Below are 54,816 nucleotides of genomic sequence, written 5' to 3' on the forward strand. Positions count from 1 at the left end.
TAATATTACCAGGGTGCCTATATATTCCTTTAGAACGAAAGCCCGAAGGCTCTCAAGGCTAATCAACAGGACTTGCAACCGAAGTCACAAGCCCACCGATCACCAAAGGTGTCGGTGGGTAGTTGACCCACTTCAAAGGCATCTTTAAGTTCAAGAAAATTTTTAATTTCCATATACCCGCTCCTTGATTAAATATAAGATGACGCTTATTATTTTCCCTTAAAAAGGTAAAGGCAAGCTAAAAGCCTTCACCTTTCTATAGTTTTCTTCCGCCTTCACACAAGATCAAACCGGTCAAGATTCATGACCTTATCCCAGGCCGCAATAAAATCAGTGACAAATTTTTCCCTGGCATCCTCGCCGGCATACACTTCACTAATCGCCCGCAGCTGTGAATTTGAACCAAATACCAGATCCACACGGGTAGCGGTCCATTTCAACTCTCCGGTTGTCCGGTCACGGCCTTCAAACACCGTATCATCATCTGAACCGGGTTTCCAGACCGTTCCCATGTCCAATAGATTGACAAAAAAATCATTAGTCAAAACGCCTGGACGCTGGGTCAAAACGCCGTGCGGCACTTGTTTGAAATTGGCATCCAGGGCGCGTAAGCCGCCGATGAGTACGGTCATCTCCGGAGCGGTCAATGTCAGCAATTGGGCTTTATCCACCAGCAGTTCCTCGGCCGGAACCGAATATGTTTTTTTAAGATAGTTGCGGAACCCGTCGGCTATGGGTTCGAGTACGGCAAAGGAGTCAATATCGGTCTGCGCTGCTGTTGCATCCGTGCGCCCCGGAGAGAACGGCACGACCACGTCAAATCCGGCATCCGCCGCAGCCTTTTCAACACCGGCACATCCGGCCAGCACAATCAGATCCGCCAGAGAGAGCTTTTTTCCGTCGGTCCGACTCGTGTTAAACGCCTGCTGAACCCCTTCAAGGGTATTAAGAATATCAGTAAGCTGATCCGGTGCATTCACAGCCCAGGCATTCTGAGGGGCTAAACGGATGCGTGCTCCGTTTGCTCCCCCGCGTTTGTCTGAGCCGCGAAATGTTGACGCAGACGCCCAGGCTGTAGAGACCAGCTGGGAGACGGTCAGTCCCGTGCCCAGGATTTTTTGTTTGAGTTCGTTGATATCATCGGCGTCAACAAGTTCGTAGTCTGCCTGGGGCACCGGATCCTGCCAGATTAAATCTTCCCGGGGAACATCAGGGCCAAGATACCGGGCCTTGGGTCCCATATCACGATGGGTAAGCTTGAACCAGGCCCGGGCAAAGGCATCGGCAAACGCCTCCGGGTTTGCCATAAAATGTCGGGAAATGGGTTCGTAAATCGAATCAAACCGCAGGGACAGGTCAGCGGTAGTCATCATGGGACGATGTTTTTTGGATGGATCATGGGCATCAACCACCATATCTTCATCCTCAACATCCTTTGCCAGCCACTGATAGGCACCGGCCGGGCTTTTGACCAGTTCCCATTCGTATTTGAACAGCACTTTGAAGTATCCCATGTCCCATTGGGTCGGATTGGGCTTCCAGGCCCCTTCGATACCGCTGCCGATGGTGTCCCCGCCCTTGCCGCTGCCGTAACTGCTTTTCCATCCCAGCCCCATCTCTTCAAGCGGGGCCGCCTCAGGTTCCGGGCCTACCAGCGCCGCATCGCCGGCGCCGTGGCATTTACCGAATGTGTGCCCCCCGGCTACCAGAGCGACGGTCTCTTCATCATTCATGGCCATTCGGGCAAAGGTTTCCCGCACATCAATACCGGATGCCACCGGATCCGGATTGCCGTCCGGCCCCTCGGGGTTTACATAAATTAAGCCCATCTGTACGGCGGCCAAAGGATTTTCAAGATCACGTTCCCCGGAATACCTGCTTTTGGGTTTATCACTGGTCGCCAGCCACTCCTCTTCCGCCCCCCAGTAGATATCTTCCTCGGGCTCCCACACGTCTTCACGGCCGCCGGCAAATCCAAAGGGTTTAAGCCCCATGGATTCGATGGCACAGTTCCCGGCCAGCACCATGAGATCAGCCCAGGAAATTTTATTACCGTATTTTTTTTTAACGGGCCACAAAAGTCTTCGGGCCTTATCAAGGTTTACGTTATCCGGCCAGGAGTTCAACGGGGCAAGCCGCTGGCTGCCGGAGCCGGCCCCGCCCCGGCCGTCCATGGTACGATATGTACCGGCGCTGTGCCAGGCCATCCGGATGAACAACGGGCCGTAATGGCCGTAATCTGCAGGCCACCATTCCTGGGAATCATGCATTAAATCAAACAGATCATTTTTCACGGCTGAAAGATCAAGGCTTTTAAATGCGGCCTTATAGTCAAACGAATCGCCCATCGGATTGCTTTTCCGGTCATGCTGGTGAAGTATTTTCAAATTTAATTGATTGGGCCACCAGTCGCGATTTGACTTTCCCCGGCTTTTAAAATCGCCTACACTTTTACCGGTAACCGGGCATTTTCCTTCTTCATTCATAACAGATCTCCTTTAAATAATGTACGTTATTTTGGAATACGACTTTTAAAAACAGCGCTGTTATCGTGAACCATCTTTAATAAAAATATTCTGTAAATCAAATCGAATCATCCCCGAGCATTTTAGCCAACAACTTCAACTGAAACAATCCTAATCTTCTTCCATTCATCTGGAAATCCTATTGATTCAATCATAAATTCTTGATCGATTGATGTCAATGAATCGGCGAATCCCTATTCTTTAGTGATAAATTCGTCCAGCTTGCTAAACAGACTGTCAGGCCATTCTTCGGCAGTTAAAAACATTTCCTTTTCTTCAGGTGTTAAACTGTCTTTAATACTCGGGGGCAGACTCTCATGCGCCTCTTGTCTGACTTTTTCTATTTTTTTATCCATTTTTTATCTCCATCATACAACTGTTCAAGTTTTCAGGAAAAAAGCCGGGAAACCAATGCGGTGACGGCCGTTTCCACCCGTAAAATCCGGGTCCCCATGGTCATGGGTTTAAACCCTTGATCCACAAGCGTCTGGACTTCAAGGTCAATAAACCCGCCTTCCGGGCCGATCACAAGCACGGCATCCGAATTCAAACTCACCGGACAGAAAGATTGCGCTTGGGGATGGGCAAGAATTTTTTTTTTGTTTCTGCTCAGTTCAGGTAGCTCCTCTTTAACAAAAGGAGAAAAAAAGCGTTTCAGGTGTACCCGGGGCACAAGAGTGTCTCGGGCCTGGCAAAGGCCGAGTTCAAGATGGCGCTGGATATCGGAATCAGATAATACACCTGACCCCCAGAAACTTCTTTCCACCCGCCGGGAATTGATCAAAAAAATCTCTTTCACCCCCAGACTTGCAAGACTTTGAAGTATTCGTTTAAGCATCTTGGGGCGGGGTAAGGCCAGCACCAGGGTCACGGGCAATGGCGCCGGCGGGTCATGCTCAAGGTGGACTGTCATTTCAATGGACTGCCGGTCTATTGATACGATAAGACCTGTACCCATTTTTGCATTTTTTTTTCCGCACACAAGGCTATCACCCGGCTTTGCCCCAAGCACCCGGAGAATATGCCTGCACCGGTCATCCTGAAGCCGCACCCGGTCAGCGCTTATGAAGTCCCGGTCGTCCAGCAGTATAAGGTTCATGTCAGAATGTAACGATTTCCATGTTTCTGATCAGTGCCCGGAATTGTTTCATCCAGTCGTCACCGCCTGTAAGCTGTGCCAGTTCCACGGCCATATGCACGGCACTTACCTGATTCTGACGGCCTAAGCCCTGGACACAGGACGGACAGTTGGTTATTATCCTTGGCTTTGCCGTATCCAGGCCCAGACATGCCTGTTCAACAGCATCCTGCTTCCTTAAAAACATGCTGTAGCTGATATCCGGTCGGGACAGCGCCATGGTTCCGGCTTCTGAACAGCAGTACGGCACGGTCCGGGCGTCAATACCTGCCCTGGCCAGCCCTGTTACTGCGGTGCCTTTTAAACTGTCATGGCAGGGGGCATGGTAAAGGTAGGCTTGGGGTGCCGCGATAGTTAGACCATATTCAAACAAATAGCCTGAAATATCAAACAGATTTGCATCAAACAGGTCTGTTATGCCCAGATCGGACAAAGATTCCATACAGGTGCCGCAGGAGACAATGCAACCGGAAAAATCAAGATCATTGAACATATCCCGAATCTGGGTCATGATAATGGTGTTTTCAAGCGACATTTTTTGGGCTTCCTTGGTCCGGGCATTCACCTTCAACGGGTACCCGCAGCACATATATGGCGGCGGCAACACCACCTGGTGGCCCTGGGAAAGCAATAAAAAAACGGTGGCCCTTGAAATATTGGAGAACATACGCTCACTGCCGCATCCTGGGAAATAAAACACCGTGGAAACGATTTTGCCGGGAGGATTTAATAAAATAGCCTGGTTTCTGTCTGCAGGGGGCAGGTGGGCCCGAAGCGTGGTCAGGTCCGGTTGGGAAACCGGGGCGTGCAGCAACTGCAGCGGTCTTGCCTCCTTTAATGCCGGTATCAAACAGATGGGTTTTGCAAATTTTACCGCCGCACGCTGTGCAGAACTGCCGGCGGTCAGCAGCCCTGTACGAATAATCGGGTTTAGTGTCTGGTTGCGGGTACCCAGATAATCAAGGGTTAACCGGGTGGATATGGGCGTATGTTTGAAATTCATTTTTTTAAGAATTTCACGTTCCTTAATCGAAATGACCCCGGAATCTATATCTACCGGGCACTTGTCAAGGCACTTATGACAGATGGTGCAGTGATCGGCAATCTGTTCAAGATTTTTCAGGACCTTAAATTTTGTGGACTGGGTCCGCTGGGTAATGTAAAGCAACGCCTCGATCAAAGCACCTAAGGCCAGATTTTTATTCCTGGGATGGAAAAACATGTTCCTTGCCGGATAAAACACCGGGCACTGGGGCTTACACTTGCCGCAGCGGACACAATTGGAAATGTTTGCAGCAAGGTCGGACAGGGAACCGTGTTGGAGAATCTGGGCCTCAAGTTTCAGAAGATTAAACGAGGGGGTGAATACCTTGTTCAAAATATCGGGCTCGGAGAGCTTACCCGGATTCATCAACCCGTTCGGGTCCACCTGCTTACGGTACGCGTCAAACCGGCTTACCTGGTTCTTATCCAGGTATTTAAATTTGGTGACGCCGATACCGTGTTCGCCGGATACGACACCGTCAAGCGCCACAGCCTTCGCCATAACCTTATCCGCGGTCATGTGGGCCCGTGCGAGCATCTCGGTGTCATTGGAAAACACCGGGATATTTACATGTACGTTGCCGTCCCCTGCATGCATGTGTGTGGCAATGACAATAAGACGGCTCAAGGTGTCATTGTAAATGCGCGCCACATTGGAAAGAATAAGGCTGTATCCATGGAGATGATCCTGGATCTGTCCGTGAAAATTTTTGGTATGAATAAAGGCTTCCAGGGCATCCCGGGATGCAATGTCGAGCTTCTTACGAATGCCGTAGGCAATATCTTTGATCCGGCCCACCTTTTTTCCCAGCCACTCGGGATCGGAAAGGGGAATGGCCGTTTCCAGATATGTCAGGATATTTTGAATAATCCGGGCCTGGGTATATTTTTTCTCTTCAAGATTGGTTTTATCAACAAATTTGACAAAATCGGCCAGACTGTCAATGGGCAGAACAATATCTTCATTGAGCTTAAAGGCATTGGTATGGGCGGCAATGGCCCCCAGCCGTTTGCGGTCTTCCCAGTAACGGGCAGCTTCGGCCCGGTCCCGGGCAATAGAGAGTCCGGTTTTGTCATAGGATTCCAGAATTGTTTCTATATCACGCATGCCCTGGCCAAGAATCGCTTGATCATTGGAAACCATATCAATGAGCAATACGGCTTTAAGCCGGTCGCCCACAGATCGCTTGGTCTTATATTTAATAGCTTTGATGTATTCTTCGTCAAAATGTTCCAGGGCCATAAGTGCGGGATCGCTGTTGTCAAACCGGGTACAGATTTGAGAAATGACCTTGCCTGCCTCGGTCATGTCATTGCCGAAAAATTCAATGCAGCAAGTGGCTTTGTACGCAAACTCAGGATAAAGGATAAATTCGGCCCAGGTGATGATGCCGTCACACCCTTCTTTCTGCAACCCGGGGACCCCCCCTAAAACCTTATTGGTGACATCCTTGCCCAGGCCTTTTTTGCGGACATCCGCACCGGTCAGTGTAATGGTGTTCAACATCTGCCCGTTTTCATCTTTGACCGCAAAACAAAGCGTATCCTCATACATAATTTTGCGCAGGGGATGGTCCTGGCGTGCCACTGTAAGCAGCCGGCAGTCGGGCATGGCGATTCTGAAAGACAAAACATTGTCAATGGCCGTGCCATAGAGCACGGCGGTTTTTCCGCCGGCGTTTTCCGCCAGATTACCGCCAATGGTGCAGGCCCAGGCCGAGGTGGGATCTGTGGCAAAGATATAACCCTGGGCAGCGGCCGCATCCTTGGCATCCTGGGTGATAACACCGGCACCCAGCGGCATCACGGCATACTCCCTGCCGTCTTTTGTTTTGCGCGGTTCAATGGGAAAAATTGTGTTTAATTTCTCCGTATTGATCATAACGCAGTTCGGGGCCAGGGGGGTCGCCCCGCCAGTCAGACCCGTACCCCCGCCCCGGGGAATGATATGAAAATTTAAATTTTTTAATTTTGTGACTAGTTGGGGAATCTGCGCTTCCCGGTCCGGCCGCAGTACGGCTGCAGGCGTGTATCTTCGCCAGTCTGTGGCATCCGTGGCATGGGATGTAATATTAAAGGGATCAAAGCATATATTGGCCTTACCGAGCACCGGGGAAAGCTGCCGTATTACCCTGGCCTGCGCCTTTATCACGGCACTGATCCGGGCTTTAAGCTGCCGAAGCGAGGATCTGCAGGCGTCAAGCACGATGCGGACCTCGTCATGTTCGGCATGCCCGGCAATATTGAAAAGGTCATTTTCAAATTCGGTAAACAGGCGTCGTCTCAGCATGGGGTGTTCCACCAGTTCCTGGAACAGAAAGGCATTCCGGCGGATGATGAAAAGGTCCCCCATAAAACGATGGAGAAGTCGTGAGGAGCGACCTGTGCCCTTAAGTGTTTCCAGGACATGAATGGTACTTAGAATGTCATTGCCGAACAAATGGACAATGATCTGGTCGTCCCCGGCCGAGGTATAATTAAACGGTATTTTTCTAAAAGGATCTCGCATTATAACTCAAAGATGATCATGTTTCCCCTGAAGTCAAAATTTTAATCTCTGACCTACTCGTTGTGTTCCCTTGTTTTATGGAACTTAATGTCCGGCCAGTCCTCCCGGGTAAATCCAAGCTGGTATTCACTCGTCGTTAAAAAGGTTAAACGCCCTTCTGCATCCCGGGTCAGACTGGATTCGTTTTTTCGGATAAAGTCCTTAAGATATGCCTCGTCTTCACATTCCACCCACCGGGCCACGGACAGGTCGATGGACTCATATCCTGCACTGACATTGTACTCAGCCTTAAGCCGTGCCATGGTCACATCAAACTGAAGTACGCCCACGGCACCGATGATATGCATGTTGCCCTGCAAAGGACGGAATACCTGGATGGTGCCTTCTTCCGCCAGCTGGGTCAGCCCTTTTGTCAGGGCCTTGGCTTTCAAAGGATCTTTAAGCAGCACCCGCCTGAAATGTTCCGGGGCAAAATTGGGAATGCCCAGAAATTTCAAGGGTTCTTTAGTGGTAAAGGTATCCCCGATCTTGATGGTGCCGTGATTATGGATACCGATGATATCTCCCGGATATGCCTCTTCCACATTGGACCGCTCCTGGGCCATGAAGATGGTGGCATTGGCAATCTTGATATCTTTTCCAATGCGGTGGTGCCGCACCTTCATGCCCTTGGTGAATTTTCCCGAACAAATCCTGAAAAAAGCGATTCTGTCTCTATGCTCGGGGTCCATATTGGCCTGGATTTTAAAGGTGAATCCTGAAAACGCCGCCTCACAAGGATCCACATCCCGGGATGCTGTAGGCCGGACTCCGGGGCATGGTGCAATCCGAACAAATGCGTCCAGCATCTCCCGGACCCCGAAGTTATTAATGGCGGAACCAAAAAATACCGGGGTTTGGGTGCCGTTGAGATAAAGATCGAGGTCAAAGGGTTCTGCCGCCCCGGAAAGCAGTTCCACATCCTCGCGCAATTGATCTGCCGGACCTTGGCCGATCATTTCATCCAGCACGGGATCATCAAGGTCCTTGATCAATACCCCGTCATCATTTTTAGGGGTATATCCCGACGTAAAAATCCCCAACTGCTGTTCTTCCAGGTTATACACCCCTTTAAACCGCTTTCCCATGCCGATGGGCCAGGTCAAAGGTACGCATTCAATCTGCAGCTTATCCTCAATGTCCTGGAAAATATCAAGGGGTTCAAGTCCTTCCCGGTCCAGCTTGTTAATAAAAGTAATGATAGGCGTATTGCGCATCCGGCACACCTCCATCAGCTTCTGGGTCTGGGGTTCCACGCCCTTGGCAGAGTCAATAATCATCACGGCGCAGTCAACCGCGGTGAGTACCCGGTAGGTATCCTCACTGAAATCCTTATGTCCCGGGGTGTCCAGAAGATTTATTTCATAGTCTTTATAATTGAACTTCATCACCGAAGACGATACGGAAATACCTCTTTCCTGCTCAATGGATAAAAAATCAGAGGTGGCGGCCCGGGCCGCTTTTCTGGATTTTACGGCACCGGCCTGCTGGATGGCACCACCGAACAACAGCAGTTTTTCGGTCAATGTTGTTTTGCCGGCATCCGGGTGGCTGATAATGCCGAATGTTCTGCGTTTTTTTATTTCCGGTAATAGTGTTTTGTCTAATTTCTTGCTTGTGAGATTTGTCATGCAAAAGGCCTTGAAAATAGTAAAATTAAGGGTGGAAAGTTAACAGCATTTCAACATGGAATCAAGCCTTCTGCCAAGCAGCCTTCAATAACGAGGACTCAGGATAGACAACTCGGGCTTTTACAAGCCCCTTCTGAGGCCCATAATCAAAATAAACCCTCCCATATGGTTTTCCTTTTCATCCGTCTTTTTCGTTGTGACAATGGGTACATATTTCAATATGCGTCCATTGCCACGCCTTGAATACGAATGAAAACTCTAAACCATATTTTGGAAGATTTTATTCCGATCATGGGCCTGAAGCTCTGATTCAGGAGGGGGCGTTGACACATGCACGTTAAAGATTAGAGATCTCCTCTTTGTCTATCACCTTAATACCCTGTTCCGCCAAAACAACTTTTGCCTTTTCAAGGTCATCAAAACGGAAAATCATGATGGCGTTTTTGCACTGGGGGTTGGCAAAGGCATACATATACTCCACATTGACATCTTGTTCACTTAACGGATCAAGCACCTGATTCAGGCCACCGGGTTCATCATTCACTTCCACGGCCAGAACACGGGTTTTGCCCACGGTAAATCCCTGATCCCGCAGGGCTGTAGTGGCTTTGTCATTATCATTGACAATGAGGCGCAGTACACCGAAATCCGTGGTGTCTGCCAGGGAAAGTGCCCGTATATTTACGCCGGCATCTCTTAAAATTGCCGTGACTTCAGCAAGACGCCCTTCTTTGTTTTCTATGAATATGGATATCTGTTCAGCCATAATAGTCTCCTTGGTTAAAATTGGCGGTTATCTATAACCCTGACAGCCTTGCCCTGGCTTCTTTCTATGGTTTTGGGCTCCACAAGGGCCACCTTGGCGGATACGCCCAGGTGCTCCTTGATATTATGTGAAATTTCACCTTCCATGGCCTGCAGTCCCTTGATGTCATCGCTGAAGGAGGCTTCGTCTATCTCCACCTTGACCGTCAGGGTATCCAGGTTGTCTACCCTGTCAACGACCAACTGGTAATGGGGGGCGACTTCCCGGCTTTCCATGAGAACGCTTTCAATCTGGGAGGGGAATACATTAACGCCTCTGATGATAAGCATATCGTCCGTACGGCCCGAGGGTTTATTCATCCGCATGTGGGTCCTGCCGCAGGTGCAGGGCACAGGATTCAAGGAGGTGATATCCTTGGTACGGTAACGGATGACCGGAAAGGCTTCCTTGGTAATCGTTGTGAACACGAGTTCACCGGGATCTCCGGGGGAAACGGGTTCCAACGTATCCGGGTCTACGATCTCCACAATAAAATGATCCTCGGCAACATGAAGGCCTTTTTGCTCCTCAACGCATTCCACGGATACGCCGGGCCCCATGACTTCGGACAGACCGTAAATATCCACGGCCTTGAGATTGAGCTTGGCTTCCAGTTCCCGGCGCATTCTTTCCGTCCAGGGCTCTGCCCCGAAGATCCCCGATCTAAAAGACAAATCCTTAAAATCAACACCCATTTCCAGGGCCACTTCCGCCAGGTGGAGGATATATGATGGCGTCCCACAAAGAATCGTCGGTTTGAAATCCTGCATAATGGTGATCTGGCGTTTGGTATTACCGCCGGAGACCGGAATGACTGATGCGCCTAAACGTTCCGCCCCATAGTGGGCCCCAAGGCCCCCGGTAAAAAGACCATACCCCCAGGCATTGTGAATGATATCTCCCGCAGTGGCGCCGGCGGCAGCAAAGCTTCTGGCCATCAGATCGGCCCAGGTGTTGATATCCCGTTTGGTGTAGCCGACCACCGTGGGTTTGCCCGTGGTGCCCGAGGATGCGTGGATGCGGACCACCTGATCCATGGGAACCGCAAACATACGGTAGGGGTAGTTGTCCCGAAGGTCCTGTTTGGTGGTAAAGGGCAGGCGCCTTAAATCATCCAGGCTTTTTATATCAGATGGTTTGATCCCGGCTTTGTCATACGTTTCCTTGTAGAATGGAACCGTGGCATAAATCCGTTCAATGGTTGTTTGAAGACGGCGAAGCTGGATCGCCTCCAGGCCCTCTCTGGGCATGGTCTCATAGTCGATGTCGTATATGGGCATGTTTATCTCCCTAATTATTTAAGTACGCCTTTAAATTCCGGCTTTCTTTTTTCTAAAAATGCTGATGTGCCTTCTTTTCCATCCGGGCTTGCCACGGTTATGGCAAACGCATCATTTTCAATCAGGCAGCCGGTTTCAAGGTCACAGTCCAACCCGCCCTGGATGACCTCTTTGGCTGCTCTTAAGGCAACACATCCTTTAGCTGCAATGCGTCTGGCGGTTTCTTTGACTTCATCCATAAGAGATTCATGGGGGCACACCTGGTTGACCATACCATATTCCAGGGCTTTGCCGGCAGTAATATTGCTTCCGGTGAAAATCATCTCCTTGGCCCTGTTTTTTCCCACAACCCTGGAGAGACGCTGGGTCCCGCCAAAACCGGGGATAAGGCCCAGGTTCATTTCAGGTAGTCCAAAGATTGCCTTTTCCGAAGCATAAATAAAATCACAGGCCAATGCAACTTCACTGCCGCCGCCCAAAGCAAAACCGTTTACTGCAGCAATGGCCGGAAAGGGCAGGGCTTCAATTTTTGAAAAAATGTTCTGGCCTTTGCGGGAGAAGTATTTTGCCGCCAACATATCCATCCGGGTCAGTTCTGAGATATCCGCACCTGCGACAAAGGCCTTGTCCCCGGTGCCCGTTAAAATGAGTACCCGGATTTCATCATTGGCCAGAACCTGGTCCAAAGCGAGATCCAGCTCATCAAGCAGTGCGTTGTTCAGCGCATTCAGGGCTTTGGGGCGATTAAAAGAGATCATGGCTATTGCGCTGTCCATCTCAAGAATAATGTTTTCAAATGACATAAATTCCACCTTTTATTTGATTTTCATATGTTGTCATGGGTTCGGGCCGATTATATATGCTTGGGATTTGTGGCATTGATATATTTTTCTATCCCATCGGCAATGGTGTTACAGATGTCGTTGCGGTAGGAACCGGTCATCAGACGTCTGCATTCGGTTTTGTTGGAAAGAAAGGAGGCCTCAATGAGAATTGCAGGCATCCGTGCCCCAAGCAGTACATAAAATGGGGCCTGTTTGACACCGAGATCACGGATTTTGCTGTATTTTTTTTTCATACCTGTAATCATGGCTTTATGAACGTCATTGGCAAGACGTGTGGATTCTTCTATCTTGGCATGCTTCATCAGATCATTAAGGATATAAGCCAGGTCCGAGATATTTTTCTTAGATGTGGCGTTTTCCCTGGCAGCCACAGCGATGGCTTGTGCATCCGTAGCCAGGTTCAGAATATAGGTTTCAATGCCGGACAGTTTTTTGCTTTTTGCAGCATTGCAGTGCATGGAGATAAACAGGTCGGCCCGCTGGGTGTTGGCAATGGCGGTCCGTTCTTCCAGGGTCAGTTTCCGGTCGGTTTTCCGGGTAAGCAAAACTTCACAGTTCAAGCGTTTGCGCAGCTTCTCTGCAAGGGTCATTGCCAGTTTAAGCACAATATCTTTTTCCCAGACCCCTTTGATATATCCGGGTGCGCCGGGATCTTTACCGCCGTGGCCGGGGTCAATGACGATTTTCCGGACACCTAAAGCCAGCTGACGGGCAATGTCCGACGATTTCAGATTGTCCGTGGTGACCAGGTCCGGCTTTTCACCGGACGGTTTTACTTCAGATGACTCTTGACCGGCAATCTGGTCCTTGAATACGGCTTTGGCGTTCTCACCCCACAGATCCATGACGATACGGAAAGGGTCTTTTAAAGAAAAAATTTTATAGTTCTCAAAATTTTTTATATCCACCACCACCCGGACCGTATGGGGGGCAAACTGGCCGGCACGGGCCTGTTTAAGCAAATCATCATTGATCGGGGTGTGGTCCGGGACATTGCAGCCAAGTCTTGCCTGGTCAATGTCCACATACAATCTTTGGAACGGGACATTCAAGGCCGGGTCTTTTTTCAAAAGCCTGTGGGTGTATTTTCGTTCGCTGTCTGCATTTACCACGACCCTGGTGTACTCCGCGCTGGACCAGAACCTTAAATCCGTAACGGTTGTATCCCCTTTGGGCGGCGCTGGATCGGTATCATCCGGGTTGATGACTGTAAGGTCACAATACGCCGAATCCTGTGTATTTTCTTCGATAATATCCGAGGGCGGCTGATATCCCCCTGTGTCGGCAGCGTCGGCCAGGGCCAGTTTCTGCCTGTGATATTCTGCAATGGCCTCATCATTGCGGGTCAATGCCTTTTGGGATTGTTTTGTTTTTACGTCACTGTTGTTTGGGTGGGGTCTTAAGGTGTTTGCTGCAGCCAGGGTTCTGGCACGGGCACTGTAGGCGCTTTGGGGATAAAATCGGTTGATACGGGCGATAAGATCATCGGCCTGCCGGTTCCAGCCGGCATTGCCGGATCTTTTGGCAAGCTGGAAATAGAGTTCTGCGGCTTTGTATAACCCGGCCGGTGACCAGGAATTCCCGGGAAAGCTCATGTGAATGGATTTGTATTTTTCAATACAGGCCAACCAGGCAGATACCTTGTTTATATCCACTGCCGACCGTTTCAATTTTTTAAGACAGGTATCTGCTGCCAAGTACTTCCCTTTGGCCGTATCAGCGGCACAGGTTGTCCCCGTAGTCCAGGCAAACAGACAAAAGCAGGCCAGAAGCGGAATAAAAATGGTGAATATGCGATTAAAGCCCGTGTTCACACGTCTACCTTAAGCTTTAGTTCATTTAAAAAGTTCAGGGCGTCAAGGGGGGTCATTTGCGCAATATCTAAGTTGTGCAGCATCCGGCGCAGATCATCGTCCGAGGGGCCGAACAGGTTCATCTGGCCACTGGCGTTTCGTTTTTTTTCCCTTTTTTTCTTTTTGGCCGGCCGCGTCGACGGCACGGGTGTCATGGGGTGGTGTTCCGCAGATGCCAGAACCGATTTTGCAAGGTCAATGATATCATCGGGAACCCCTGCCAGGCGTGCCACCTGGATGCCGTAGCTGCGGTTGGTGCCCCCTTTGACAAGGCTGCGGAGAAACACAATATTGTCGTTAAATTCCTTGACTTCGATATTGTAATTTTTGATCCGGGGTTTAATCTCCTCAAGCTGGAGCAATTCATGATAATGGGTGGCAAAGAGGGTTTTTACCCCTTTATCATTCAGGTCATGCAGGTACTCGGCCACGGCCCAGGCAATGCTCATGCCGTCGTAGGTGGATGTGCCCCTGCCGATTTCATCAAGGATCACCAGGCTTTTATCCGTGGCATTATTGACAATATTGGCGGTCTCCTCCATCTCAACCATGAAAGTGCTTTGCCCGGAGGAAAGATTATCCAGTGCCCCCACCCGGGTGAAAATCCGGTCAGTGATGCAGATGGAGGCGCCGGCTGCCGGCACAAAGGAACCCATCTGGGCCATAAGAACGATTAAGGCCACCTGGCGCAGCACTGTGGATTTGCCGGCCATGTTGGGACCGGTGATCAGGATCTGCTGACATTGGGTATCGTCCAGAACAATGGAATTGGGCACATACCGTTCGCCCTGGATCAGCTTTTCCACCACCGGATGCCTGCCCTCCTGTATATCAATGCGCCGGTCATCATTGATGTCCGGTTTTACATAGGCATTTTCAACGGCAGCCAGGGCAAGTCCTTGAACCACGTCAACGCCGGCAATGAACTGTGCCATGGTCAGGATATCTTTTGCGCTTTGGGCCACCTTTGCCCTGACCGTACAGAAAATTTCGTATTCCAAGGCGTTTCGGCGCTCCTGAGCGTTGAATATGGTATCTTCCACCGCTTTCATGTCCTGGGTAATAAACCGCTCGGCATTGACAAGGGTCTGTTTACGGATATAGTGATCCGGTACCTGGGTCGCCTGGGCCTTTGATACCTCAATGAAATAACCGAATACTTTATTGTATTTTATTTTAAGGGAAGAAAGCCCGGTATTTTCTTTTTCCTTTTTTTCCGTGTTTGCAATCCAGGATTTTCCGTCCCGGGTGATGGATAAAAGCTCGTCCAGTTCCGGGCTGTACCCGTCGTTGATCAGGTTGCCTTCGTTAAGTACGTGTACAGCATCTTCCCGGATGGCTTTACCGATCAATTGGGCCAGATCTTCCAGGCGCCGGACCAGGGCCGGCGCTTCATCCATACCGGCACCGTTAAGAATCGGGCTTTCAAACGTTGTGATCTCTTTAAACAGACGCGGCAGAACAGAAAGAGAGTTTTTAAGGGAAAGCATGTCCCGGGCATTGCCCTGGCCCATGGATATACGGGAGCCTAACCGCTCAAGATCGTATATGGATTTAAGAAGATCGCCAAGTGTCTGAAGGGTGCCCGGTGCGCCAATGAGTTCTTCTATGGCATGAAGGCGCTGGTGTATCAGCTCTTTGTCGATTAAAGGATATCTGATCCACTGTTTAATCAGCCTGCCGCCCATGGCCGTGACGGTTTTGTCCAGAATATGGATCAAAGAACCTTTGGGGGTCTGGGTCTGGATATTGGTCAGCAGTTCAAGATTTTTGCAGGATCTGTCGTCAATGACCATGAAATCATTGAGATTATATGGAATGACTTTATAAATATGGCTGGTGTCCGACAATTGGGTATCCCGGACATAGGAGATGGCGGCGCCTGCTGCAGATATACAGGCCGGCATACGTTCAACGCCGAATCCTTCAAGGCTGCGGGTGGCAAATTGTTCCGTCAGAAGCTGCCGGGCATTATCCGTGCGGAACGTAGAATTGTCCAGATATGTGATTTCAACGTGGGAAAAAGACTTTCTGATGGCCGCCATGGCCGGATCAGACTTGAAACTCTCCGGTAACAGCACTTCTTTCGGAGAGAGCTTTAAGGCCTCGTCTAAAAGGACGTGTGGGATAGCACCACCTGAGGTGCGTTTTATCTGACAGGTGGTAAAGCTGCCCGTGGAGATGTCTATGCAGGCGAGACCGGAATACTCGGACGTTTTGGCGATTGCCACCAAAAAGTTGTTGGTTCCCCGGTCCAGAAGGGAGTCGTTAAGTACCATTCCCGGGGTAATGACCCGGATAATTTCCCGTTTGACAAGACCTTTGGTCTGGGACGGGTCCCCAACCTGTTCACACACTGCAACTTTGCAGCCTTTTTCAATGAGTTTGGAAATATAAAGATCGGCTGATTTATAAGGCACACCGCACATGGGAATGGGGTCCGGGTCGTTTTTATTCCGGGAGGTCAGTGCAATTTCAAGGATGCCGGCAGCCTTGACGGCATCCTCAAGAAACATTTCATAAAAGTCCCCCATCCGGTAAAAAAGTATGGCGTCCTGACAGGTTTCTTTGATGGTCAGATATTGTGCCATCATGGGTGTTTGTTTCTTTTTGACCATGGATGTTCAAAGGGGGGGGTATAAAATTTCAGGCCTTTTTCTTTTCCTCGGTTACAGCCTGTTCTTGATTTTGATCTTTGCGGGCTTCTTCTTCCAAATGTTTTTTAATGTAAGGATCGTGAATAAATATATCAAGGCGTGTCTGAAGAGAATTGATTTCTCCTTTCATGCTTTCAATCCGTTCGTCTCTTGTTCTGACCTGGCGTTTCAGACGAACGGACGTAATAAGTCCGCGAATTCCTGTGATCAAAAGGCCCAGGACCAGGCAGAGTACCCAATAGGCCCAATTGGGAAGGTTCATGACCGTGTAGTTCAAAGACCCTACCTTAAAGTCAATGAGGAGCGCCGTACTTGCCAGAAAATATTCCTGATTCTGAATGCCGAAAACAACCAGAAGCACCAGGAAAAGTATGAATAATATAATTTTAAAAGTTTTCATTCATTTTCTCCGTTATAGATTTTGAGTGTATCCATAAATTGATGGTGACTATAGATCAAAAATCCTTATTTATCAATTTTTCTTTTGGTTTGCAACGGCTTGAACAGTGACAAGACATTCGGATGCCACATACCGCTAATTTTGTGGCATATCCGGATACAAGAGATTCACCTTGGGGACTTCATTTTTTTCAAGGTCAATGACGGCCCCTGATCCTGGTCCTGTTATGGCGCAGTTAACCACGGTACTTTGATGCAGGGGTTTACGCCCAAAATCTTCATGGATATGCCCGCAAAGCACAAGCGCAGGCGCTGCGGCCTTGATAAACCGGGCCAGATTCCGGCTGCCGGCATGAATTTTTTTGCCTATGCGGTCACACGCCCCCTTTGGCGGCGTATGGACCACCATTACCGTATCCGGTTCCATGGGGCAGGGAAGGGCGGCAAGCCGTTTTTTTTCATTCAGGCCAATCCTGTTGGCAAAAGGTAACGGCAAGGTGCCTGAGGTCCCCACAAAAGAAAATCCTTTGACCTGAAGCGGACTTTGCGTTATCAGCGTGATGTTGGCTGCTTTTTTAATCCGGGGTTCAATACGTTTTAAATCCGTATTTCCCCGGATCGCCAGAACAGGAACCGGCAAACTGTCAAGCTGGGAAAGAACGGTAGACCAGTTGAAAAAACAGGTCATGTCTCCGGGGACAACCATCAACTCGGGCTGGTACTGGTCTATAATCCTGTAAATGGATTCCATATGTTCGGGTTTACCATGAATGTCTGCAACTGCATATATACGCATTGAACGCTCCAAAAATTTATATATATATGGGGCTGTAACTCGATAGTATAGGAACTTCGGGATTGGTCATAACATCGGCCACAGCGTAGGTTGGGTTGAACGAAGTGAAACCCAACAACTTATCTTCCAGCACCCAGTACCCAGTACCCAGTACCCAACACCCAACAGCCCGCCCAAATGGCACTAATTTAATGATCGAGTGTAAGTAAAAATAAAGTATGCTGTTAAACCTTATATTTGATTTTGCCGATATTCACAACCTTTGTAAGTAAACTTGAATTGGATATATTTACAAAGCGGCTGGAGTTTAGTATCTCTTGATGATCAAGTATATCACTTGATGATCGAGTATCAAGTATCTAATTAATTCATTTAATATTCAAGGAGGCGTCATGAGTCAATTGTATCAAAAGCATATCATATTAATATTGTTTTGCTTTGCTATTATTTTTACGGGGTGTGGCAAACAGCCCAAAGACGAAGAAATCACCAACGATATTGGTATGAAATTCCATCTGGTCCAGCCGGGCAAATTCATAATGGGATCTGCAGATAATGAAAAAGACAGGGATTCTGATGAACTACAGCATGAGGTTGAGATCAGTAAAGCCTTTTATATGGGGGTAACTGAGGTGACACAAGCCCAGTTTGAACAGGTCATGGGTACGAATCCATCCCATTGGAAGGGGGATACCCTTCCGGTGGAACGGGTGACCTGGGATGAAGCCCAAGACTTTTGCAAAAAATTATCTGAAAAAGACCCAAACATGACTTATCGTCTGCCCACAGAGGCTGAATGGGAATATGCCTGTCGGGCAGGGACAGACACCTGGTGTTACTGGGGTAATGATCTGGATGACACCATGGTCGACCAATATGCTTTATATAAAAAGAACAGCGGCCTTCAGACCAATGAAGTGGGGCGGAAAAAGTCTAACCCCTGGGGCCTTTATGATATGAGCGGCAATGTCTGGGAATGGTGTTCCGACTGGAAAGGCGATTATCCCGCAGAAAAAACAATTGACCCCGCAGGTACGCCTTCCGGCTCGCGCCGGGTGGTCCGGGGCGGTAGCTGGCTCAGCTTGGCCAGGGACTGTCGCTCGGCCAATCGAAACGACTATTCACCCGACGATCGGAACAGCAACGTTGGCTTCCGGCTTGTCTTGGTTCCAGGTCAATAAGGCGTCGAGTCGGGCAAGTTACGGAAACGGCGGCTGCACCGCTGTGTCGGAAGCAGGCCCGCACTCGCCTGATTGATCGGCTGTTATTTTTTCAACCCGGGAGCGCAGGTGTCCCGCCTGCATCGTTACTGCGGACGGGACGTCTGCGCTCCTGGATATAGAAACATGGGCAGGATATTTAAGGCCTGTTCCTAAGCAAACCGGTCTTTGCCGTCACCTTGGCATAAAGTGAGTTGATCTCGCTGATTTTAAAAATTTTTCCAATGCCTGCCAGAATGATCAAAAATAACGTACCGACAATCATACAAATAAATACATGGGCGAAAAAACCGGAGATTGGTATTAAATCGACGGTTCCGGCATATACCGCTTTTAAAATCAGCCATACCACGATACTGACCAGTACCATTACACCCAAAAAAGTGTAAACCTCTGATCGTCCGGCGTTTTTTGTTTTTCTGCTCCAGGCCTCAAATAAAGCCCCTGTGGTAATGATCACGGACAAAGACAGCCCCAAAGCCACGCCTTTAATTCCCATGGCGGTCATTGCAACGTAAAGCAGCGGTAAGCTTAACGCCACGCATACAGATGAAAAAATAGCTGGAAACAGTGTGTTTTGAACAGCAAAGAATCCCCGGGAAACAATGGTCTGGGCGGAAAATGCAAAGGCCCCTGCCATAAAATACGGCAGCACCCCTGATGTCAGGGCTGCATCCTGAGCGTCAAATGCCCCGCGCTGGAATAGAATGGCCACAATCTCTTTATTGAGAATCATAAAGACAACTGAAAAGGGCATCACAATAAATATATATTTCAGCGTTTGGTTGATAATGGTGTTTAGGCCGTAAAGATCTTTTTTTGCAGCAATTTTTGCCATAAACGGATAGGATGCCACACCAACGGCATTGCCGAAAAGCCCTACCAGTATAAACATGATGCGAAGGGCGTAATTCATGGCTGAAATGCTCCCCTCGCTTAAAAATGAGCCAAAAAATTTCATCAGGATTTCCGTGGAAAAGGTCATGGTCAATCCAAGCATCAGGGGGAATGTTAAAAATATATATTTTATCACATCAGGATGCCTGAAATTAAAGCTTGGCATATAGATCAGCCCGACCTTTTTAGCCCCAAACAATTGAAGCAGGAAACTGCCGAAGAAGGCGCCGGCAAGCACACCCCAGGCAAATCCTTCCATACCCAGAACCGGATACAGAAGTATCCCGCCCGCAATGATGCCGGTGTTGTAAATCAATGGGGCAAGGGCCGGGAAAACAAAGCGCTCCTTTGAATACTGTACGGCATTGAACAGTCCCCCGGCAAAAAAGAAAAATTGGGCCGGGATAATGATTCGGGTCATGCGTACGGCAAGATCAAAGGCCGAGCCGTTTCTAAGCCCGGGGGCAAGAACTGAAATCAGCTCAGGCGCAAAAAATATGGAAAGGCAGATAAAAATAAAAAGACATGCGCCAAAGCAGTTCAGGATAACGGAAAAAACCCGGTATCCTTCCTGTTCATTGTTTTTAACAAGATACCGGGTAAAGATGGGAATAAACGTAATGGACAAAAAACCTGACGCCACCACATGATTTAAAATTTCAGGAATCACAAACGCCACCTGGTAAGCATCAACGCCGGCACTTGCACCGCCCATCCAGGCAATGGCGGTTTCTCGCACAAGACCGATGATCCTGCTGGCAAAGACCGATGCCATCATGATAAACGAGGCAAATCCGATTTTTTTAAAGGTAGAGGTTTGTGTCATAGTTTGAAATCCGATGCAGGCTTTATCATAAAACGTGCCCAAGTAAAGCGAGTAAATAGTTTGACCTGATATGCAGCCTGCATATACAATAAATTGTATAAAGAAGATAGCGCTAAAACTTGATGATTAAGTTAAGGAAAAATCATGACCTCAAAGCTGGGAATTTTTTCAATTATTGCCGGTCTTGTACTTGGATTGTTTGTCCTGATTTCAAAATTCATGGGTACAGCTGTTTTTATTTCCAGCATGACCATTTCCACTTTTTTTGAAGGCATTACCGATAAAATTCTGGACAATATCTCCAATGATACGGTTTACAATGCATTATATTCATTTTTTTATGAGATTCATCTTGCCGGGGTTTTGATCGGTTTGGGTCTCATTATGCTGATTATCGGTACCGTTATCGGCAAAGATTGACATTTTAGTCTTGTTAAACATGGTTCGATCCATTATTTTAGATTATTATCTTTTTAAATTATTGTTTGTTAGCTAAGGTGATTTTTATGAAAATTCTCATTGGATATAAAGGCATTAATATCGGTCAGGAGCTGCTCAAACTTGCCGTTGAACATGCAAAGGCGTTTAATGCCACGGTACTGGTTGTTACCTCGATGTTGGAGGGAACGGAAAAGGACCAGAAAAAAATCCTGGAAGCAGAAAAAAATCTGGACCAGGCGCAGGTTTTTTTTAAGGAACAGGGAATACCCTGTGAAAAACATCTTTTAATCCGTGGTATGGAGCCCGGGGAAGATATTGTTGCGTTTGCAAACGAAAAAAAGGTGGATGAAATTATCATCGGCGTAAAAAGCCGTTCAAATGTCGGTAAACTATTGTTTGGGTCCACGGCGCAAACCGTGATATTAGAGGCGGACTGCCCGGTTGTCAGTGTAAGGTAAACGTTATTTCATCTTTTAAAAGAAGGCATCTGTCATGGAACTTAGATATTTTTCCCACTCCGCTTTTCAAATCACTTGTGATGACGGGTTAAAAATTCTCATTGATCCCTTTTTTAATGATAATCCCATATCGCCGGTTAAGGCCGAAGATGTTGAAGCAGATTATATCCTGATCAGCCATGGTCATTGGGATCATCTTGGTGATACCCTGAGCATTGCCCACAGATGCAATGCATTATGCGTCTGTGAAAACGAACTTGGCCTTTATCTGGAAGGCAAGGGACTTCGCGTTCATAGAATGCACGTAGGCGGCGCCTTTGCGTTTGATTTCGGCAGGATTAAGCTAACCCAGGCCCTTCACAGTTCAGTAACCCCGGATAATCTCTGCCACGGCACCCCCACAGGCTTTGTGATCACCATTACTGGAAAAAGCCTTTATCATACCGGGGATACCGGGCTGTTTTCCGATATGAAGCTTATTGGGCAGCTGAACAATATTCATACCATGATGGTACCTATCGGCGACAATTTCACCATGGGAATTGAAGATGCCGCCATGGCCTGTGATTTTGTTAAACCGGCTCAGGCCGTTCCCATGCACTACAACACATTTGACTTGATCAAGGCAAACCCTGAAGATTTTTGTGCCAAAATTAATCCCAATGGTATTGAATGCAAAATTATGAATTTTGGTGATCAGATTACTATTTAATCCTAAAAGGCTTACCATCACTTTTATGGAAATAATTAAACAATTTAAAGCGTTATCTGATCCCACCCGACTGCGGCTTTTATTTATCCTTGAGCATTTTGAGCTCAATGTGAATGAAATTGTCTCCGTGGTGAACATGGTGCAGTCCGGGGTATCCCGGCATTTAAAAATTCTGCTTGAAGCAGGGCTTCTGGTATCACGAAAAGACGGCAGTTTTATTTATTATGCCACGAATAAAAACGGAGATAACCGGAAACTGGTTGCGCTTATCTGCAGACAGCTTAAAAACGACCCGGGATTGCAGGAAGATATTGCCCGTACAAAGCAATGTATTGTATTGAGAAAAAACAGATCCAGACGGTTTTTTAAAGCCGCTGCGCCGCGGTGGGATCGTTTAAAAAGAAAGGTTCTTGGCGACTTCAATCCCAACGCTGTGTTTGAACCCCATCTTCGGGATGCGTCGATTATTGCCGATCTTGGCTGCGGGACCGGTGAGATGCTTGCGACGCTGCTTGGCAGGGATGAAAAGAGACTTATCGGTGTGGATGTCTCTCCTGAGATGCTTGAGCAGGCAAGACTCCGGCTGCCGGAAAGCCGGAATTTAGAACTTCGCATCGGAGAGCTGGAACATCTTCCCATGTGTGAACAGGAGGTTGATGCGGCGTTGATGAGCATGGTTTTGTACCATGTGTCCGAACCTGAACGCGCGATCCGGGAGGTATACCGGGTTCTCAGCCCCGGGGGCTTGTTTCTTCTCGTGGATTTTTTAAAACACAATCAGGAACAAATCAAGAATATCATTGGCGGCGTCTGGCTGGGGTTTACCCGGCAGCAAATCTCAGGATGGCTGGACAGAACCGGTTTCAATCTTAAGCATATTGAATCTTATCCAGTTGAAAAGAAATTGACCTTAACCTTTTATCTTGCACAAAAGTAATGGAGAAACCATGATTTATCCTGTTGTCCTGGCCGGCGGTTCCGGAACCAGGCTGTGGCCCATGTCCAGATCGTTGTACCCCAAACAGCTCATTAATTTGTACAACGCGCATACCATGCTGCAAAATACCCTCTTGCGGTTATCCGGCCTGAATGGTCTTGGGGACCCGGTTGTTATATGCAATGAAGATCATAGATTCATGACCGCAGAGCAGATCCGTCGGATTGATATCAATAATTTTAAAATTATTCTTGAACCGGCTGCCAGAAATACGGCTCCTGCCATTGCCCTGGCAGCATTGATTCTTAATGACGATTTTAAGTCTGAGCATCAGGATGACCCGGTGATGCTGGTACTGCCGGCAGATCATGAAATTAAAAATATTGAAGCGTTTCATGAAATCATTCAATCGGGTGCGCAACTGGCCCGGCAGGACAAACTGGTCACCTTCGGCATCGTACCCTCCTCACCGGAAACAGGCTACGGATATATCAAGAAAGGCATCAAAATTGACGGTTCCGATCCAGCCTTCCTGATTGACCGGTTTGTGGAAAAACCGGATTATGATACAGCGGTCTCCTATCTTGAATCCGGCGATTTTTGCTGGAATTCAGGCATGTTCATGTTCAAGGCTTCTGCTGTTCTTTCCGAATTTGGGGTATTTGCCCCGGACATGCTTGAAAAATGCCGCACAGCGATTAAAGATGGACGCATGGACTTGGATTTTTTCAGGGTGGATAAAGCGGCATTTGAAGCGATTACAGAAGATTCCATTGACTACGCAGTTATGGAAAAAACAGCCAACGGCGTTGTCATTGCCCTTGATGCCGGATGGAATGACCTTGGCTCTTTTGACGCGTTATGGCAGACCGGTGACAAAGATGACCTAAATAATGTAACCAGCGGAGATGTGCTGGTACATAATGTCACGGATACGTACATCCATTCCGACAACCGTCTTGTGGCAGCCGTAGGCCTTGAAAAATTTGTCATTGTCGACACCAAGGACGCTTTGCTGGTGGCCCCCCGGGATCAGGTCCAGGATGTAAAAAAAATAGTTACCCGGTTAAAAGCGCAAAACAGAGCGGAAGCGATTTTCCATGCCAAAGTCTACCGGCCCTGGGGTGATTATGAAACCATAGATATGGCGGACAGATACCAGGTAAAGCGAATAACCGTAAAACCCGGCGCAAAGCTGTCTTTGCAGAAACACTACCACCGGGCTGAACACTGGACCGTTGTATCCGGGACGGCCATTGTCACCAAAGGCAGTGAAGAGATCCTTTTAAATGAGGACCAATCGGTTTACATTCCCCTTGGTACCATGCACCGGATCGAAAATCCGGGTAAGATTCCTCTGGAACTGATAGAGGTACAGTCCGGTCCATACCTGGGAGAAGATGATATTGTCAGATTTGATGATGTATACGGGCGTGGGAAAAGAGCGGATACAAAATAACATAATGCGCCGATCGGCAGCATGGAGAAAAATTGATGAACGACCAGATTACGGAGAATATGAAAGGAAAATTCATCATGGCCATTCCCGGTCTTCCGGATCCGAATTTTGCACAGACCGTTACCTGTCTTTGTGAACACAATGAATCCGGTGCCCTTGGCTTTATTATCAATAAAGTTCATCCGTTACTTACCGGCCGGGAGCTTTTTGAAGATTTAGGTATTACCTGCAATGAGAACATCGATAAAATAGATATTTTCCTTGGCGGTCCTGTCCAGCCTTCGGGCGTATTTGTACTTCACTGCGGTCCGTTTCAGTGGCGCGAAACCCTTCGAATTTCAGACTGGCTGGCTTTGAGCAATTCCCGGGATATCCTGGAAGCCATTGCTCTGGGGCGGGTGCCTGGTGACTTTATGATCCTTCTGGGTTGTGCCGGGTGGGGCCCCATGCAGTTAGACAATGAACTTGCCGATTCGGCCTGGCTTACCTGTGATATGTCCAGGGAAATTTTGTTTGATACCAAACCGGATCTTAAATATGAAAAAGCCATGATGCTGATCTGATTTGCCGGCCAATGACTTTAACCCCCCAAGCATGCATAGAAAATTTAGTTTCTGATACCCTTTCGGTGATCGACAGTCTGACTACCGTTTCAAACAATTCAGATAACAGCCTTGTTGAGAGCAGGCAACTTTGCAGCAAAATTCCTTCATATATCAATGAAGGGATTTTACGTGTGGCCGTGGTTGGCGTGATTAAATCCGGCAAAAGCACTTTTATCAACGCGATGTCGGGCAGAGAACTGGTCCAGCGCGGGGCAGGGGTGGTCACATCCATCACCACCCGTATCAGGAAGGGCAAAAAAAACAAGGCCATTATTCATCTTAAATCATGGGATGACATCAATCGTGAAATCGAAAGTTGTCTGGAAATGTTTCCGGGTAAGGACCAATCCCCGCCGTTTGATATCAGACGGACCCAGGACCGGCAGCAACTTCGCCGTATTTTTGATACCATTGTATCTGCGTTTCCGATCACATCCCAAGGACTTCGCCCTGAGGCACTGGTCATCCGCAATGCCCTTGACGGATATAGACACTGTCTGGACGTCATCGGCTCTGACGAACAGACCATCAGCTTTGATGCAAAATCCTTTAACCGTCACACACAATTTACAGCAGATCCGGCCAAGGCGTTTTATGTTAAAGACGTGTGCCTGGAAGTGTACGGAAAAACCATTAATCCAAATGTTGAAATTGCCGATTGCCAGGGGGCGGATTCCACTGATCCGGCCGTCCTTGAGAAAATATTTTCCTATCTTGAGGCGGCCAATCTGATTGTTTACTGCATTTCATCACGTACGGGACTGCGTCAGGCTGATATGGTTTTTTTAAAACGAATAAAATGCCTTGGGCTGATGGAAAATATTCTTTTTATTTTCAACTGTGATTTAAGTGAACATGATAACTTAAACAACCTGAAAGCGACACAGGATAAAACGATTGCTGAACTAAAACTTTTGGTGCCGGATGTCAGGATCTTTTCTTTTTCAGCCTTGTATACCCTGTTTGAAGGCCTTGGCAAAAGCCTGTCACCCAAAAATAAAAAACGCCTTGAACTTTGGCAGGAGGACAAGGAAATGACCGCATTTTGCGCCAAGGAGTATACCCGGTTTCTTCGAGAGTTTAATCTGCTGTTTGACGCGTCACGGTTCAATTTGTTTTACGCCAATCATATCGAACGACTTAAAATTGTCATCCACATTCTTGAGGAAAAAATACAACTCCTTTTTGATGTCTTTTCCGCCGGGCTTTTGGATCAGGAAAAAGCCAGAAAACGTCTTGCCGATCTTGAAGGCAATGCCAGGCGTTTAAGGGTTATTGTTGATAACTCAGTTATGGGTGCAGTGTCGGCGCTTCGCAGGGAGATTGAATTCAACTTAAAGAATGCATTCCTCAAAGACAGCGAAAATATCACTCAACTTGTGACGGAATTTATCCATAAAGCCGAAATTAATTCACAATCCTACAGATCAGGGATTGATGCAACCGGTTTTAAACAAATTTTGTATATGATGTTCCAGGATTTTAAACGTGAGCTTGACCTTTTTATCCTTGAACAGATAACCCCGCAGCTTAAACAACTGGTGCGCATTCAAGAGGCCCGCATAGAATCGTATTTTAAATCTCTTTTGGATTCCTACCGTATTGATTATGTTACCATGGGCGCCTCAAGAGAGGGGAAGGACGACCGTTTTTCCCTTGAAATTATCAAAGAAGAAGAAGCATATTCCCGGGCAGCCGACCTTGAGAACATAAAAAAAATTTTAGGGCTGCATTTGTCGAACCGGATTTTTTCGCCTGAATATACCCGGACCATGCAGGCCAATGCTGTGACCGATTTCAGTCTTCATTCTTTGATTTTATTTGTATCTGCCATGATGGACAAGCATGTGCGGTTTTCCTTTACGCCCGGACTTGACAGGGCGGCTGTTAAAATAAAGAAAAAAACGCTGGCCATGATGCAGCAACAGATAAAAGCTTATCACGGCAGTTTGAAGCAGGATTATTTTTTCCCTTTAATAGACGCGGTAACTCGGGATTTTAAAGATAAAATTGTTCAACGTTTCACCATGTATGAAACGTTGAACAAGGATATGGATGAACTTTTCTGCCTTAAACAGGAGGAAAAAACCCAGCACCTTGTCCGGATAAAAAAAGCGAAAAACGATATTGTCCGGATACGCGCGCTTCTTGATGAATTCGGCATGGATTTTAAAACGGACACATTTGAAGGATGCCATGGGCCTTTTAGATAAAATTGTGTCAGGTGGACAGACAGGGGCGGACCGTGCTGCTTTGGACGTTGCCATGAAATTTAATATTCCCCATGGCGGATGGATTACCAAAGGCCGGCGAACGGAATCCGGGCCATTACCCGATATTTACAAGTTAACGGAGATGGATACCAGGGATTATCCTGCCCGGACCCGGCAAAATATAATTGATTCCGACGGTACGGTGATCATTGCCAGGGGGCCTTTAACAGGAGGGTCATCCCTGACCCATGTGTTTGCACGGAAAGCAGACAAATGGGTTTGCAGAATAAATCTGCTGGAACAGGACGTTTTTGAGGCGGCATTGATTCTTCACGCCTTTATTCTGGACCGAGGTATCCGTATCCTTAATGTAGCAGGCCCAAGGGCCAGTCACGATCCTGATATCTATTACGATGTTAAAGCCATTCTGACAGCGTTACTGTATATGGATTTTCTTGAAACTGAAGAAGATGCATGGCCGGCGGACCAGATGATTGAACAAGGGGTTGATTTTCCGCAATCGTTCACCAGTATAGAACAGGCCATTCAGGCCCTTGAGCAGAGCTTGACGTTGAGGGGAAAGGCCCTGATCGCCAGGACTGAAGCGCATCAGATGGCCGGCATTTACTTTACCCTTTTTGAATATGTGCAGGTAGCCCTTAACCTGGATGAAAAAAATTCAGGCCTGTTTAACTCTCTTGCCAAAGGAAGAGATCTTAAAGAATACACACCTGAAGATGCGGTGATGGATCTTTTAAAAAAACTTAAAATCAGATTGTCTAAAAGATTTCAACTCAGGGTGGTGCCGTCATGATCCCATTAAGAGACGAACAGGAAACAACCGCCTGTTCAGTGGCAACCTGTGGTATTATCTTTAGGGTATGATCCTTATCGGCGTAAACATGAAATTGCCCAAGGCAGGATTCAGCAAAAAAATTGACGGATACATCCAAAAAAAACACAGTCCAAGACTTCATGTTATCACCCCTGAAGCAGAGCCGTCCGGCGGATCTGATCTTTACGGTACCATTGTGTTGACCTCCCTTGAAGCACTCACCGGGACTAAAAAACTTGTCACCATTCCCTGGGGGTTTAATAAGAAATCCGTTTACCGGGTGGTGGTACCTGCAGGCGTCCGGCGCGGATCCATGATCCGGCTTAAGGGGATGGGAAAATTCATACCAGGTATGCCCCCAGGTGATCTTTTGCTGCGTGTAGACATTAAAAATGCCATTTAAAATTATTTTAAAAATTTTATTGCCGGCACTCCTGTTATTTGTATTGTCTATTCCGTGTATTATTGTTTTTCTGCCCGCCATTTCAAAGCATATTGTCCAATCAGCCCTTGGCCCTTTGCCGGGGGGCCGGCCCCTTGATTTCAAGGTATCCCGTTTGGGGATCAATAACACGCAGATCAGTGATATTTCTTTTGGGGAGGATTTGCGCCTGGACACCATTCAGTTTAGCTACCACATGGATATAAAAAATATCATCAGCGTTGAAAAATTAGTAATGTCCGGACTTAATGTTACCCTTCATCTGGATGAAAAAAAAAGAATCCGGGTCAGCGGATTTTCATTTCCCCAGGCCAACAAGCTTGATCATCCAGGGCCTGCATTTGATCCTGATATCAGTGCCTTTGAATCATATTTTAAATATCTGCCGGCACACATCATTTTAAAAAACAGCACCATTTTTATTGAGACCGGAAAAGACCGGTTTTATATTCCGATGCAGGCAGATGTCCAACTGGACCGTAAAACGCGTCTTGCGGATATGAAATTGTCCATTTTCCCCATGAATCAAGAGATTACGGTTGGGGCCACAGCGAATTTAATACAAGGCGCCGTACACATGAGAATTTCAGCAGACCGCTTTTATCCTGAAATGCTTCTGGCCATGGTGCCGGGTGGACACCAGGCCTTAAGCAAGTTCTGTGGGCCTGTGAATTTTGCAATTGACACCAAAGATTTTTCAACGTTTTATGCTGAAGTTAATGATCTGGGGCTTGCACCTGATCCTCATTTGAAGATCAAGTTTCCTAAAATTTCAGGTGTGCTGTCTTGTGATCAAACAGCAATGACACTTAAGGCAGACGGACCCGTGCAGATCAGAAGCCCTGGAATTGATTTGGGTTCGTTCAAATTTGAAATTTTATCCCAAATCGTATCAGGCACGCTTGATCAATTTTCTTTGACGCTTCAAAATGAAACCACCAAGACATGGAACATGATGCCTAAACGTATGGCATTGCCTTTGTCCCCGGTTGATTTTTCCGATCAAATTCAACTTTTTGCCCCCCGGTTCAGGTTGTCCGTTTCTGGAAACCTTGAACACCAGACCGGAAAGTTAGCGGTTACCGGGACAGACCTTAAGTCTTTTAGACATAACCAAGCGGAATATACGAATGTTCTGGATATATCCGGGTTACAGGTAACAACTGAATTTAACGGTAACTTCGGGGACCCTGAATCTTTAAAACATATAAAATTCAATGCCCTGATTGACAAAATTGCCGTTCAACAAACCATGAAAGATAAAGGGATTCAGGTCAAAGGGTTTTATTTTGAACTGCCTGTGACCTATCCTTTTAAAGATATCAAAGCGGTTGGCCGGGCAGGGGCAAAAAAAGTTATCCTGCATGATAAAATAGCGCCTGCTGTTTCTGCCGAACTTGTTCAGACATCAGATGTTGCCATGGATATTGCAGGAAAGGTGCGTCTTGCCGAATTACCGGACCTAATCATTGATTTTTCCGCCCGGGCGGGCCTTGATTCGAGCATGTCCCCTTTTGCAAAAGGGCAAATTAACACAAATCAGTTTTCCATTACCCCAAATACGCTGATCCCTCTTGTTCCCGCTATATCCGGGGTTGAGGCGTTTAAATTTGACATTTCCGCCAAGGCAGATTTTTCATACATAAATCAGAGAATTAATTCATCTGCCGATATCCAGGTATCCAACGGCATGCTAAACGCTGTTGAATCGGGTTTTTCGATCTCCGGGATATCTGCCGACATCCATTTAAATGACCTGATGGTCCCTGAAACCCTGCCAGGTCAGTATATAAATATTGACGCATTTAATGCCGGCCGGTTTAACTGTAGCAATGGAAAAATAAGATTCAGCCTTGAAGATGGAAAATCAATTCATATTGAAAATTTGAAATTTAACTGGTGCAATGGTATTGTTTCAACAGAGGCGTTCAGGTTGCCTTCGGAAGATAATACCTTATATTTGACATTATACTGTGACCGACTTGAGATGAAAGATCTTTTTCATCAGCTTGGTGCCTTTGATGCAGAAGGGGGGGGCACCTTAAGCGGGCGTATCCCGGTCGTCTTGAAAAAGACCGAAATCGGTTTTGATAAGGGCTTTCTTTTTTCCACACCCGGAGACGGGGGCCGGATTTTGATCAGGAATTTTGACAAAATGCTTACCGGAATTCCAAAAAATACGCGGGAATTCTCCCAGCTTGATCTTGCCGGAGAAGCCTTGAAAAATTTTGAATACAACTGGGTGAAGCTTATGCTGAATACCCATGGGGATACACTTGAGGTCAACATGCAGCTTGATGGAAAGCCGTTATCTGTTTTACCCTTTGAATATAACCGAACCCTGAATTCCTTTGTTCGCGTTGATGCACAAAGCCCTGGATCAAATTTCCAGGGAATCAAACTGGATGTTAATTTAACCCTGCCATTTAACCAGGTTATTCAATTTGGTAATAATCTAAAGCGCATTATGAATCCTTAAACAGTGAGGTTGTCATGCTAAAACGATGTGGGGCCGTGGTTGTCAGTATTCTTGTTCTGACATCGGCCGGTTGCAGAACCAGCCACGAGGTTGAAGTTAAACCGGTTGAAATTAAACCCATCCATATTACAATTGATGTAAACGTCAAGGTGGACAAAGCCTTGGACGATTTTTTCGGTGATATTGATGCGGCCCAGGAACGACTTGAAACCGATCCGTCTAAAACAGGAGGAACTGAATAATATGAACCCCATTAAATCACTGCTTACTATGACCATTGCTCTGTCTTTTATTTTTTGTTCTGCGGCCCTTGCCGATAGTATCAAGGAACGCATGAAACAGCGGCTGCCCCAGATTGTCGATTTAAAAAATAAAGGTATTGTAGGTGAAACAAATACAGGTTATCTGGGATTTGTCACGACAAGAAAAGAAAAACAGGATGTGGTGGCAGCCGAAAATGAAGATCGGAAAACCATTTACACCCGGATTGCAAAACAGCAGAACGTGTCCACCCAGCTTGTCCAAAAAAGAAGGGCCGCTGCTTTGTTTGCAGACGCCACAAAAGGCCACTATTATCAGAACAAGGCCGGTACATGGATTAAAAAATAAAAAAAAGAACAAGCCGCTTTTTCGGATAATATTTCGAAAAAGCGGCCTGTATTAATTTTAAATAAACCGGCAGATAGCTTATCGATACCCGCTACCACCCTCCAGCAAGGCATTTAATTCTTTTTGAATACAAAAATAGATATCATCGTCACTGCCATAGATATCAATGACATCTTTGTGATTGATCAATGTTTCAACCACAAATGCGGTCAAATAAAGGCTGGCAATATTGGGATTTGGAATCAGGGATCTGAAAGGGGCCACTGTATAATCAATATCAAAATCCTCGGCCCGGCACAGTTTGTCTAAGCAACGAACAATTTGATTTTCCACACTGGACTTGCTCACGGTTTCAACAAGCCCAGCTTCAATGAGTTTCATGGAGACTTTGTTACTGAATGAATCAATGTTATCCCGGATAGCGCTGATGGTTTTAATTCTTTCCCGCTCCTTGGAAGACTCGATTTTGGAAAGAAGCTTGGATTCCCTGTTCCCGGTGTAAAACATTTTTGCCATTGATCTATCCTTAAAATAAATAATCTATTATTATGAAAAAAAGATTATATGATACTTTACCTTTGATTTTCAAGCATAATTCAGGACATGGAAAAAAATATACCGGTTTTGTATAGGTCCCACTGAAAGAGGCATATTTCATGACGCGTATTACTCAATCTCACATCATTGCCTGCAGCCTGATTCTTGTCTTTTTTATTATCCCCTTCACCTTAAAAGCCTCCAGGCCTCTGCTCAATATCTTGGAGTCAAAAACCATTGATCTGCGTTTTGCGCTCAAGGGAGAGCAAAAGTCTTCCGGAAAGATTGTGATTGCCGGTATCGACACAAAAGGGATCAAGGCTTTCGGCAGGTGGCCGTGGTCGAGATCGGTTTTTGCCCAGCTCATTGTGAGGCTTAGCGAAATGGGGGCCACAACTGTGGTATTCGATATTATATTTGCTGAGCCTGAATCTGATCCGGTCTCCTTTTTATTGTCCAGGCTAAAAAAAGACTACAAAGATCTGGGGCTCCTCACCGGCGATTTCCAAAGCCGGATCTTCCTGGATGAAATCAACCAGGCCCTTGCAGACTCGGATCACGACGCAATCATGGCTGAAGCCATGTCCTGGGCAGGCAATGTTGTCCTGGGCTTTGCCCTGGAAGCGAAGTCTTGTAGTCAAAACAAGCCGGAAAAATCTCCGGCAAAGGCAATGTCTAATTTTGATTTTGATTCCCCTGATTTCAGCCCGGATAAATTAACGTCTGGTCAATTCAGACTTCTAATGCCGATTCCTTCTTTTAAACATTCCGCAGCCAGGCTTGGTTTTGTAAACATATTTCCGGACCGGGACGGCATTGTGCGGCGGGTCCGGCCGGTATTGCAAAATAATGGAATATCATATATGTCCCTGGCTGTGGCGGCCGTAGCCCACTTTTCAGGCCACACACCCTGTATAAAAGACGGGAAGATCGCCCTTGGTTCGGCCCGGATTCCGATCGAAAACAATCTGGTGTTGGATTTTTACGGGGAAAATAGTTTTCCAGCCTATTCTATTGCCGATATTATTCATGGAAATCTCCCCCGGGATGCAGTTAAAGACAAAATAGTCATTGTTGGCGGAATGGCCACCGGTCTTTGCGATATTTTGCCAACGCCATTGTCTGCAGAAACCCCCGGGGTTTTCCTCCTTGCCACTTTTATCGATAACCTCCTTCAAAATAAAATTATTCGGGTGCCGGAATTCCCGGTCTGGGCTGAAACCGCAGGCATCGTTCTCCTTGTCCTGAGTCTTCTGGCAGTCACCTGTTTTTTACCCCCGACCATATCCATTTTATCGGTATTCTCGGGCATGGCCGCATACTTTATTCTGGCCCAGATGCTGTTCGCAGGGCAGCTCATTCTCATCCCCCTGTTTTTTCCCATAGCGTTGGCCGGCGTGACCCTTGCCGTCTTCACCATCATCAATCTGGTCAAAGAGGCCCGCCGGCATCAATGGATAAAGACCTCTTTTTCAAAATATTTGAGCCGGGAGGTCATTGATATACTGGTCAAAAATCCGGACCAGCTCTCTTTAGGAGGGAACGAAAAAGAGTTAACCGTTTTGATGGCGGATATCCGGGATTTCACAACCATTTCGGAAAAATTGAGCCCCAAAGAGCTTACCCTGGTACTCAATCATTATTTGGGCGTGCTGACCGATGTAATTCTTGAGCAAGGCGGTACATTGGATAAATACATGGGGGATGCGGTGATGGCATTTTTCGGCGCACCAATAGCCACTCTCCGTGATCCGGTAAAGGCCTGTAAGGCAGCCATTACCATGTGTGAAAAAATACATGATAAACGCATTGAATGGGAACGTAACGGGCTGCCCAGTCTTCATATCGGTGTGGGGCTGAACACCGGCACCATGGTGGTTGGCAACCTGGGTTCTGCAAAGCGGTTTGACTACTCTGTCATCGGAGACCATGTCAATCTGGCGTCCAGGCTTGAGGGGCTGTCAAAAATTTACGGCGTAAAAATCATCATTTCCGAATATACAAAGGTACACCTGGAAGATAGTACTTTGGTTACAAGGGAACTCGACCAAGTTCGGGTAAAAGGCAGGAAGGCAGCTGTCCGTATCTTTGAGCTTCTGGGCAATGACTATTTTACGGCAGGTTCCTATACTTTTATAGAAACTTTTGAAGAAGGCCTGACTGCATACCGGAAGCGCGAATTTCCAGAGGCGCTCAAGCATTTTGAAAAGACACTGACGCTCAAACCAGCAGACAAGCCATCCCTGCTCTTCCAAGAAAGGTGCCGTACCCTGTCTGCCGCACCACCGGCAGCAGACTGGGACGGCACCTGGAACTTTACCCAAAAATAAGGGAAAATCCCGTCATTCATTCTCTTTGGGACCGGCCTATCTCGGACTGGCCGACTGATCATCCTGAGTAAGCGGCGCTTCAATAATGTCGATACCAAGGGGTGCCCCAGCAGTGGAGGGATCGTGGATACCGTCGGTTTTTTCAGACTTTCTATTGGCTTCCGGATCAACCGGGGGCCCCATGTCATCCTTAATATCAACCTCTGATTTTAAGCGTTCCATGTCTTGACTGGACTGCTCAATGGTCTGGGTTGCTTCTTTAACAAAAGACTGTTTTCCGGTGTCAAGAGCCGTTCCAAGGGTTTCCAACGCTTGCTCAGCTTGGCCAAGCGACTGAACAGCCGTCTCAACCGCCTGGGTCAGGGGTCCTATATTATCCGCATCGTCTTTGATGGGCTCAACCGCGCGGGACCCTATTTGGGCGGTGTTATGGGTTATCTTTGACGTGGTCTCCGCTGCTTGGGCAACGGTTAAGGCCAGATCGACATCCTCGGTGTTTTTAAAATTTTCAAGTGCTTCATTGACAAGGGTAATGGTGTTCGCAGCCACATCAGTGGCACTGCTCGTTTTCTGGGTTATCTCCATCACCTTAGTGGCGGCGGCTTTATTGTCTTGTGCCGTCAATGCCACCGAGATGTTGGCAGTCCGAATACCGGTGGCAACAGTATTTACCGCATTTTTCACCGTATTGGCAACGGTTAGGGCCATACCCAGCGCCACGTTATTTTCAGCAGTTTCAACAAGCGCCACGGCCTTATTTGATGTCTCCACGGCAACTTGGGCAATCTCGAGGGCAGCATCGTTCTGTTCCTTCACGGTATTGGCAATCTTGACACCTTCCTCATCCCCCTTTAACGTTTCCAGCAGCAGGACAATATCTGCATTTATGGATTCCTGAGTTGCTTCAACAAAAGTATCTGTCGATTTGGTAATGCTTTCTTTTAACAGGCCGGCGACTTCTATAACGGTTGAGTCTTTTTGTGTCTCAATGGCTTTTTTTTCCGTCTGTTCCGCTTTTTCCTTAACCCCGGATGCAGCTTTGGCTTTTTCTAATTTGGTTTCTATGGCTTTCAACATCGGAGATATTACCTGGATAACCGACTGGACTGCAGCCTGAACATCCGGGTCGGTGTTGGCGGCAAAGGTTTTAACCTCTGACTGAATTTCCTTGACGTTGAGCAGGGGATCATGTCCGGCCTGGGATGACATGAGAGAGGCCTGAAATGTCGGTGAGTTCAAAGCTTGGGCCAAGGTAAGAATTTTGGGAATCATTTCCTGAAACCGGCCGGATGTATCCATCCTGCCTTCATAGAGCTTCCCAAGTGAATTTTGATGCTCATTCGCCCCAAACCAGCCCCCGGTTCCCCTCAAGGCCGCAACAGCCGTGGGAAGCTCGATGCGGGTTTCTCTTTCGTTTATCGGCTGTTCTTCATATTTTGCCCGGCCAAGCATGATCCTGATTTTTCTGATCCGGTTTTTCCCGTCTTTAAGCGGTTCCTCATTTAAAAGCTGGTCAATGGTACGGATGCTCGAAAATACATCAATGAACATGGTCGCCCCATCTTTGAACACGACGGATGCCGTCCCCTCCTTGGTTACGATTTTTGTCCCGGAATATAAGGGCATGCCCAATGCAGGTTTCGCCCATGCGCCCGCATTCTTAACCATGACCTCACCCTTGAAATCCCCAAGTGTTGCAAAATTCCCCTTGGTTGCCACTGCTGCCTCACAGGTCAATATCATTCCTAATAAAATAGTACAAAATCCAACGACAACCCTTTGATAAACCATAATAGTCTCTCCATCTTGTTACCCAATGATCAAGTTAAATGCTTAAAAGAAAATAATAGCACAAGCGAAATTACGTTGTCAGCATTTACTTTATTGGGCAACTATTTATGGCTCAATGATTATGAATAAAGGTCCTCGTCGAATTTTTCCTGCAGGATTGATGCCTTTACCTTTTCAATGCTTTTAAGATAAGATCGGTATGCGATCAGATAAAAGGAAAGAGGCCGGGAAAAATTTCCTCCCAGGACACCGTCCACAAACAATCTGCTGATATGATGCTCATGACGCAGCATGTTCTGGGCCTGAAAAAATATTATTTTTTCTTCCGGCGTCATTTCCGAAACCAAACGAATTAACGTGGACTGGGCCCGGGGCAGGTACATCCAGAAATAAAATAAGTCCAGGGCATTGATGATGATCAGTTTGGCCAGATCCCGAACTTCCGAGTTTTTGTTATTTAAAAGCATAACTGAATCTTTTAATATATTCAGTTCTTCTGTTTCAGGAAACAGCATAATCAGTTTGGAGTAAATATCAAAAAGCTCAAAAATTTTTTTACGGATATTTTGTTTTCGAAGGCGTGTATAAACAGACCGGTCAGCCGCAGCTTCAATGAACCCAGCCACAATATCAGATGCACCTTTGGAAATGATAGCTGCCCATTTCTGAAGAACGCCACTCACATTGGGAATATTGAAAAATCCCAGGACAGCGCCTATGAATGCATTGAGTACAACCGCAACAGGGATGGAAATAATGCTTCTGAAAAAATTACCCGTCACAGCCCCTTTGGGCAATCCCCTGAAAAAATTATGGGTGGAAAGATAGATGCCATTGGCAAGACCCATGACGGTATAAAGCATCACGGGACCGTTATTTATGGTAACCCCCAAGGTTTTGTCCAAAAGAAGGGTTTTAATCAGATAATCTAGAAGAGGCACTGAAAACCCGGTGAATAAAAGGGAGTCCGCAAGCCTGTCCCAACTGACATAATCATTCCATTTTAAACGTGATGCCCTTCGAATTCCGCCTCCGCCGATCACCGACTGAATCACATTGCGTATGCCGGTGATGCCGAACCAAATCAAAGCGCCCAAATAGGATAACAACCACCAGTCTTTGGTCAACATAAAGCAAAGCTGGGCCGGAATAAATCCAACGATAATTTTGAAAAAGTTTTTAAGCTTGCTGTTAAGGTATTTAAATGATTTCTTCGACTTGGATTTTTTACCGGATTCTCCGATTAAATTGTTTTTGTGCCCCATAAATGCGGATCGTCCAAGGGTAACCAAATTCCCTTTGGAAACCGGATAAAGCATAAAAAATTCAGGTATCCACTTCCTTTTCTTAATGGATAATAACGCGCGGATACCAGGTATCCAGGCAATCGCGCCGGAAATAAATTCAGGCGGAGAGGTCAAGGTGTACAGGCTGGTTTTAACATTGACAGGAAGGCGCAGCCTGTCGCTGTTTTCTTTTTCGATTTTTTGCCGAACCCTGAAGGGCAGGGTATCGATAACGGCAAAGCCCATACCATAATGCCCCGGCTTCCCTGTGGAGTCAGAGCCGATTTTTAACTTGATGGGACGGGCAGCAAACATATGCTTGAATTCGTCAATGTCGTTGAGGATCACAGACAATTTTTTCAGCCGGTCTTCCTTCTGGTCAGTCTCTTTTTTTTGTATATCTGCAATAATTTTTGAAATAATGCGTTTTAATTTTAGTATACTCCCCGGATTGACAGCGCCTTGCAATTCATTGACGCGAAGCATGATTTTATTGTCCAAGGGATTGTATTTTTTCAGATTGATAATCTCAATTCTAGAAATTCTGCCGCCACTGTCATATAGAAGTTCAAGCACATCTTCAGGCTCAAGCCTGTCAAGATTAAGGGTAATTCGAGAATCTCCAAGCAGATCGTCGATTTGATCCAGAAGCGTACAAAATTGCACACAAAGCCTTGGCGGGGCATTGTTGCCTTTTTCTTTGACATAATCGTAAAGCCCACTGAAAAAATGTTCCGCATCAAGATACTGCTCAAGGATGTCCTTGACCATCACATCATTCATCGTTTTGGATAGACGGTCAAGATGCGTTTGGGCCTTTGGATCGATCTGCTCTTTTTTTACGCGGGAAATTTGTCCTTGAATAGCCGCAAGGACTTTTGAGTGAATAAATTCGCCAAGGTATTGAAAACTTGGCTGACCCGGTCCGACAAAATCGAGAAATTTTTCAGCCGCCACAGGCGGCATGGTAATATCAAGATCCCGGCATAATTCCATACGCCCTGACTGATTGAATTTGTCCAGCAAGAGATAGAGATAATTTTCCTGGAACTTTACAAGGGCTTTTCCCTGTTCCATGAACTTAATTACTGATGGCTTGGCAAGAAAATTCAAAAAGGATTCAAGGTTATACAGTCCCCTGGAAACCCAGATAATAGAGATATATCTGTCCCGGTGAAGTGGCCAGAATTCAATACCGATTCGCAGATCTATTTCCATGATTTTGGCCGCTTCAATCAGCTCCAGTGCCCATTTGGGTTCAATATAGTGATAGTAGATCACACGCAGCCTTCGAATGCCCTTGATCCAGGCATCCATGATCAGGTGTGTGGCACTTTTCCTGCCCGAGGTGTTTGCATCATGGACATGGTCGTCAAAGGTGATCTGATTCCACTCTTCGGGCATTTCAAGCAGATGGTAGTGGTCAAGTAAATTTCGGATAACCCTGGGTTTGCCAAATGCGGCGATTCTGAAATCGTGGGCCAGTTTAAGCTGATGTTCAGGCTGTTCCTTCGCCCGAACCAAATCTTTCATAATCTGCATCAGCACCCTGGACGTATTTTTGGGTATGGGGCCGCCAACGGTATCTACAATATCGTCCTTGAGTCCAGCCAGGGCATCAAGGCGGCTTGTAATATCACCGCTTTTAATGGACTCCATGAGATTGATAATGGAATATGCAGCGCGAAGCCCCCTGGATTCTGCAAGCTCTTTGATACCCAGGGGGTGGAAAAAAGGATAAAGCAACTTGCCTGTGTATCCCAGCCTTTTGGGTTCGTTATACACCGAGTTTACAATCTCAATAAGTTTGTAATCCCGCTTATCGTAAAAAATGGAATTAATGACCCGCCGCATCAGAGAGTTCGCCTTTATGTAAATTGAATTGCATCGGTGCCGCAGGCATCTGTTTCAACAATGGCCACAAGCTCCTCGTCCAGTGCCTGTGCCTCTGAAAGAAACTCCATACCTGCCAGGGCCGCCTGGAGTCCGAATGCAAGCCCGGGACACAGGTGACCATGAAACTCAACACATTTTTGGAACAACTTTTGTTTTTCCAGCGGTAAATCCGGCATAAAAACTCCTTTATTAGCGACTTGAACCTTTTTAAGGGGTATTTGCTCTAACGCGAATCAAATTTTTTAAAACACACAGAATGATAACGTGTCAAGGAAGAACTGTGGATTTAGGCTTGCAAATTCGTGCGTAATAATATATTTTTTACTTCATTAAATGCCTGGGTGGCGGAACTGGTAGACGCAAGGGACTTAAAATCCCTCGCCCGCAAGGGTGTACGAGTTCAATTCTCGTCCCAGGTACCAATAAAAAAAACAAGGAGTTAGCCGGTTCAAGGCGCTCCTTTTTTTTTATTGGCCTTGATCATATTTTAGGCCATACGGATTTCCGGTAGGTTGGGTTGAGGAACGAAACCCAACGCCGAAAAATGACCACCATGATGCTTGAACGGCAGGGATACACCGTGATGGGGGCTTCTACACCGGTTGAGGCCATCCGCCTGGCCACGGAACATGCCGGCGAGGTCCATTTGCTCATGACCGACGTGGTGATGCCCGAAATGAACGGTATTAATTTGTTTTTTAATTGATTAAACCTATCATTTTCAATATACTCACTTTTCATACGGTGAGTCCCACCGGATTTTAACCCTATCATTTACGATGGAGGAAATCAGCGATGACATCCACATTACCGGAACAGATGAAAGTGATTGAAATTACCGAACCGGGCGGTCCCGAGGCCCTTTCTGTGGGAAGCAGGCCTGTGCCCCAGCCGAAACCCGAAGAGGTGCTGATCAAGGTGGCGGCCACCGGTGTAAACGGGCCCGATATAGTTCAGCGTAGAGGGCATTATCCACCGCCAAAGGGTGCATCGGATCTTCTGGGTCTGGAAATCACAGGAACCATTGTTGCCGTCGGCAGCGATGTCAACGATTGGTCTGTGGGAGACCAGGTCTGTGCCCTGACCAACGGCGGCGGTTATGCCGAGTATTGTGCCGTTGTGGCCCTCCATTGCCTGCCGATTCCAAAAGGCTTGAATTTAGTGGAAGCCGCGGGAATTCCCGAAACGTTTTTCACGGTTTGGAGCAATATATTCATGGGGGCCGGACTCAAAGAAGGGGAAACCTTTCTTGTCCATGGCGGTTCCGGCGGTATCGGCTCAACGGCTATCATGCTTGCAAAAGCTTTCGGCGCAAAGGTGTATGCCACCGACAGCCCTGCAGAACGATGTGAAGCCTGCAAAGGTTTCGGTGCCGATCGGGTTATTGATTATAACACGGAAGATTTTGTTGACGTGGTTAGAAATGAAGTCAAGGGTGCCAATGTCATTCTCGATATTGTCGGAGGAGACTACATTGCACGCAATATCAAGGCGGCGGCGCCGGATGGACGCATCGTTCAGATTGCATTTAACAAGGGCTCCAAAGTCGAGATCAATCTGATGCCCATCATGCTGAAACGTCTCCTTTTCACGGGCTCCACCTTGCGCAGCCGTCCGGATGCCTCCAAATCTGAAATTGCGGCACAGCTCAGGGAGAAGGTATGGCCGCTGATTGAGGCGGGAAAGATCAAACCGGCTGTCCACAAAACATTCCCTCTGGAGCAGGCTGCAGAGGCCCATCGGCTTATGGAAAGCGCAACGCATGTTGGTAAGATTATTCTCGAAATATGATCGTGTCAACGCCCCCTCCTGAATCAGTGATTCGGAAGGGGCTTGTAAAAGCCCAAGTTGACTAGCCTGAGTCTCGATTATTGGGGGACTACGTTCGGCAGGAAATAAACACCCTTATATGATATATATTGCCAATCTTCGCCGTAGATTGAGTTTCAGGTAGTTTTCGATATGATCGATTTTGATCCTTATTCTTTATTCATTACTTTCCCGGCACAGGGAATTAATTAATTTTTTTAATGGTTTCAGGTAAGGGATAATGATGACTATGCAGATGGCGACAAAAATATACTGAAGCATTTCAAAACGGTGTTCAAGAAGATCAAACCCATAGCACCAGGCCACGATGGCTGTCAGGGTGCCAAGGCCCGCAGCAGTAAAATTGTTTAATAAAGGCATTCTGAGCATATAACCGATGATTGTGCCCACCACAGGGCCTGTGACAGGCAGAGGGGCCATCACAAAGACAAATATTCCGACCCAGCCCCAGCGTTTTATTTTCTCTTTTTTTTCTTCCGCTTTTTCTTTGAGATTGCCCATGAATGTTTTGATCCAGGCGGCTTTGAATACACCGCTGGTGCTTAGGACAAAGCCGGCATAGGTATAACAGACAATCAGGCATTCAAAATAAAAATTTAAGGCAATTGTGGTAAGAGGGTCAAAATCGTTAAGGATGCACAGACCGATGCCGCCGGCCCGGCTGCCCACACAATGGGTAATAAACACAATAAACGCAATCTTTGCACCTGGTACACCCTGAATGATACCAACGATAAAAAAAATGAAAAACAGCGCAGTAAGTAAAATACCGGTCAAAAGAACCCGGCCTGCAATGCTGTTTAAAAGAAATTTTTTCATTTCTAATTATCACTTTATGCCTACAAAGAGGGTCACAATACCCAGTGTCATCTGCTTGAATCGAATCTCCTTGAACCCTGCCGCTTTCATCTGGCGTGCAAAGGATACTGGATCGGGAAACTTTAATACGGATTCAGGTAGATACGCATATGCTTTACCGTGTTTTGAAAAAAAAGAGCCGATTAACGGCAATATTTTTTGAAAGTACAAAAGATAAAGCTTGCGCATTAGTCCCTTTTGGGGTGTGGTCAGTTCCAGGATGATGATTCTACCACCCGGTTTCAAGGTACGGTAAAATTCTTTCATGGCGCCGGTACGGTTCATGATATTACGGATACCAAAGGCCATGAAACCGGCGTTAAACTGCTGGTTTTTTATGGGCAGGTTCAACGCATCACCATTGACAAGGGAAATGGCCCGGCCCCTGGGACAGTTCAGTTTTTTTTTACCAAGGACCAGCATACCAAAGGAAAAGTCCAGTCCGGTAATAGATGCCTGGCCCTTGAGAACACGTCCGACTTCAAGACCTACATCACAGGTCCCGCAGGCCGCATCTAATACTGCGGCGCCGGATTCCAGTTTTGCAGCCTTAACCATCTCCTTTCGCCAGTAAACATCCTGGCGCATGCTGAGCAGTCGGTTTAAAAAATCATATTTGGGAGCAATTTTGTCAAACATTTCTTTGACAAAATCCAGTTCTTGCTTCATCGTTGACAACTTTAGAATCAGAGTTATTTTAAATTGTTTATTTTAATTAAAGCAGGTTTGGAAGCTATCATACAACCGAGTTAAATACAAATATAAATGAATTAAAACGCTATCGGGCACTAATTATGAGTGAAAAACGAGATTACTATGAAATCCTTGGGGTAAAACGGGATGCAGATAAAATCACGCTGAAAAAAGCTTACAGAAAAATTGCCATCAAATATCATCCGGACAAGAATCCGGATAATAAAGAGGCTGAAAACAAATTTAAAGAAGCGTCTGAAGCCTATGAAGTTCTGTGCGACGACAGCAAACGCCAGATTTATGACCAGTTTGGTCACCAGGGCCTTGAAGGCGCAGGCCATTCCGGTCCCAGCGGATTTGAGGATATTTTTTCGAGTTTTGGGGATATTTTTGAGGATTTTTTCGGTTTTGGCGGCGGACGTGGTGGTAGCCGGGCCAGGCGGGGAGCAGATCTACGCTATGACATGACCATAGATTTTATGGAGGCTGCCTTTGGTACGGAAAAAACCATCTCCATACCAAAGCGGGAAACTTGTGACGCGTGCAACGGGTCCGGTGCCGCCCCCGGTTCTTCTGCAGAAACCTGCTCCCACTGCCGGGGCACGGGGCAGTATATCCAGAGCCAGGGCTTTTTCAAAGTCAAAACAACCTGTCCTTATTGCAAGGGCAGGGGGACAATTATTCCCCATCCCTGTCCCAAATGCCGGGGCACTGGCCGTATGGAAATTAACCGCAAGGTTCAGGTTAAAATCCCTGCCGGTGTGGATGTGGGGTCAAAGCTGCGTCTTACCGGAGAAGGTGAGGCCTCCAGCACGCCTAACGGTCCGTCAGGTGATCTTTATGTGGTAATTAATGTTAAACCTCACAAGTTTTTTCAGCGGGAAGGAACCGATATTATCTGTGCCATTGATATTTCTTTTATCCAGGCGAGCCTTGGTGCTGAAATTACCGTGCCTACGCTGGTGGGGGAAAAGGAATTGAGCATCCCCGCCGGGACCCAGTATGGTGATTCTTTCCAGTTTAAAGGCGAGGGAATTGCCTCTTTGAGAACCGGCCGGAGAGGCGATCAGATTATCAAGGTAATCGTCAAAACGCCTACCAAATTGAGCCAGAAACAAAAGGATTTGCTTGAAGAGTTTGACAAACTTGATGCAAATAAAATATCAAACAAGCTGAAAAATTTGTTTAAAAACCTGTAATCCGGATGGGGGGCTATGTTTGAACTAAAGGTTAAAACCCGGTTTGCCGGGGCGCACCAGCTTGCCATGGTGGGTCGGAAATGTGAAAACCTGCACGGACACAACTGGCAGGTGGAAGTCTATGTCAAGGGCGATCAATTGAACGACGCCGGGGTTCTGGCCGATTTCGGGGATATCAAACGGGCGGTTCGGGCTGTTGTGGACGGGGAACTGGACCACCAATTTTTAAACGAACTGCCTGCCTTTGAAAACAAACAGCCCACCTCCGAACGTATTGCAGTCTATATTGCAGGCAAGGTTCAGGCATATATAGACAAAAACCTGGATGAAAAAGTTGTGGTTTCCAGGGTCATGGCCTGGGAATCCGATGATGCCTGCGCGATTTATTATCCTACCCCGATTGTGATGAAATAATTTTTTTTGCCGGAATCAGTCCGGTGGCCGCTGCTGATACAATGTTGCCGGCCACCCCGGGTCCGTCTCCTGCCACGTACATACCCTTGATTTTGGTTTCCAAGTGTGGCGTGGTTTCAATCTGGGTGGCAAAAAATTTGATCTCCGGGGCATAGAGCAGGGTTTCATCATTGGACACCCCGGGCACCACCTGGTTTAAAGTCTCCAGCCCTTCGATCAGATTGGACAGTATCCGCTCGGGCAGCGCCATGGCAATGTCTCCGCAGACCACATTGGTCATGGTAGGGTCAATGTAGCTTTTGCTGACCCGGTTCCAGGTGGATCGTCTGCCCCGTTTCAAATCCCCGAATCGCTGGAGAATAGGTTTACCTCCACCGATGATACTGGCCAGACGACCGATGGATTCCCCGTAAGCCTGATTGTCCGTGATCGGTTCCGTAAGTACCACTTTTGACAGAAAGGCAAAATTGGTATTACTTGATTTTTTGTTTGAATAGGCATGCCCATTAACGCAGACAAAATCCTGGTAATTTTCCAACGCCACAAAACCGCCCTGATTGGTGCAGAATGTCCGGGTCAGGTCATCATAGGTGTGGGTGCGGATGAAAAAGGTGGGGTCATAAATCACGTTGCACAGATCATCCATGATATCGTTGTGTACCTCCACCCGGACACCGACTTCTATGCCCCGCTGACTCAATTCAATGCCATGTTTAAGGGCCAGGGATGACACCCAGTTGGCCCCAATGCGGCCCGGTGCCAGAATTACGTTGTGGGCATGATAGGTCCCTTTGTCAGATACGACCCCCTGAATAATCCCATCTTTTTCAATAATATCGGTCACATTCTCACAGGTTCGTATCTCAAGCCCTTTGGACTGAAGATAGTCGGCTATACCCGTGATGTAGCCCGGCAGATTGTCACTGCCCAGGTGCTTTTGCCGGATGAGCAGAAGATTAATGCCGAACCGTTTGGCTTCCTTGCGGATGAGACCGGCCTCATCCATGTTAGTGGGAAACACCTTGGCATCCATCTTAAATCGGGTAAAAATATCTTCGGTTTCATCAATCAAGGCCTGGGCCTGGGACATGGGCATAAATTGGGTGAGATCGGTTTTGCCAAGCCTTGGAATAAAATTAAGTTTTCCATCTGAATACAGGCCGGCGCCACCGATACCAGACAAAATATTGCACGGTTGGCACTGGGCACATTTCCGAACTTTGCTGATGGGGCATTTGCGTTGATCCGGCTGCTTTCCGCGTTCAATGAGCAATACCTTGAGACTGGCGTGTTCCATCAGATAATAGGCCGCAAACAGCCCGGCAGGTCCGCCGCCTACGATAATTACATCATACGTCATACTCAACCTTTCATACGGTCCCGCATCAGCTCACCAATGAGGGTCGCATTGGGAGCAATCGTTACCCCAGCTTCCGTGAGAACTTTAATCTTGGCCTCTGCACTGGTGCCTTTTCCTTCAATAATGGCACCGGCATGTCCCATCCTTTTACCAGGAGGCGCTGAAACCCCTGCGATAAACCCAACAACCGGAACCTTGATTTCATCAGCGATAAATTCAGCCGCCTCCACTTCATCAAGGCCACCGATCTCACCGATAAGTATTATCCCTTCAGTGTCGGGATCATCACGAAACAACTCTAACACATCTACAAAATTTATACCATGTATCGGGTCTCCCCCAATACCAATGGCTGTCGTTTGCCCTAACCCGTTCAAGGTGGTTTGATATACCGCTTCGTAGGTCAACGTTCCGCTACGGGATACCACCCCTATTTTACCCGGCTTGAAAATATTGTCCGGCGCAATGCCGATCTTGGCTTGATTCGGCGTTACAATACCCGGACAGTTGGGGCCGATTAAAACGCTGTCGCTCAAATCCAGATAACGCTTCACTTTGATCATATCGTGTACAGGGATTCCTTCGGTGATTGCCACAATCAAAGGCATATCGGCATCAATGGCTTCAATAATAGAGGCAGCGGCAAAAGGCGGCGGCACAAAAATCATGGTGGCATTCGCACCGGTCTCTTCCTTGCATGCCGCCACGGTGTCAAAAATCTTAAAACCTTCCACGACTTGACCGCCTCTGCCGGGGGTCACGCCTCCCACCAGTTGAGTGCCATAATCACGGCACTTGATGGAATGAAACAGACCTGCTTTTCCTGTAATGCCTTGGGTCATCAATACGGTATCTTTATTCACTAATATAGACATGATCACGCCTCCTTCACCGCTGCCGCTGCCAAGCGGGCACCTTCAGCTAAACTATCGGCACTGGTTATGGCCAACCCGGAATCCTTTATGATTTGCAATCCTTTTTCTTTGTGTGTACCCTCCAGGCGAACCACCAAAGGCAATTCAAGCCCTGTACGCTTTACTGCATTTACGATGCCTTGGGCAATGATATCGCATTTCATGATGCCGCCAAAAATATTGATGAAAATAGTTTTGACATTAGGATCTGAGGTAATGATTTTAAGCGCTTGTGTTACCGCTTCTTCAGAAGCACTTCCGCCCACATCCAAAAAATTAGCCGGCGCATGTCCAGTGGCCAAGATGGTATCCATTGTGGCCATAGCCAAGCCGGCGCCATTCACCATACAGCCCACGTTACCATCCAGTTTGATATATTTCAGCCCGTATTTTGCAGCGGTTTTTTCGTGTTCATTTAATTCATTATTGAAGTATGCCCACCATTTTTTTTGACGGAATCGAGCGTTGCTATCAATATTCATCTTGCAGTCCAAAGGCATTAACCGTCCGCCTTCTACACACACGGCCAGGGGGTTGATTTCCAAGAGCGTGCAATCGTTGTTAACAAAGATATGGTATAGTTTTTCAATCAGATCTACCAAGTTTTCAAAAGATGTTTTATCCAACTGGAAGATTCGATTGATCTGCCGCGCCAGGGCTTCAAAATCAGAATCATCACATAAAGCAAGTGTTAATATTTTGTCGGGGAATTTTTTGGCCACCTCTTCGAATTCCATACCCCCTTCTGAAGAGACAAATATGATCGGACACGAGTTGGCACGATCAATGAGAAAAGCCAAATAAAACTCCTGCGCAATCTCTACCGGTTGTTCAATCAAAACCTTGGAAATTAATTCACCACCAGGCCCTGTCTGTTTCGTCACCAAGGCGGTGTGCAGCATGTTATCGGTGATCTCACGCGCCTGGTCAACGCTTTCAAAAAACTTCACTCCTCCGGCTTTTCCACGACCGCCGGCGTATACTTGCGCCTTCACTAAACCGCGGCTGATATTCATTTCTTCCAGCAAGGTTTCCACTTCATCTGCTGTTTCAGCCACCATACCAAAAGGCGTCTCGATTCCCGAGTGCCGTAGTATTTCTTTTGCTTGATATTCATGCAGTTTCATAAAATGCGGCAAGGACCCCCCCGACTCTTTAGCTCAGGGGAGGAATTGCCGTCCTCCTTATAATAATTTAGTAGCCATGCACCGGACCTTAGCACGTCGTATTGTAGGAATAACCGTCAGATGCATGAAGCAGCCTGCAATATTTCCAGCTAATGCCCTGTACTGTTTTGTCCACTGTTTTAATGTTAAATGATCCGCTTTTTCTGACAGCGACGCGCCCGGTGTACGTTCCAACCTTTTTGCCGGAAGTGACAACCGCCTTGACAATGTCGCCCGTCTGAAAGCCTTTGACTTTTTTCTCAGTTGACTTTGCTGTTGTCCGGGGGAATCCGAACTTGTTTACCCTGCACATCTGCCTTGAAACATGACTGTCTGCCTTTACAATCAACACGGTTTTATCGATAGAACCTGGAGCTGGCGAGCACTCCAGGGTACCTGTTTCCGATCTAACGTAGTGCTCGAAGCACTTAGACTGGTCAACTTTGGGGCCTTTTCAAGCCCCTCGCTCTTCAGCCGAGGGGTAGTTGACTATACATATCAGCTAATTCAGTCTTTTTTGGGGGGCTTTGATTATTGCCTGGCATGAGCAGGACAATGAATGACCAACACACGCTCCTGCCGGATTATTTTTTTCAGCCTCTTCTTGAAAAATCTTAATACAGATAACTTACTTAAATTAGAGTAAAAATGGAAGCCATTTCTCGTTTTTTCTAAAATATAAATGATTGAATTGCACCTCTCGCCTTTTGTTTCTCTGCGATGACCAAGACAATGTTTCAATGGTTCCAGGAATTTAAAATGCATTCATAACCAATTTTTATCTTGCCAAAATCAACTGGATTTGTTAGAAGGTTCTCCTGTTGCGCCCGTAGCTCAGATGGATAGAGCAACGGACTTCTAATCCGTAGGCCGCGTGTTCGAATCGCGCCGGGCGCGCCACTTGAAACCTAAGCTCTCAGGGATTTTCCTTGAGGGCTTTTTTTGTGCCTCCGGTCCTCTTCCGGTCTTTTTGCGAGAGTGTCGGTGGTGGATGGGATTTTGTTTGAAAAATTTCTGTTCTTTTCTTACAAGAAGGAAGTGTATAATGTATATTCTTCCATTCTCTGAAAAGAAAGCATTTATAGACATAGCCCGTAGTCGGCTATTCTTCAGAAATAATCATTCTTTGGCTTCTTTTCAATACTTCCGGTATGGTTCTCGTAAGATCTTTTTTTGAAAAAGGCTTCATCATAAAGGCGTCTATCCCAACTTCTTTCGCTTTGTTTTCGTCCATACGGTTGCTATGACCTGTGCAGAGAATAACTGGGATGTCAGGGCATATCTGTTTTATTTCTTGTACAAATTGATCCCCTGCCATTTCAGGCATGGTCATATCACTGATCACAAGATCAAACTGTTCGGGGTTCTCTTTAAACGCTTTTAAAGCATTTGAGCTGCTTGTTTTTCCGATCACATCGTAGCCGGAACGGTTTAGCATTAGTGTGACCATTTTGATAATCGAGGACTCATCATCCACCAGTAATATCCGCTCTGCACCCATCTGCGGTGTTTCAAACGCTTCAGTTATGATTTCTGTCTGTTCTTCTATTACCGGGAGCAGAATTTCAACGGTTGTTCCTTTCCCAACTTCACTTTCGATCTTGATGTCACCGTCATGTTTTTTAACAATACTGTGAACAACGGCAAGTCCCATCCCAAGCCCTTGGTCGACATCTTTTGTTGTAAAGTATGGATCGAAAAGACGATCCATAAAAGCCGGTTCAATACCTTCCCCAGTATCCTTGACCGTAAGACTGACATAATCTCCAGGTTCCAAATTCGTATATCGAAGTGCTGACTCAGGATTTAGTTGTATTGTATTTAAGTTCACTTCCAAAGTACCGATGCCTTCAGCCATGGCATGAAACGAATTGTTACACAGATTTATCATGACTTGGTTGATCTCGGTAGTATCGCCAAGAATCATCTCGGTTGAACAGGCTATTCTCTTTCGGATGTCTAAAGTGGACCCCATGTCAAGACCGATTTTCTCTTTTTTTAAGCTACATTTTAATTGATCGTTTTTGATCATCACAATACTTAAAACCAGCGTTCTTCAAAATTTCTTCCAAAACAATTCCGACCTCTCCTTTTGTTTTTAATTGGTCAAGCATCCATTTTTGAATACGAACATTTACCCGGACACGTTTAAGATGCGGCGGTAATTTGGGTTTGGGCTTTCCTCTGTATCCTCCTCGTTTGCTCTGCATATCATCACCATATAATTTCCTTTAAAATTCCGAAAGGCCTGTTGGTAAAGCATCTTAGAAAGATGTGTCACGCTTTACAAAAAAAGCACCTCAATTTTCCATCTAAAATATCCAGTTCCTTCTTATTATAACCGTTTTCCCTTGCCTCCTTTTTCAATCAGAAAAGTTTGAATTTTTATTATCCCCTGGTATTATGCCTATGCCGGTTCGGAGGATAAGGCAATGGGACCTGGACCCCGAACAGATGGTGGCCTTAAGCGGAAAACCCATGGCCGTCATCGACTGCTTCGGCATCCTGAGCGATGCCAAAATCCAGCACTACATCGAACTGGGCTGCGAGGTCAAAGGCCTGGGCCGCGGCCACATCAAACGCATCAAAGACCGCGTGCAGAAGAAATAACCCATGAAATACCTTATCACCGGCGCAGCCGGCTTCATCGGCTCCAACCTCGTCGAAGCCCTGCTCGCTGCAAACCATTTGTACGAAACACCTTAAAGATGATGGGTTCGGGCCTAATTCTGAGTTTTTGTACTGAATTCCGTGTATTTCCGTGGTTCATCTAAAAAAACAGCCTCTCCGGTGTTTATTAACCACGGAAAACACGGAAGGCACTGAAAGTTACAGTACAAGGCGCTCAATCTCTTGTTTTTTGTGGCAGAAACTGAGAAGTAAGGCACCAATGGATAACCGGCGCACCCTGCAAACTTTCTGGTTTGATTACAACGCATCAAAAAAAACAAAATCAGGTTATGAATCCCCACGACCATAATTTTAAAAACTTGTTTTTAGATTTCCCGAAGGAAGCCTTGGCCTGGTTATTTCCAGAGGCCGAACAAAACTGGGGGCAGGTCATCAACGTTGAATTTGTACGCCAGGAGCCGAAAAAACATTCGCTTTCAGACAAGAGCCTTGAACTGGATATGCCGATTTTGTTTCACTTTGAACACCAACAACTTCTTCTGTGGTTGGTCGAGTTCCAGGAAGATAAAGGCAAATTTTCCATATATAAATTACTGAGATACACAACAGATCTGATGGAGGCTTACCCACAAGCTTTAGTTATTCCCACGGTCCTATTCACAGATGAAAAAAGGTGGCGCAAATCGGTGTTGCAACATCTGCACACCCAACTAAATGATCGTTTATTTCTTCATTTTGAATATGTTTTTCACAAGCTGTTTGACTTGAATGCCCGTGATTATTACAATATTAATAATCCGGTTGTAAAAATACTGCTGCCTAAAATGCGCTACAAAAAAGAAGAAAGAATTGATGTGATCCGGCAGGCTTACACAGGATTATACCAACTTGTTTCCAGTGGCCTCTTTGATAAATATGTCGATTTTATAGACACATATGCAGGAATAGGGGAATTGGAACAGCAAGAACTTTACAACGAAATAGTTCAACATAAGGATACAGCTATGTTGTCAGAATACATCAGAAATAAAGGCATTGAACAAGGGATCGAACAGGGCATCATCCAAAAGGCTAAAAAAGACATAATAGATATTCTTAGACTCCGTTTTGGAAAAGTTCCTCATAAAATAGTAGAAACCATTAACCGGACAGATGATTTAGAAATATTGGATAGCTATTTCAAACAGGTCGTTCAAATAAACGGGATCGATCAACTCCGGTTTTTCTAAAGAGGATCACACAAACAGTTTATGAAAAATGTACGATTTAAAAACAATCACCTGATTCTTGACATTGACGGCAAAGAACACGCATTTGAACTGAAAAAAATCTCTCAATCATTGCTTCACGCAGCTGAAATTGAAAGAACAACATTTGAAATTTCTCCCTCCGGATATGGCATACATTGGCCTTTGATTGATGAAGACATCAGTATTGATGGACTGCTTGGCATCGTACATTCACCAAATTTTGTTTGCTCTTCATAGACTACGAACTAAACCCAAAACCTACTACCCATGTTCAAACCCAAACACCCCATCCCCGTCACCCAGCCGTTCCTCCCCCCCCCCTGCCCGAAGTCACGACCTTCATGCAGGAGATATGGGACCGAAAATGGCTCACCAACTCCGGCGCCTTTCACAAAGAACTGGAAGCCCAACTGGCCCGATACTTAGATGTGCCCTACGTGGCCCTGTGCGCCAACGGCATCCTGGACCTGGTCATCGCCCTGCAGGTGCTGCGGGTCACAGGCGAGGTTATCACCACGCCTTTCAGTTTTGTGGCCACCTCCCACGCCCTGTGGTGGAACAACATCCGGCCCGTGTTCGTGGACATCGAGCCCGAGTCCTGCAACCTGGACCCGGAAAAGGTGGAATCCGCCATCACCCCGAAAACCACGGGCATTCTGTCGGTTCATGTATACGGCCATCCCTGCAAAGTAGACCGGATTCAGGAGATCACCGACATCTACGGCCTGCACTTGATCTATGAGGGCGCATTCCCATTTTCCCGGTTAAAAAAAGTCTATCTTTTGGTGGAAAAAGCATGATATGAGCTCTCGAAATGATACTATATGAGGAGCGAATATTATGGAAGGGTGCTTGGGGTCGGGTCAAGTTAACGCTTTGAAACAAAAATAAATAAGTGTGAAATCGGGCTCGTTTGGGGTGCAATATTGTATTTTTTGAGGTCAAAAAAAGCATTATACTCGATGATCAAGTTTTTGTGACTGGATAAATTTCAACGTTGATAATATAACTCGACTATCAAGTTTTTTTCTAATAGATTGATATTAATGGATATTTCCGTTTTTTCGATAAGACCCGAGTTGTCTTGGTATGGTTTTTAAAATACAGTAATATCAGTCCATTATGCTTTTTCAAATATTGTTGACCTCCGAGAAAGCCCCTTTCTCAGTCCAGTGCTTACAGGGCTGAGGAAAAAACTTGAACATCGAGTATATAGCAAAAGGTTCAAATGCAGAAGTATTGATCCAGGCCATCATTGCTTCTGAAATAGGCTATCTCACAAAAGAACAATTTTCAGCCATTGAAATCGAATGCAATATGATCGGAATGGGATGAAGAGGCAGCAAAAAAATTATGACCCCGATAGTCACCCAAGGAGGTAAATGAGGAGGCGTGCCATGGAAGCCATAGAGTTTAAAGCTAAAATTAGAAACGGGCTTATTCGTATTCCTGACAAATTCAGACAAAGAACCGGGGAGACTGTTAAGGTTATTATTTTAAGTGAGCAAAAAGCCAGGCAAACGGATATTATTGATAAGTTGTTGTTAAATCCTATTAAATCAAAACAGTTTTCGCCCCTGTTGAGAGAAGAAATTTATGAGCGCTTTTAAAATAGACCCGGAAGCGACATATTTTATCGATACAAACATTTGGCTTTATGCATTTATACAAGGTCAAGATGCAGAAAAAAATAAAATGGCAAGGACTATTATCAAAAAGTGTGAAATTGTTATCAGCACCCAGATAATCAATGAGATGTGCGTTAATTTGATAAAAAAGATGGCTTTCTCAGAAATTGAAATCCAGAATTTGATCGGATCTCTCCATCGGAAATATAGCGTATTTGAGTTGTCACAAGATGTACTTTTAAAGGCCTCCCAGATACGTGATGCTCACAGTTTTTCTTTCTGGGACAGCATCGTGGCAGCCAGCGCTCTGGATTGCGATGCAAATTGGTTAATATCTGAGGATATGCAGAGTGGCTTCCTTCTTGAAGACCGCCTGAAGATAGTAAACCCATTTGCATGAAAGGTGGAGATATTGCCATGACAACAGCAGAAAAAATCAGACAGGAAAGGCTTCAGAAAGGCAGTCAACAAACGATGCAGTTTCATGGCATTTATTCAGTTGTATAAACAGTATCAGCATGGAGATCTGCTTTATCACAAGAATTTCAAACAGGCGTGTCTGGTACGTGACAAGTTCAGATGCCGTGTTTGCGGTGCGGAAACAAAACTGCAATGCCATCATATCCGTCCAAGGGCAAAGGGCGGGACAGACAAACTCTCAAGTCTGATGACGCTTTGTGATGTCTGCCATGATCGACATCATAAAGAAGGGCTGGAACTTCCGAAACAAAAGAGTTCGTTCTACATGTCGGCAGCACATGTCGAGCAGGGGAAGCACTATCTGCAAAAAGGGTTATCCAAGGCAGCGCAGCTCTATACGACATTCGGCTATATCACCGGTCATTAACCGGACACAAAAGCGAAACAACAAGAATGTCTTTACGCTCAAAGGGTTCACCCGCTGGGATACGGTACAGTACAAGGGACGTGAATGAGTTATCTCGGTCCGACCCCGGCCCGTAACCCGTCAGCGGTTCTCGGTGAAAAAATTTTGAAAGCCCCGTCAATAAAGGATTTACTATAAAAAACTTTACGGATAAGTGAAATAGTTATCATAAACAATAATAAAGACTTAGGGTTTCACTGAGAATTGCTGGTAACCCGTGGGTGCTGGGTGCTGGGTGCTGGGTTATAGATATGGGTCATTTTGAGAAATTGAATGTCTGGCAGAGGTCAAAAGATCTTGCTGTCATCATTTATAAAATAACCGCATGTGGTGGATTCTCTTCTGACGTTGGACTACGGGATCAGGTCAGGCGGGCGGCTGTATCTATTTCCAGTAATATTGCCGAAGGAGATGAAAATGGAAGCAATAAGCAGGCCGTTCGTTTCTTATATATAGCAAAAGGTTCAAATGCAGAAGTATTGACCCAGGCCAT

At 46.5% G+C, this 54,816-nt stretch carries 53 protein-coding genes and 2 tRNA genes; 30 read left to right on the top strand and 25 right to left on the bottom strand.

The features are described 5' to 3' along the window. Positions 1–275: 275 nt before the first annotated feature. The 12 genes from katG to HXW94_RS07915 form a co-directional block, all read right to left on the bottom strand. Positions 276–2,486, bottom strand: coding sequence for a catalase/peroxidase HPI (gene katG / locus HXW94_RS07860; RefSeq protein ID WP_178366347.1), 2,211 nt, complete (start codon positions 2,484–2,486; stop codon positions 276–278). A 233-nt stretch (positions 2,487–2,719) separates the two neighbouring features. Next, positions 2,720–2,881, bottom strand: coding sequence for a hypothetical protein (locus tag HXW94_RS07865; protein ID WP_178366348.1), 162 nt, complete (start codon positions 2,879–2,881; stop codon positions 2,720–2,722). A gap of 32 nt (positions 2,882–2,913) precedes the next feature. Further along, on the bottom strand, positions 2,914–3,624 hold the full coding sequence (locus HXW94_RS07870) for a 16S rRNA (uracil(1498)-N(3))-methyltransferase (protein ID WP_178366349.1): 711 nt from the start codon (positions 3,622–3,624) through the stop codon (positions 2,914–2,916). Position 3,625: 1 nt separating this feature from the next. Beyond that, entirely contained in the window at positions 3,626–7,216 is a 3,591-nt protein-coding gene (locus tag HXW94_RS07875) for a DUF3683 domain-containing protein (RefSeq protein ID WP_178366350.1), read from the bottom strand. A gap of 53 nt (positions 7,217–7,269) precedes the next feature. Next, entirely contained in the window at positions 7,270–8,886 is a 1,617-nt protein-coding gene (locus tag HXW94_RS07880) for a peptide chain release factor 3 (protein WP_178366351.1), read from the bottom strand. 337 nt (positions 8,887–9,223) lie between these two features. Further along, positions 9,224–9,652, bottom strand: coding sequence for an ACT domain-containing protein (locus HXW94_RS07885; RefSeq protein ID WP_218576622.1), 429 nt, complete (start codon positions 9,650–9,652; stop codon positions 9,224–9,226). Positions 9,653–9,666: 14 nt separating this feature from the next. Then, positions 9,667–10,971 carry a phenylacetate--CoA ligase family protein gene (locus HXW94_RS07890; protein ID WP_178366352.1) on the bottom strand — a complete coding sequence of 435 codons (1,305 nt, stop codon included), beginning with the start codon at positions 10,969–10,971 and terminating at the stop codon, positions 9,667–9,669. Positions 10,972–10,985: 14 nt separating this feature from the next. After that, positions 10,986–11,774: an enoyl-CoA hydratase-related protein gene (locus HXW94_RS07895; RefSeq protein ID WP_178366353.1), complete on the bottom strand. Its 789-nt coding sequence runs from the start codon at positions 11,772–11,774 to the stop codon at positions 10,986–10,988. 50 nt (positions 11,775–11,824) lie between these two features. Next, the gene (locus HXW94_RS07900; RefSeq protein ID WP_178366354.1) at positions 11,825–13,630 is read right to left on the bottom strand and encodes an N-acetylmuramoyl-L-alanine amidase; all 1,806 of its coding nucleotides are present in this window, start codon (positions 13,628–13,630) and stop codon (positions 11,825–11,827) included. Then, a complete protein-coding gene (gene mutS / locus HXW94_RS07905; RefSeq protein ID WP_178366355.1) occupies positions 13,627–16,287 on the bottom strand; it encodes a DNA mismatch repair protein MutS in 2,661 nt (886 codons plus the stop codon). The genes HXW94_RS07900 and mutS overlap by 4 nt, the downstream gene beginning before the upstream one ends. A gap of 28 nt (positions 16,288–16,315) precedes the next feature. Continuing rightward, the gene (locus tag HXW94_RS07910; RefSeq protein WP_178366356.1) at positions 16,316–16,726 is read right to left on the bottom strand and encodes a hypothetical protein; all 411 of its coding nucleotides are present in this window, start codon (positions 16,724–16,726) and stop codon (positions 16,316–16,318) included. Positions 16,727–16,861: 135 nt separating this feature from the next. Next, complete coding sequence (locus HXW94_RS07915) at positions 16,862–17,521, bottom strand: metallophosphoesterase family protein (RefSeq protein WP_178366357.1); 660 nt, start codon at positions 17,519–17,521, stop codon at positions 16,862–16,864. Between the two features lie 392 nt (positions 17,522–17,913). Here HXW94_RS07915 and HXW94_RS07920 point away from each other — a divergent pair, with 392 nt between their 5' ends. Continuing rightward, positions 17,914–18,702 carry a formylglycine-generating enzyme family protein gene (locus HXW94_RS07920; protein WP_178366358.1) on the top strand — a complete coding sequence of 263 codons (789 nt, stop codon included), beginning with the start codon at positions 17,914–17,916 and terminating at the stop codon, positions 18,700–18,702. A gap of 178 nt (positions 18,703–18,880) precedes the next feature. Here HXW94_RS07920 and murJ read toward each other — a convergent pair whose 3' ends face one another. Beyond that, the gene (gene murJ / locus HXW94_RS07925) at positions 18,881–20,464 is read right to left on the bottom strand and encodes a murein biosynthesis integral membrane protein MurJ (protein ID WP_178366359.1); all 1,584 of its coding nucleotides are present in this window, start codon (positions 20,462–20,464) and stop codon (positions 18,881–18,883) included. 144 nt (positions 20,465–20,608) lie between these two features. On the opposite strand from murJ, the gene HXW94_RS07930 reads away from it, so the two are divergent. The 12 genes from HXW94_RS07930 to HXW94_RS07985 all read left to right on the top strand — a co-directional run bounded on the left by HXW94_RS07930 (position 20,609) and on the right by HXW94_RS07985 (position 31,654). After that, on the top strand, positions 20,609–20,884 hold the full coding sequence (locus tag HXW94_RS07930; RefSeq protein WP_178366360.1) for a hypothetical protein: 276 nt from the start codon (positions 20,609–20,611) through the stop codon (positions 20,882–20,884). 86 nt (positions 20,885–20,970) lie between these two features. Continuing rightward, entirely contained in the window at positions 20,971–21,363 is a 393-nt protein-coding gene (locus HXW94_RS07935; RefSeq protein ID WP_178366361.1) for a universal stress protein, read from the top strand. A gap of 34 nt (positions 21,364–21,397) precedes the next feature. After that, entirely contained in the window at positions 21,398–22,075 is a 678-nt protein-coding gene (locus HXW94_RS07940) for a metal-dependent hydrolase (RefSeq protein WP_178366362.1), read from the top strand. Between the two features lie 25 nt (positions 22,076–22,100). Then, positions 22,101–23,012, top strand: a complete 912-nt coding sequence (locus tag HXW94_RS07945; protein WP_178366363.1) for an ArsR/SmtB family transcription factor — start codon at positions 22,101–22,103, stop codon at positions 23,010–23,012. 10 nt (positions 23,013–23,022) lie between these two features. Next, positions 23,023–24,471 carry a mannose-1-phosphate guanylyltransferase/mannose-6-phosphate isomerase gene (locus tag HXW94_RS07950; protein WP_178366364.1) on the top strand — a complete coding sequence of 483 codons (1,449 nt, stop codon included), beginning with the start codon at positions 23,023–23,025 and terminating at the stop codon, positions 24,469–24,471. Positions 24,472–24,506: 35 nt separating this feature from the next. After that, positions 24,507–25,034 (top strand): YqgE/AlgH family protein, encoded by a 528-nt coding sequence (locus HXW94_RS07955; RefSeq protein ID WP_178366365.1) that lies wholly within the window; start codon positions 24,507–24,509, stop codon positions 25,032–25,034. An 11-nt stretch (positions 25,035–25,045) separates the two neighbouring features. Beyond that, complete coding sequence (locus tag HXW94_RS07960) at positions 25,046–27,289, top strand: dynamin family protein (protein ID WP_178366366.1); 2,244 nt, start codon at positions 25,046–25,048, stop codon at positions 27,287–27,289. Continuing rightward, entirely contained in the window at positions 27,273–28,103 is an 831-nt protein-coding gene (locus tag HXW94_RS07965; protein WP_178366367.1) for a putative molybdenum carrier protein, read from the top strand. Before HXW94_RS07960 ends, HXW94_RS07965 begins: the two co-directional genes overlap by 17 nt. Positions 28,104–28,191: 88 nt before the next feature. Beyond that, positions 28,192–28,527, top strand: a complete 336-nt coding sequence (locus tag HXW94_RS07970) for a DnaJ C-terminal domain-containing protein (protein WP_246293796.1) — start codon at positions 28,192–28,194, stop codon at positions 28,525–28,527. Then, positions 28,517–31,045, top strand: coding sequence for an intermembrane phospholipid transport protein YdbH family protein (locus tag HXW94_RS07975; RefSeq protein WP_178366368.1), 2,529 nt, complete (start codon positions 28,517–28,519; stop codon positions 31,043–31,045). The genes HXW94_RS07970 and HXW94_RS07975 overlap by 11 nt, the downstream gene beginning before the upstream one ends. Positions 31,046–31,059: 14 nt before the next feature. After that, positions 31,060–31,287, top strand: a complete 228-nt coding sequence (locus HXW94_RS07980; RefSeq protein ID WP_178366369.1) for a hypothetical protein — start codon at positions 31,060–31,062, stop codon at positions 31,285–31,287. A 1-nt stretch (position 31,288) separates the two neighbouring features. Beyond that, on the top strand, positions 31,289–31,654 hold the full coding sequence (locus HXW94_RS07985) for a YdbL family probable chaperone protein (protein WP_178366370.1): 366 nt from the start codon (positions 31,289–31,291) through the stop codon (positions 31,652–31,654). A 78-nt stretch (positions 31,655–31,732) separates the two neighbouring features. Here HXW94_RS07985 and HXW94_RS07990 read toward each other — a convergent pair whose 3' ends face one another. Continuing rightward, positions 31,733–32,170 (bottom strand): hypothetical protein, encoded by a 438-nt coding sequence (locus tag HXW94_RS07990; RefSeq protein WP_178366371.1) that lies wholly within the window; start codon positions 32,168–32,170, stop codon positions 31,733–31,735. 140 nt (positions 32,171–32,310) lie between these two features. Here HXW94_RS07990 and HXW94_RS07995 point away from each other — a divergent pair, with 140 nt between their 5' ends. Next, on the top strand, positions 32,311–34,521 hold the full coding sequence (locus HXW94_RS07995; protein ID WP_178366372.1) for a CHASE2 domain-containing protein: 2,211 nt from the start codon (positions 32,311–32,313) through the stop codon (positions 34,519–34,521). A 36-nt stretch (positions 34,522–34,557) separates the two neighbouring features. Here the strand turns inward: HXW94_RS07995 and HXW94_RS08000 are convergent, their stop codons facing one another. The 3 genes from HXW94_RS08000 to HXW94_RS08010 form a co-directional block, all read right to left on the bottom strand. After that, positions 34,558–36,258: a FecR domain-containing protein gene (locus HXW94_RS08000; RefSeq protein WP_178366373.1), complete on the bottom strand. Its 1,701-nt coding sequence runs from the start codon at positions 36,256–36,258 to the stop codon at positions 34,558–34,560. 173 nt (positions 36,259–36,431) lie between these two features. Then, positions 36,432–39,452, bottom strand: coding sequence for a hypothetical protein (locus tag HXW94_RS08005; RefSeq protein WP_178366374.1), 3,021 nt, complete (start codon positions 39,450–39,452; stop codon positions 36,432–36,434). 14 nt (positions 39,453–39,466) lie between these two features. Next, positions 39,467–39,670 (bottom strand): formylmethanofuran dehydrogenase subunit E family protein, encoded by a 204-nt coding sequence (locus HXW94_RS08010; RefSeq protein WP_246293797.1) that lies wholly within the window; start codon positions 39,668–39,670, stop codon positions 39,467–39,469. Between the two features lie 159 nt (positions 39,671–39,829). On the opposite strand from HXW94_RS08010, the gene HXW94_RS08015 reads away from it, so the two are divergent. The 3 genes from HXW94_RS08015 to HXW94_RS08025 all read left to right on the top strand — a co-directional run bounded on the left by HXW94_RS08015 (position 39,830) and on the right by HXW94_RS08025 (position 41,285). Beyond that, a tRNA-Leu gene (locus HXW94_RS08015) sits at positions 39,830–39,916 on the top strand. A gap of 95 nt (positions 39,917–40,011) precedes the next feature. Further along, on the top strand, positions 40,012–40,200 hold the full coding sequence (locus tag HXW94_RS08020; protein WP_246293798.1) for a response regulator: 189 nt from the start codon (positions 40,012–40,014) through the stop codon (positions 40,198–40,200). A gap of 89 nt (positions 40,201–40,289) precedes the next feature. Beyond that, positions 40,290–41,285: an NAD(P)H-quinone oxidoreductase gene (locus tag HXW94_RS08025; protein WP_178366376.1), complete on the top strand. Its 996-nt coding sequence runs from the start codon at positions 40,290–40,292 to the stop codon at positions 41,283–41,285. A gap of 195 nt (positions 41,286–41,480) precedes the next feature. Here HXW94_RS08025 and HXW94_RS08030 read toward each other — a convergent pair whose 3' ends face one another. Both HXW94_RS08030 and ubiE read right to left on the bottom strand, forming a co-directional pair. Further along, positions 41,481–42,143, bottom strand: coding sequence for a small multi-drug export protein (locus tag HXW94_RS08030; protein ID WP_178366377.1), 663 nt, complete (start codon positions 42,141–42,143; stop codon positions 41,481–41,483). Positions 42,144–42,152: 9 nt separating this feature from the next. Further along, positions 42,153–42,851: a bifunctional demethylmenaquinone methyltransferase/2-methoxy-6-polyprenyl-1,4-benzoquinol methylase UbiE gene (ubiE, locus tag HXW94_RS08035; RefSeq protein WP_178366378.1), complete on the bottom strand. Its 699-nt coding sequence runs from the start codon at positions 42,849–42,851 to the stop codon at positions 42,153–42,155. Positions 42,852–42,976: 125 nt separating this feature from the next. On the opposite strand from ubiE, the gene dnaJ reads away from it, so the two are divergent. Both dnaJ and queD read left to right on the top strand, forming a co-directional pair. Beyond that, positions 42,977–44,074, top strand: a complete 1,098-nt coding sequence (gene dnaJ / locus HXW94_RS08040; RefSeq protein WP_178366379.1) for a molecular chaperone DnaJ — start codon at positions 42,977–42,979, stop codon at positions 44,072–44,074. A 15-nt stretch (positions 44,075–44,089) separates the two neighbouring features. Next, entirely contained in the window at positions 44,090–44,488 is a 399-nt protein-coding gene (gene queD, locus HXW94_RS08045) for a 6-carboxytetrahydropterin synthase QueD (RefSeq protein ID WP_178366380.1), read from the top strand. On the opposite strand, the gene HXW94_RS08050 is transcribed toward queD, so the two are convergent. The 4 genes from HXW94_RS08050 to HXW94_RS08065 all read right to left on the bottom strand — a co-directional run bounded on the left by HXW94_RS08050 (position 44,466) and on the right by HXW94_RS08065 (position 48,280). Beyond that, positions 44,466–45,848: an NAD(P)/FAD-dependent oxidoreductase gene (locus HXW94_RS08050; RefSeq protein WP_178366381.1), complete on the bottom strand. Its 1,383-nt coding sequence runs from the start codon at positions 45,846–45,848 to the stop codon at positions 44,466–44,468. The two genes, queD and HXW94_RS08050, sit on opposite strands and share 23 nt — an antisense overlap. Positions 45,849–45,850: 2 nt before the next feature. After that, a complete protein-coding gene (gene sucD, locus HXW94_RS08055) occupies positions 45,851–46,723 on the bottom strand; it encodes a succinate--CoA ligase subunit alpha (RefSeq protein ID WP_178366382.1) in 873 nt (290 codons plus the stop codon). Positions 46,724–46,725: 2 nt separating this feature from the next. Next, positions 46,726–47,901: an ADP-forming succinate--CoA ligase subunit beta gene (sucC, locus tag HXW94_RS08060; RefSeq protein WP_218576623.1), complete on the bottom strand. Its 1,176-nt coding sequence runs from the start codon at positions 47,899–47,901 to the stop codon at positions 46,726–46,728. Positions 47,902–47,977: 76 nt separating this feature from the next. After that, positions 47,978–48,280: a hypothetical protein gene (locus HXW94_RS08065; RefSeq protein WP_178366383.1), complete on the bottom strand. Its 303-nt coding sequence runs from the start codon at positions 48,278–48,280 to the stop codon at positions 47,978–47,980. A gap of 471 nt (positions 48,281–48,751) precedes the next feature. On the opposite strand from HXW94_RS08065, the gene HXW94_RS08070 reads away from it, so the two are divergent. Next, a tRNA-Arg gene (locus tag HXW94_RS08070) sits at positions 48,752–48,828 on the top strand. A gap of 202 nt (positions 48,829–49,030) precedes the next feature. On the opposite strand, the gene HXW94_RS08075 is transcribed toward HXW94_RS08070, so the two are convergent. Both HXW94_RS08075 and HXW94_RS08080 read right to left on the bottom strand, forming a co-directional pair. Then, positions 49,031–49,960 carry a response regulator gene (locus HXW94_RS08075; protein WP_178366384.1) on the bottom strand — a complete coding sequence of 310 codons (930 nt, stop codon included), beginning with the start codon at positions 49,958–49,960 and terminating at the stop codon, positions 49,031–49,033. Then, entirely contained in the window at positions 49,932–50,138 is a 207-nt protein-coding gene (locus HXW94_RS08080; protein ID WP_178366385.1) for a hypothetical protein, read from the bottom strand. Before HXW94_RS08080 ends, HXW94_RS08075 begins: the two co-directional genes overlap by 29 nt. Before the next feature lie 268 nt (positions 50,139–50,406). On the opposite strand from HXW94_RS08080, the gene HXW94_RS19840 reads away from it, so the two are divergent. From HXW94_RS19840 to HXW94_RS08125, 10 genes are all read left to right on the top strand, one after another. After that, positions 50,407–50,538, top strand: coding sequence for a hypothetical protein (locus HXW94_RS19840; protein ID WP_281357823.1), 132 nt, complete (start codon positions 50,407–50,409; stop codon positions 50,536–50,538). Positions 50,539–50,541: 3 nt separating this feature from the next. Then, on the top strand, positions 50,542–50,634 hold the full coding sequence (locus HXW94_RS08085; protein ID WP_246293799.1) for an NAD-dependent epimerase/dehydratase family protein: 93 nt from the start codon (positions 50,542–50,544) through the stop codon (positions 50,632–50,634). Between the two features lie 218 nt (positions 50,635–50,852). Next, positions 50,853–51,788, top strand: coding sequence for an Rpn family recombination-promoting nuclease/putative transposase (locus HXW94_RS08090; protein ID WP_178366386.1), 936 nt, complete (start codon positions 50,853–50,855; stop codon positions 51,786–51,788). A 21-nt stretch (positions 51,789–51,809) separates the two neighbouring features. Next, positions 51,810–52,046: a DUF2442 domain-containing protein gene (locus HXW94_RS08095; RefSeq protein ID WP_178366387.1), complete on the top strand. Its 237-nt coding sequence runs from the start codon at positions 51,810–51,812 to the stop codon at positions 52,044–52,046. A gap of 104 nt (positions 52,047–52,150) precedes the next feature. After that, complete coding sequence (locus tag HXW94_RS08100; protein ID WP_178366388.1) at positions 52,151–52,609, top strand: DegT/DnrJ/EryC1/StrS family aminotransferase; 459 nt, start codon at positions 52,151–52,153, stop codon at positions 52,607–52,609. 397 nt (positions 52,610–53,006) lie between these two features. Beyond that, on the top strand, positions 53,007–53,144 hold the full coding sequence (locus HXW94_RS08105; RefSeq protein WP_178366389.1) for a four helix bundle protein: 138 nt from the start codon (positions 53,007–53,009) through the stop codon (positions 53,142–53,144). A 62-nt stretch (positions 53,145–53,206) separates the two neighbouring features. Further along, the gene (locus HXW94_RS08110) at positions 53,207–53,419 is read left to right on the top strand and encodes a hypothetical protein (RefSeq protein WP_178366390.1); all 213 of its coding nucleotides are present in this window, start codon (positions 53,207–53,209) and stop codon (positions 53,417–53,419) included. Then, positions 53,406–53,837 (top strand): PIN domain-containing protein, encoded by a 432-nt coding sequence (locus HXW94_RS08115; RefSeq protein ID WP_178366391.1) that lies wholly within the window; start codon positions 53,406–53,408, stop codon positions 53,835–53,837. Before HXW94_RS08110 ends, HXW94_RS08115 begins: the two co-directional genes overlap by 14 nt. Positions 53,838–53,921: 84 nt before the next feature. Further along, the gene (locus HXW94_RS08120) at positions 53,922–54,284 is read left to right on the top strand and encodes an HNH endonuclease (protein ID WP_246293800.1); all 363 of its coding nucleotides are present in this window, start codon (positions 53,922–53,924) and stop codon (positions 54,282–54,284) included. A 290-nt stretch (positions 54,285–54,574) separates the two neighbouring features. Beyond that, the coding region (locus HXW94_RS08125; protein WP_178366392.1) for a four helix bundle protein at positions 54,575–54,816 on the top strand (242 nt) is incomplete at its 3' end.

It is taken from the genome of Desulfobacter latus (genome assembly GCF_013389365.1).
In the GTDB taxonomy this organism is placed as follows: Bacteria; Desulfobacterota; Desulfobacteria; order Desulfobacterales; family Desulfobacteraceae; genus Desulfobacter; species Desulfobacter latus.

Bases quoted from the DNA above. Each gene is read 5' to 3' on its own strand.
- HXW94_RS07960 (WP_178366366.1), top strand. From the start codon at position 25,046: ATGACTTTAACCCCCCAAGCATGCATAGAAAATTTAGTTTCTGATACC.
- HXW94_RS08075 (WP_178366384.1), bottom strand. From the start codon at position 49,960: ATGATCAAAAACGATCAATTAAAATGTAGCTTAAAAAAAGAGAAAATC.
- HXW94_RS08005 (WP_178366374.1), bottom strand. From the start codon at position 39,452: ATGCGGCGGGTCATTAATTCCATTTTTTACGATAAGCGGGATTACAAA.
- HXW94_RS07985 (WP_178366370.1), top strand. From the start codon at position 31,289: ATGAACCCCATTAAATCACTGCTTACTATGACCATTGCTCTGTCTTTT.
- HXW94_RS07920 (WP_178366358.1), top strand. From the start codon at position 17,914: ATGAGTCAATTGTATCAAAAGCATATCATATTAATATTGTTTTGCTTT.
- sucD (WP_178366382.1), bottom strand. From the start codon at position 46,723: ATGTCTATATTAGTGAATAAAGATACCGTATTGATGACCCAAGGCATT.
- HXW94_RS07950 (WP_178366364.1), top strand. From the start codon at position 23,023: ATGATTTATCCTGTTGTCCTGGCCGGCGGTTCCGGAACCAGGCTGTGG.
- HXW94_RS08010 (WP_246293797.1), bottom strand. From the start codon at position 39,670: ATGCCGGATTTACCGCTGGAAAAACAAAAGTTGTTCCAAAAATGTGTT.
- HXW94_RS07885 (WP_218576622.1), bottom strand. From the start codon at position 9,652: ATGGCTGAACAGATATCCATATTCATAGAAAACAAAGAAGGGCGTCTT.
- HXW94_RS08025 (WP_178366376.1), top strand. From the start codon at position 40,290: ATGACATCCACATTACCGGAACAGATGAAAGTGATTGAAATTACCGAA.
- HXW94_RS07895 (WP_178366353.1), bottom strand. From the start codon at position 11,774: ATGTCATTTGAAAACATTATTCTTGAGATGGACAGCGCAATAGCCATG.
- HXW94_RS08120 (WP_246293800.1), top strand. From the start codon at position 53,922: ATGGCATTTATTCAGTTGTATAAACAGTATCAGCATGGAGATCTGCTT.
- HXW94_RS07865 (WP_178366348.1), bottom strand. From the start codon at position 2,881: ATGGATAAAAAAATAGAAAAAGTCAGACAAGAGGCGCATGAGAGTCTG.
- HXW94_RS19840 (WP_281357823.1), top strand. From the start codon at position 50,407: ATGGCCGTCATCGACTGCTTCGGCATCCTGAGCGATGCCAAAATCCAG.
- HXW94_RS07930 (WP_178366360.1), top strand. From the start codon at position 20,609: ATGACCTCAAAGCTGGGAATTTTTTCAATTATTGCCGGTCTTGTACTT.
- murJ (WP_178366359.1), bottom strand. From the start codon at position 20,464: ATGACACAAACCTCTACCTTTAAAAAAATCGGATTTGCCTCGTTTATC.
- HXW94_RS08115 (WP_178366391.1), top strand. From the start codon at position 53,406: ATGAGCGCTTTTAAAATAGACCCGGAAGCGACATATTTTATCGATACA.
- HXW94_RS08030 (WP_178366377.1), bottom strand. From the start codon at position 42,143: ATGAAAAAATTTCTTTTAAACAGCATTGCAGGCCGGGTTCTTTTGACC.
- HXW94_RS07935 (WP_178366361.1), top strand. From the start codon at position 20,971: ATGAAAATTCTCATTGGATATAAAGGCATTAATATCGGTCAGGAGCTG.
- HXW94_RS07940 (WP_178366362.1), top strand. From the start codon at position 21,398: ATGGAACTTAGATATTTTTCCCACTCCGCTTTTCAAATCACTTGTGAT.
- HXW94_RS07990 (WP_178366371.1), bottom strand. From the start codon at position 32,170: ATGGCAAAAATGTTTTACACCGGGAACAGGGAATCCAAGCTTCTTTCC.
- HXW94_RS08085 (WP_246293799.1), top strand. From the start codon at position 50,542: ATGAAATACCTTATCACCGGCGCAGCCGGCTTCATCGGCTCCAACCTC.
- HXW94_RS07915 (WP_178366357.1), bottom strand. From the start codon at position 17,521: ATGCGTATATATGCAGTTGCAGACATTCATGGTAAACCCGAACATATG.
- HXW94_RS08050 (WP_178366381.1), bottom strand. From the start codon at position 45,848: ATGACGTATGATGTAATTATCGTAGGCGGCGGACCTGCCGGGCTGTTT.
- HXW94_RS07875 (WP_178366350.1), bottom strand. From the start codon at position 7,216: ATGCGAGATCCTTTTAGAAAAATACCGTTTAATTATACCTCGGCCGGG.
- dnaJ (WP_178366379.1), top strand. From the start codon at position 42,977: ATGAGTGAAAAACGAGATTACTATGAAATCCTTGGGGTAAAACGGGAT.
- HXW94_RS07945 (WP_178366363.1), top strand. From the start codon at position 22,101: ATGGAAATAATTAAACAATTTAAAGCGTTATCTGATCCCACCCGACTG.
- ubiE (WP_178366378.1), bottom strand. From the start codon at position 42,851: ATGAAGCAAGAACTGGATTTTGTCAAAGAAATGTTTGACAAAATTGCT.
- HXW94_RS08095 (WP_178366387.1), top strand. From the start codon at position 51,810: ATGAAAAATGTACGATTTAAAAACAATCACCTGATTCTTGACATTGAC.
- HXW94_RS07965 (WP_178366367.1), top strand. From the start codon at position 27,273: ATGGGCCTTTTAGATAAAATTGTGTCAGGTGGACAGACAGGGGCGGAC.
- queD (WP_178366380.1), top strand. From the start codon at position 44,090: ATGTTTGAACTAAAGGTTAAAACCCGGTTTGCCGGGGCGCACCAGCTT.
- HXW94_RS07995 (WP_178366372.1), top strand. From the start codon at position 32,311: ATGACGCGTATTACTCAATCTCACATCATTGCCTGCAGCCTGATTCTT.
- katG (WP_178366347.1), bottom strand. From the start codon at position 2,486: ATGAATGAAGAAGGAAAATGCCCGGTTACCGGTAAAAGTGTAGGCGAT.
- HXW94_RS08110 (WP_178366390.1), top strand. From the start codon at position 53,207: ATGGAAGCCATAGAGTTTAAAGCTAAAATTAGAAACGGGCTTATTCGT.
- HXW94_RS07870 (WP_178366349.1), bottom strand. From the start codon at position 3,624: ATGAACCTTATACTGCTGGACGACCGGGACTTCATAAGCGCTGACCGG.
- HXW94_RS07910 (WP_178366356.1), bottom strand. From the start codon at position 16,726: ATGAAAACTTTTAAAATTATATTATTCATACTTTTCCTGGTGCTTCTG.
- HXW94_RS07970 (WP_246293796.1), top strand. From the start codon at position 28,192: ATGAAATTGCCCAAGGCAGGATTCAGCAAAAAAATTGACGGATACATC.
- mutS (WP_178366355.1), bottom strand. From the start codon at position 16,287: ATGGTCAAAAAGAAACAAACACCCATGATGGCACAATATCTGACCATC.
- HXW94_RS07890 (WP_178366352.1), bottom strand. From the start codon at position 10,971: ATGCCCATATACGACATCGACTATGAGACCATGCCCAGAGAGGGCCTG.
- HXW94_RS07975 (WP_178366368.1), top strand. From the start codon at position 28,517: ATGCCATTTAAAATTATTTTAAAAATTTTATTGCCGGCACTCCTGTTA.
- HXW94_RS07880 (WP_178366351.1), bottom strand. From the start codon at position 8,886: ATGACAAATCTCACAAGCAAGAAATTAGACAAAACACTATTACCGGAA.
- HXW94_RS07980 (WP_178366369.1), top strand. From the start codon at position 31,060: ATGCTAAAACGATGTGGGGCCGTGGTTGTCAGTATTCTTGTTCTGACA.
- HXW94_RS07955 (WP_178366365.1), top strand. From the start codon at position 24,507: ATGAACGACCAGATTACGGAGAATATGAAAGGAAAATTCATCATGGCC.
- HXW94_RS08100 (WP_178366388.1), top strand. From the start codon at position 52,151: ATGCAGGAGATATGGGACCGAAAATGGCTCACCAACTCCGGCGCCTTT.
- HXW94_RS08080 (WP_178366385.1), bottom strand. From the start codon at position 50,138: ATGCAGAGCAAACGAGGAGGATACAGAGGAAAGCCCAAACCCAAATTA.